This is a genomic window from Acinetobacter sp. ANC 5600, assembly GCF_002018395.1.
GTDB classification, from domain to species: Bacteria; Pseudomonadota; Gammaproteobacteria; order Pseudomonadales; family Moraxellaceae; genus Acinetobacter; species Acinetobacter amyesii.
Window position 1 is genome coordinate 1 of the sequence record NZ_MVKW01000011.1, and the last position, 57,671, is coordinate 57,671.

The following is a 57,671-nucleotide window of genomic DNA, read 5'->3' on the forward strand; positions in this document are numbered from 1 at the left end:
AAATAGACTTTTTCATTTCTTATCAGAATAATCCTCAGGATAAGGATCATCTTTAATAACTTTTCGATAATCGTAAATAGATTCTAAAATTAATTTCTCTGATGTATCTTCATGTCGTGCAGTAAATAGATATATTTCTTGAGGATTTTTAAAGCCATACAAGTCAAAAATTTGTTCTGAGTTTTCACTGAGATATATTAATGAAGCTGCGGAACTTTTAATAATATACATAAATAAAAAATAAAAAGTAAAAATCGCAGAAAAGAATATTAAAAAATTTACTAAATCAAAATTTTGAGGGAGTACAATTATAAAAGTGAAAGCAATAACACAAGTTAGTGTAAACCATACTAGTCCCCCCTTGTTTGTGGATTTTTTAAAATTTGTTATCGAGGCCCCCATTCCAACTTGCATGTGTAGGATGCCTGTTGAAGGGCTTAAAACAGAAAATAACTCATAAACATTTTCTTCAATTTTTTTCGCAACACAAACTACATATTCATTCTGTTGTAATAAAACACGATGAAATTGGCCAACGCATATCTTTCCATTAATTTTCATAACAAGAGTTTCGATATGCAAACGTGACTGAGAAGCCAAAAATACACTTTGTGTTCCCAAAGTAACATTGCCTGCTAAGGTTCCAAGAATTGCAGATGAAGCTATTAATGAGTCTCCCTTTCCACCTAGAGCATTTAATACACCCTGATGAACTTCTAACTCTCTAATATAGCCTTCTAATTTAATCATATCTTCTCTATACATACTTATAAGCTCACAACAGCCTTAGCAAACTCTTGGTACACTTCAGTTGCATCTTTCCAAGGCTTTTCTTTACTATCTAATTTAAGAAATGGTGTTTTTTGACACCAATCTTTTAAAGCATCGTCAGACCCATTTTTTAGTTCTATTTCAACAGCAACCAGACTTAATGTTATTACATTCAAACCAGCAATCACACGTACACTCATTAAAAAGCCATGACTGCATGTTGCGACAGTTTTGTTGTCACATTTTTAAGTACAGCTGAACCCAGATGTGGCGCAACAGCACTAACAAGAAGACCAATCTGTCCAACGGTAAGTGCTAAACTTCATAAAAATCTACCAGACTACTAAATTGGTCCGCATATAACAAAGCTTTCATCAAGCGACGAAATATTTCAATCTGGTTTGATCCTAAGACCCAATGGTATGCGTAACCACAAAGTTAGCACGGACGAAATCAAACTTATTCCGATACAGCGATTCAATGCTGTTTTAATAATCAAATCTCTATTCCACCTTACTTTAAGCATGGTCACAAGCTTTGCTAAAGCCTGATTAAACTCTGTGGCTGAGCAGCCCCGAATATCAGTGATATTCGTACTCTACCCTTTGTAGACGACTAAAGCATATGGATATTGCGATAAGCTATCAGAAAAGTCTTAGTGGGTTACACTTACTCGTCGACTCTACGGGTTTAAAATTTTTAGCTAAAGGCGAATGGAAGCGTAAAAAGCATCAGCCTGAATACCGTCCGCAATGGCGTAAACTGCATATTAGTATTGATGCTGAAACGCTTCAAAGACGTGCTGTTCAGCTTACGAAAAATAATGTCAGTGATTCACAAGTACTTAGTGATTTTCTGGAACAAATACCACTAGATGAGGGAATAGATTCTGTCTATACCGATGGGGCGTACGACACGAAGTGCTGCAGACAAGTGAATTTAGATTGTCAAGCACATGCAGTGATTCCACCTAAGAAAAATGCAAAACCATCGAAAGATAAAAAGCTAGCTCGCTAGAGCGAAATAAGTTACTTCAAACGGTTAAACATTTAGGCAGAACTCTATGGAAAACTGTCAGGCTATCACCGTCGCAGTTTGGTGGAAACCAAGATGCATTGCATCAAATAATTAGGAGATAAGCTGACGGCAAGACATTTTCAAAGTCAGGTTAATGAAATTTATGCGCGTGTGGCAGTTCTGAATAGGTTTACGGAATTAGGTAGACCTCACACCCAAGTTGTTACTAAATTTAAATGGATTGGGGATAACTCACCCTTTGAAGGTTTATGCATCAAAGCCTTTTACAACAAGGAATAGCCATTTCTGAAACCTGCTCAAGAATATCTAATATTGAAAATCTAAAAAATATCTATTGAGATACAAGCTCAAGACTCAATAACAAAACCACATTAATATCTTTTTACTATTAATTAAACATAATTATTATATAAAATATATGGTATTAATAAATCAACTATGGGGCCTATAAATTTCGGCCAATATTAAGACTCAACCTGTTCAGGCTTTCTTAAGTCCAAATAAAACTCAACAATTGACCAAATAACAATCAAAGCAAACATAGCAACAGCGAATAACACAGCAGTTAAATAAATCATGCTTGAGTTCTCCGTTAGAAAACGAGTTAAGACCAACAGGTTAAAAGTTTTAACCTACGACAAAAGTCTAATAAGAATTTCTGACGGTGCCTAGCCATATTTAGCAAATTTTTAAGAGTATTTTTATCTATGATGATAGCTTTGCTATATAAAATTTAACCGATTTATTGCTAAAAAGTATCAGTCTTCAATCATCCCTTCTTATTCCGATTTGAAATATATGCACAATTCAGATCAAAGCTCACTTAAATCCTCTTGACTCATGATCCAAACAAGCAGAAATTACACCTTTTTTAAATCACCGTATCACCGACTATGTTGAAAAAGTTTATTGGCGAATCCGCATTTAAATTGGCGGGCTGGAAATACCACGTAGAACCTGATGTTTTAGAAAATAAACAAGTGATCGTCGGCTTTGAACACACCTCAATGATGGATGCTGTTCTTTCACTGGCCCTTTGCCAAATTTACGACATTAAAATTCACACGCTGATTAAAAAAGAACTCTTTAAAGGTCCATTTAAACCTGTTCTTGAAGCGATTGGCGGTATTCCTGTAGACCGTAAAGCCAATAAAGACATCGTGACTCAAATGGTTGAGCATTTTGAAGCTAGCGAAAAATTTAATTTAGTCATTGCTCCAGAAGCGACCCGTGCAGTACGTGGTGAAACACGAAAACCAATTCGTACAGGCTTTTGGTATATTGCTAAAGCAGCAGGTGTGCCGATTGTATTAATGTATGCCAACTCAAAAACCAAACAAGGTGGTATTTTCGGCAAGATTTACCCGACTGAGCTCGATCACGATTTAGCTTTAATTAAGCAACTCTATAAAGATAAAGTAGGTTTAGATATCGTGATCCCAGAACCTAAAAATAAAGACTAAGCGCCATTCACGTTTTAACGAACTACGTATTTAAAGATATAAATGTATCGTGCTCCACGCATTGTACATTTATATCTTCCTGTTATAACAGGATCAGACTCCCCCTTTTAGCCCGATTCTCATCATAAGAAAAATTACAGTACGGGCGTTTAGACATTTCGCATTATTTTCTCAAATTTGGATATTTTTTTTTCAACTACTCAATTCATGAAATCCAGTACTTTCACACAAAAAAGCCATTATGGTAGAATTTGCTCAATTTGATAGGCATAAGGCCAATCTACAAGGAGCATATTTCGCATGGCGGGTCATTCCAAGTGGGCTAATACTAAGCATCGTAAAGCAAAACAAGATGCAAGCCGCGCTAAAGTATTCACAAAATTTATCCGTGAAATCGTGACAGCTGCACGCTTAGGCGGCGGTGATGTAGCGTCTAACCCACGTTTACGTGCTGTTGTTGAAAAAGCATTAGTTGCAAACATGACACGTGACACCATTAACCGTGCGATCCAACGTGGTGTGGGCGGTGAAGAAAATACCGATCTAAAAGAAGTAACCTACGAAGGATATGGCGTTGGTGGTGTTGCAGTCATCATTGAAACAATGACGGATAACTTGAACCGTACTGTTCCTGACGTTCGTCATTGCTTCTCGAAAACTGATGGTAATTTAGGTACTGCAGGTTCAGTGGCTTATATGTTTACCAAACGTGGTGAGATTACTTTTGAAGATGTTTCTTTAGAAGATCAAATCATGGACATCGCTTTAGAAGCAGGTGCTGAAGACATCGAAGTAGATGAAGATGAAATTCTAGTTATCACCACACCTGAAACTTTCGGTGAGGTTCAGGATGCACTTGCAGCAGCAGGTTTAAAATCTGATAACGCCGAAGTGGTCATGAACCCTTCAACTAAAGCGTTAATTTCAGATATCGAACAAGCGAAAAAAATCATCAAAATGATTGATATGTTTGAAGATCTAGACGACGTTCAAAACGTGTATACCAACGTTGAATTTACCGATGAAGTAATGGCTGAGTTAGAAGCTTTATAATTCAATCGACTGAAGTATAAAACGCACCCCATCGGTGCGTTTTATATTTTCAAACATTAGCGAAAAATGAGTTTAAATCCTATGCAAAATTTAAACCTTATTTAACAATCCATTACAGTTAAAAACGTTATATTGCTTAATTACAAAGCTCGAATGTAATGCAACCACATGTTCAATTTTACCAATACGTTTGAGTAAAATTTCACTATAGTTTTCCATATCTCGTGCAACGACTTCCACAATAAAATCGGCAGACTGCCCTGTCACTAAAAATGCATTGATTACTTCTGGAATACTTTCAAGTTCTTCTAAAAATTTAGCAAATGTATCGGTATCATGTTTGCTTAAGGACACCTGTAGCAGCACATGCAAACTAAAGCCCAATTTTTGATAATTAATTTCACGTTTTAGACCACTGATAATATTGTGATCAATCAATTGTTTAATCCGACGATGTACGGAGCTGACCGATAAATTCACCCGCTCTGACAGTTCATTTAAATTGACATCTTCATGGGTCAAAATTTCTAAAATTTGTTTATCAAAACGGTCTAGTTCCATCAGTCTACTCCAGCCATTTTTGAAAACAGTGCTGATGATCCCAATTCATCAAACGCCTGTTGTCATTTTCAATGTTATTTTAAATTTTAAAATCAGCATTTATGTGCAAGTTTTCTCATGTATAGCATGATTTATTAAAAATAATAAAGCTCATACGCATTATGAACATAATAATTTGCATATATATCGTGTTTAAATGAATGTTTTTTCATCAAAGTTTAGTTTTTATATTCTAAATAACGTCTTTAGACAACCTACCAATAAAGCTTCTCGATGCATTCCATTGATCTGAATAAATCAATTTCAGATAAAAGGGAAAGATATTTTATTTATATTTTTCAATTTTTTATTTTTACTTTATTTTTCAATGTGCGCTCTATGTCACATTTCTTTTTTTTCACTTATTTACTTGGTTTGGTAATTACATTAAAAAATAGCGGCGGTTCATAAATATACAAAAAAACAAAAACGGAAGAATAAACATGGCAATTAAATCACTGAGTTCACTCAGCTCAAAATTAAGTTCTGTACTTAGTCCTTCCCTACAGCTCAGTACAATTAGCAGCACGGTCAGTAACCTACTTAGCCCGCTTAAACCTACAACCAACATCACGGATACGCTGACAGGATTATTAGGTAATTTAGGTGGGACAAAGTCTTTTGATTTTAGCGCACTGACTAAAACGCTTCCGCAAGTGATTAGCACGATTCAAAGTCTAACATCTAATAACGGTTCAAATTCGGATGCACTCAAGAAATTGATGACAACTCTGCAACCACTCCTACAAAACTTAGGTAGCAACGCTGGCTCAACAGAGATGAATCAGTTGGTTCAATCCTTACCTACCATTGTCAACAGCTTGCAAAGTTTACTGAGTAGCACCAATAATCAAGCCAATCTTCCTGACAATATTAGTAGCGCTGTAAATGCCATCAAACCACTGCTTGCTATGCTTGGAAGCGCAACTGGGTCAACGGATTCAACGCAAATTATCAATACACTCAGTCAAGTTTTAGAATATGCGCAACCCATTATTCAGATGATTGGGAGCTCGTCTTCTGGAAACATCGACTTTGGGCAAATTGCACAAGGTGCAACGAGTGCCCTCCTACCTTTATTAGCTTCAATCAATAAAGACAACTCAACTATTGATATGGAACAATTGAGTCATGCTTTACCGACTGTGATTGGAAGTGTGACCAATCTAGTGACCGCCATTTCATCAGCCAACCAAGGCAATATCCCTGAGACCATTTCAGGGGTGATCAAAGGACTTAATCCGCTGCTAGATTTACTGGCAAAAAGCGATGTCATCGATACGGATCAGGCTCAAACCGTCAAAGCGATTTATGATGTATTAAATAGCGTGAGCACCATTTTGGATGTGGTCAACAATCCATCCTTACTGACGCTTTCAACTGATTTAAATCAAGTGATTGATTCATTGAAACCAGTCATTGCTCTGATGGACAGTAATGGTGAAGCGACTCAGTTCCTCGATCAACTGACCATTCCAGATCTTGGCGATTTACTTGGCAATCTTGCTCCTGAAAAAATTGATCTTGGTTCTATCACGGATCAGTTCAACCAATTGACTGAAAACCTCACGGGCCAATTACCGAATATTAATGACCTATTGGAAAATTTAGGTTCTGCTCAAGGTGATTTTGATATCTCCACCATCATCCCAAGTATTAAGGATGCGCTAGGCAATATCTTCTACCCTGTTATGCCGCTGAATACTTTACAAGCCGATAGTATCAGTCCAGTGCTGAATATTTTGGATATTCAACAACAAAGCTATATTTAAGGATTGAATGTCTGATGAAAAAGCGCGCTGTTAGGCGCGCTTTTTTAAAGCAGTATGACGCAAAGTTTTCATATAAAGAGCTTATACACCACGCCAATCTACCCGTGCGTTACGTTCTGTTTGGTATATACGTTGCACATATTGACCTAAAGGCAAATCGCTCAAATAGGCTTTGTAAGCTTTAAACTCTTCTGACAAGGTTTCGCCATGCTCTTTTTCCCACGGCGTTCCAACAATCTCTAATATCGGCGCCAACATTGAACACACTGCAATATCAGCCAAACCTAATCGGTCGCCTACAAAATAACGCCCACCTTGTTCGATCAGACGTTGATTTAAATCAACCACAATTTCGTCCAATCGCTCACGTGAAGCCGCAACCTTATCCGTATCTAATTGATAACCTTTAGAAACTAGTGCCTTTATAATGGGCTTGGAATATTTTTCAAACTGACGTAAATAGCCCTTTTCACCAATTAATATATCAAGCGATTCTTCACTTTCATTTAATGCATGTGCCAAACCCCAACGGCGCACATGTTGGCCTAACTCAATGGAAAGTTCATTAATTTCCAAAGCATCTTCACGCAGTTTGACATCTGGACGGATCAGACTATGTTCGGGGTAGGTCGCATCCAAGTAAAAGGCGATTTGAGTTGAATCTGCAACCCAATGATCTTGATCACGTAAAATCGGTAATTTGTTTTGCCCTGTTTTAAGCTGTGCAAATGCACGATGCACACCTGGCATTAAATTATGAGCCACATAATCCAACTCTTTATGATCGAGTAACCAGCGCGCCTTTTCACAAAAATGTGAGAGTGGAAACTGGTAGAGAGTTCGCATAAATGCTCCAAGTTTTTGTTGTAACTGTGGTTTATAAAACCCAGTAATTTTATAGGGATACTTTAGTCACTGTGTTATTGAAACACAATGTCATTTTTGCACCTATTCTGCATCCGTAGTGCAACTTAAGCTTTATTCAGACGTGAATTCATCTCGATCTCAGCGCGATTCAATAAGTTATACATTCTCCCTCCCATATCACCTGACTTTATTATGGCTTTCATGTAAAATCATCCACAATTTTTTTATAATACTTTGTGAGTTATTTCATGGGTTTTAACTGTGGTATTGTCGGCCTGCCGAACGTTGGTAAATCTACGCTTTTCAACGCATTAACCAAAGCTGCGATTGCTGCTGAAAACTTCCCATTCTGTACAATTGAGCCAAATACTGGGATCGTACCTGTACCTGACCCACGTATGGATAAACTTGCTGAAATTGTAAACCCACAACGTGTTGTCCCAACCACGATGGAATTTGTGGATATTGCAGGTCTCGTTGCTGGTGCATCTAAAGGTGAAGGCCTTGGTAACCAATTCTTAGCTAACATTCGTGAAACGGATGCTATTGCACATGTTGTACGTTGTTTTGAAGACGAGAATGTCATTCACGTAAATGGCAAAATTGATCCACTTGACGATATCGCAACAATCAACACTGAACTTGCACTTGCTGACTTAGAAGCTGTTTCTAAAGCAATTACACGTCTAGCAAAATCTGCAAAAGGTGGCGATAAAGAAGCGATTGCGACCAAAGCTGTTTTAGACAAAATCTTACCTTTACTGGATGAAGGTAAACCTGCGCGTGCAGCTGACCTTGATGAAGATGAACGTAAATTGGTGCGTGGTTATGGGTTCTTAACCCTTAAACCAACCATGTATATTGCCAACGTTGCAGAAGATGGCTTCGAAAATAACCCTCACTTAGAAGCAGTACAAAAATTAGCTGCTGAAGAAAATGCGATTGTGGTTCCACTTTGCAACCAAATCGAAGCAGAAATTTCATTACTTGAAGACGAAGACCGTGCGGAATTCCTTGAAGCTTTAGGCATGGAAGAACCTGGTCTAAACGTGGTTATTCGTGCAGGTTATGGCTTACTCGGCCTTCAAACATACTTCACAGCTGGTGTACAAGAAGTTCGTGCTTGGACAGTAAAAATTGGTGCAACTGCACCTCAAGCTGCAGGTGTGATTCACACTGACTTCGAAAAAGGCTTTATTCGTGCTGAATGTGTTGCCTACAACGACTTCGTTCAATACAACGGTGAAGCTGGCGCTAAAGAAGCAGGTAAATGGCGTTTAGAAGGTAAAACATACATCGTTCAAGATGGCGATGTTTTACACTTCCGTTTTAACGTATAAGACAGTACTCATAAGAAGCCAGCAATTTGCTGGCTTTTTTAATTTCAGGCAAAAGCTCAAGCCAAAAAATAAGCATATTTAAAAACTTAAAACCTACTTAAAAACAAAATTATATCGACACGAATACATGATTTGGTTGCTGAGTCACCACAGTGCAACGACTTAAATCTCTACCGTTCTGCTATAAATTTACTCATAGGCACTAATGCCTATTTTCATAGAACAATAGCAATGAAAAAAATCAGCACAATTCTAACAGCAGGTATCTTTACAATGCTTAGTGCAACTGCGTTTGCATGTCCACAAGGCACCACACTTACAGGTGGTACAGGTGCAAACCATAAAGGTGGTACTTGTGTTTCCATTGCAAAAGATGCAAAACATCAGGAACATACTGCTACACATGCAGCACAAGTTGCAAAGCATGATGCAAAAGTCGCTCGACACGATGCAAAACAAGCCAGCCAATTGGCTCAGAGCAAAGTGAAATATAATCAAAAATTAGCAAAACATGATGCAGCTCAAGCACAGCATCTTGCAACACAAGCAAAATCAGAAGCTAAAACTTCAGCCCATGCTGCCAAAGCTGCAAATACTGACGCAAAAGCAAAAATCGCTGCACAAAAGGTCGCAGCGGAACAACATAAAGCTGCTGTGAAATCATAAACAGTTGAGAATTAACACATCGCAAAAAAAAGCCGGAATTATCCGGCTTTTTTATTCAAATCATTTATGGGTGAGCAGTTTGTAATGCTTTTGCATCCATCTCTGCGCGCTGTCTTCTTGCTTCTGTCAGCATGCGTTGTTCAAGCTCTTTACGAAAGCCGAGTAGAAACACAAACTCAGCTAGAACAAATAAAGGTCCTATTGCCAAGCCAATAACATCATCCATAAACGCAGGCTTTTTCTTTTCATAATAATGGCCGATAAACTGGATGATCCAACCCACTACAAAGATCCCCACACTCCAAATCAGCCATGACATAAGGCTCATTTTTGCGATCATTAAGGCTAAGGGATACGTGACGGCAAATACCAAAAGCATAATCAAACCGAAAATTTTATCTAAACTCAGGTAATAAATGACACTGGCAATAATCAACAACAATGCAAGGGTCAGTTCAAAACCTGAAATCATTAGCCCTGCTCGTGCTGTTAGACACATAATCGAAAATACAATAAGCGGAATACCCACAAAGTGCGTCAGCACATTTTTTCGATCTAAATGATATGCTGCATATTGGCTTAACAGTCTTTCAAGTTTGCTCATTAACTTACTCCTTGTTCATTCACTCATTTCACTATATAAAAAATGCATCAATAAAGTTGTCAGCTAATAGACAAGTTAGACCATAAAATAAGGATATGCTGTGCTGGACGCTCAATATGTGCATCAACTCAATAAAAATGTGTGGTATTCAGGCTTAAATATTTCCTTCCAAGACTTTATCTGCCGCCATGCCCTGACCTTAACTTTCGAAAAAGACGCACGTGTTTTTTTATCAGGACAGCGTTTTAATGGTATGTATGCAGTCTTAGAAGGTGCAGTTCGCTTAGGCTATATTGATATTCATGGCAAAGAAGCAATTGCCGCCATTGCTGAGCCGATTATGTGGTTTGGCGAAATATCCTTGGTTGACCAATTACCGCGTTCTCACGATGCCATCTGTACCAAAAAATCCACCTTATTACACTTACCAGCTCAAGCAATCCAGCAATTATTACAACAACACCCCGAGTTTTGGTTTCATATTGCCCAGCTCACCAGTCAAAAACTTCGCTATGCCTTTATGGAACTCATTGCCTTACATACGCAAAGTTTAAGTCAACGTCTCGCACAGCGTCTGCTGTTTATTTTAAATGGATATGGAAATCATTTGGAAATTGAGCAACACACCATACACATCTCACAGGAACAACTCGCGCAACTGATGAATTGCTCAAGACAATCAGTCAATCAGGAGCTTCAGCAGTTGGAAAAAATGCAGGTGCTTCGTGTTGCGTTTAAACAAATTGAAATTTTAGATCTAGCGCAGTTACATCAGATTGCTCATGCACTTCCTGTGCATGATGTCTGTCATTTGTGATTTAAATAAGTGCATTTAATTGCACCAGAATGATTCTTTATAGTTATTTTGCTTTTATTTGTGGCATTTTACTTTATTAAGTTTTGATCACGACAATAATTGGCAAACATTTACACTGTCAAAACCATTTGTACATGCTGCAACTTCTTGAGTTGATGCTTCTGATTTGTCTTCAGTCGCTGCTTGTACATTGACCGCTGTAGTCAAAACAACTAAAACCGATAACTTCATTAATGTTTTTTTCATCTTAATCACCTATTCAACGTCTTTAATTTAACTTACATACTTCATCTTTTACGCAGTAATTTTTACATACTTTATCAAATAATGATAATTTTAATTTTTTATCACATTATCCATACTTTATATTATTAATATTTTAAAGATATTAATTAAAGAAAAAGACAGACGATTAGCATTCTAAAATGGAGTGTTTTTTATCAATGAATCTTTATAAAAAATAATTATGCACTTAATAATCAATGCTTTTTATCTATTTAACTTCAGAAAAAAACCATGCAATTTGGAATTTAGCTCAATACTACTGCAGCGCACTGATTTAATTTTTATATGAAATAGCGATGATTTTAGGAGGATTTTCCAATCCTCTATTATAGATTTATTCTTGTTTTTTGATATTTTCCCAAAAAAAGCAGTGAAACTTCACTGCTTTGATCGGGTTAAATGCCTACTTTTTTCGGATCGGTATTTCCGAGTTCAGGGTTTTCAATCGCACCTTTGCATTGATTTTTATCACGCTCATAATCTGCTTGCTTTTGTGCAACAGTCGAACTCTGATCAATACTTTCACGTGCCCAAATTTCCAAACTTGTCAAAGCCTTACGACACAGTGCATATTTACCTTCAGTCACAGAATCGGTCATTTTGACATTGATACGCCATTCGGTACTCAATTTACGTGCTGGAACACGAACTTTCTCTTCCATCTGATCGACTTGTTTTGCATAAACAATCGGATCCGCTTCATTGATAAACGCCCAAGCTTTGGCAGCATACTCCGTTGCATCATTGGTTAATTTGGGTGCTGCTTTAATTTCGACTTGAGCTTGTTCAGCTCCATCATTACCACAGGCCTGCAACAACACCGTGCTGCTCAATAATGAAACAATCAGTATCCCACGCATCTTTAACCTCTGCATATCCAGCTCATTTCAGCAAACATATTCGGCACTATGCTAGTGAATTCGCGTACAATACTCAATCATCATTTGACCTGTTGTTCAACTCTTTCAAAGGTGTGTCGTGTCTGAGCACAAACTTCCTACAGTTCAGCCTGCGGGTTTTTGGCAAGGTGCTAAAGATAGTCAAGCCATTATCTTTACCTATCTTCCTGTTTCTTTTGCATTTGGGGTTTCTGCGACTCAATTTGGTTTCACTGCGTGGGAAGCCTTATTTTTATCATGCTCTATGTATGCCGGTGCCAGTCAGTTTCTCGTCGTTGCTTTACTGGGAAGTGGAACATCCATTTGGATGACTGCACTCACTGTGATTGCTCTCGATATACGCCATTTGCTCTACGGTCCTGCTTTACAAAACCTGATTCAAGACCGACTCAATTTAAAGAAAACGGCAGTTTGGGCTTGGGGTTTAACCGACGAAGTTTTCGCATCAGGCATGATCAAACTGTCGCAACGTCGTCAAGAATGGTCAGAATCTTGGATGTTAGGACTCAGCTTATTTAGTTGGCTGTCTTGGGCAACAGGCTCATTTTTAGGCGGTTTATTTGCCGATCAAGTCAGCAACCTTCCACAATTTTTACAAGCCGCACTCGACTTCCTACTGCCCGCATTGTTTTTAAGCTTTTTACTCGCAGCATTTGAGAAAAAACATACATTTGTGGTCACGGTTACAATTATTGTTTCTGCGATTGCCTGCTACTTTATCGACTTGTCTGCTGCGATTTTTATCGGTATTTCTTCTGGTATTTTTGCCGGTTTATTCAAACATTATGTCTTAAAGAAACCTGATCCTGAACATATGGGTGAAGCATCATGAATCTAGAAATTATCTTGGTTGGGATCTTGGTCGGGATTGCGAATTTTGCATCACGGTTTGGGCCATTTTTTGTAATTCAGAAATTTCAGCAAGGTTCACAACAGCGTGGCTCTTTATGGCTTAAAATCGCTTTGGGCTCGATTGGTATCGCTGCAATTAGTTCAATGTTGGTGGTTGCAACCTTACCGCCTCTGCTTGAAACCCCAAATAAAAGCTTTGCCATGTTGGTTGGTTTTGCTGTGCTTGCTGGCTTGTATTTCAAGTTTAAAAAAATTGTACCAGCTACGCTCACTGCGGCACTGACTTATGGCTTAGTCTATACCTATATACCTTTTCATCTCTAAAGCAGAGTCAGCGACAATCCAAATAAAGCCATAAAGTACACGCTTCATTAGCCTGTGTTTTTTAATTTTCAATATTTATGAGATAGTCAACGCATAACATAAAAAATGTAGCGAAAACCAATAGATAGCAAAGCACCATTTTATTCAAGGCAAAATTTATATTCATTCTAGACAACCATCTGAATTGAGTTGGCGACTGCAAAAGCCCATCGAAAGTATAAATTTTCAATACTTCATTCAAAGCCAGCTATTCAGTGGTAATTTCTGCGCTGTACATTGCCAACCTGCAGATCAGATACGCGCCATTTATATAGAAAAAAATCAGCAACAAAAGATTGTGGGCTTATATAACTGCACACAGCAGATTCTGCACTTACATCCACGTCGCCTGATGTTTCCACATATATCGATGCCTCGTCTGTTCAGCAACGTTCTGCAGCTGTCGGGTTTTTTATTGATTTTTCTATTGTGTATTTTCAGCCTCAGTTCATGGTTCAATTCATCATTTCACCCTCTGTCGGTGACTACAGATGCGCTTTATTTCACTGCCGTTTTAGGCTTAATATTGATTTTATGTATATGCACCGTACCACTGCTCGGATTACTGTACTGGCCCAACTTCCATCAAACATCTGTGCAGCTCCGTGCGCTTCAATGTGCTAATTTGGATATTGAGCCATTCCCTGCATCTGTAAAAAATGCAGGCATATTTAAAGTGAATTTAAATAAAAACAACTAAATATGATTTTTTAATATTTTCCACAAATAAATAATTACACGAACGCTTACCCATAAAGATATAAAAAAAATTGTTGGACAATATCATTTATTTATGTGAACACTCGCTTATCTCTCGAACAAGTTCTGCTATGCTTAAATTCCCATAAAATCAAGCATGGATGATTTACATGAGCGTCACTATTGGTACTCCACTTCAGTCTTCAGCGTATAAAGTCTTACTTTTAGGTTCTGGTGAACTCGGTAAAGAAGTTGTGATTTCATTGCAACGTTTGGGTGTAGAAGTTCATGCTGCCGATCGTTATGACCATGCTCCTGCCATGCAAGTTGCACATTTTTCTCATACTTTAAATATGGCAGATCCTGAGGCACTTAAAGCTTTAATTTCTCAAGTGAAGCCTCATTTGATTGTCCCTGAAATTGAAGCCATTGCGACTCAAGTTTTGGTCGAGATTGAAGAACAAAATATCGCAACAGTAATCCCATCAGCAAAAGCTGTAAACCTGACGATGAACCGTGAAGGGATTCGCCGTCTAGCTGCCGAAGAGCTTGGACTCCCAACTTCAGCCTACCGATTTGCCAATACCCTTGAAGCGTTCCGTGCTGCATGCGATGACATTGGCTATCCAAATTTTGTTAAGCCTGTCATGTCGTCTTCGGGTAAAGGACAGTCACGTGTAAAAAGCTTTGATGAAGTCGATGCTGCTTGGGAATATGCACAAACAGGTGGACGTGTAAATCAAGGTACAGTGATCGTAGAATCACAAATTGACTTTGACTTTGAAATCACCCTGCTGACTGTTCGAGCTAAAAATGCAGAAACAGGTGAAATTGAAACATCATTTTGCGACCCGATTGGCCACCGCCAAGATGCTGGCGACTATGTAGAAAGTTGGCAGCCACAACTCATGACTGCTCTTGCATTAGAGGAAGCCAAGCGTATTGCAAATAAAGTAACCATTGCATTAGGTGGATGTGGCATTTTTGGGGTGGAACTGTTTGTCAAAGGCGATAAAGTATGGTTTAGTGAGGTATCACCTCGTCCACACGATACAGGCCTTGTCACGCTTGCATCGCAATTCCAAAGCGAATTCGAACTGCATGCACGTGCCATTCTTGGTCTGCCTGTGAATACTGCTCGACACAGTACTGCTGCGAGCGCAGTCATCTATGCAGGCGTGGATGATACCAATTTATCATTTACTGGCTTAAATCTTGCTTTGGCTAATCCAGACACCGATTTACGCCTCTTTGGTAAACCAGAAGGCTTTAAACGTCGCCGTATGGGCGTAGCAACAGCACGCGCTGAAACCACAGATCACGCGCGTGAACTTGCTCAACATGCTGCACAACAAGTCAGTGTTCAACAAAACTAAGTTTGTAACACCTTAACGGACCACTGTTCATGATCAATACGCTTCCTCTGCTGAATTACATTAAAAGTAACCACGACATTCAGGCGATTAACCAATGGCGCTCAGATGTTGAAAATCAGCTACAGGAATGCTTTGAAAATGGACAGTCGATTCGTGATGTGATTTTGGCTCGTTCGAATCTAATCGATGAAGCCTTAAAGTTCTTATGGACACATGCTGAACTCGACCAAACCGATCTCGGTTTATTTGCTGTCGGTGGCTATGGTCGCCGCGAAATGCTGCCTTACTCCGACGTCGATATCATGATTTTGTCCGAAGATGAAATCAGCCCAGAACAAGAAAAACTCATCTCGAGCTTTATTTCAACTCTGTGGGATGTTGGTAATTTCAAACCGGGCATCAGTGTACGTACTATTAACGATTGTGTTGCTCAAGCCACCAATGATTTAACCGTGGCAACAGCGCTGATCGAAGCACGTTTGATTGTGGGCAATGAACACCTAGCTAAATGGCCACGCCGTATCGTGTCACAGACATGGACGGATAAAACCTTCTATGATGCCAAAATGCAAGAGCAAGCCAAACGCTATGCTCAACATAACAATACCGAAAGCAACTTAGAACCCGATATTAAAAATGCGCCCGGCGGTATCCGCGACATCAACCAAATCGGATGGATTGCTAAGCGTCATTTCCGTGTCAATCGCATCTATGACCTTGTACATTTAGGTTTTATTTCAGAGTTTGAACTGGGTGTTCTTGAAGAAACAGAAAGCTTTCTTTGGGAAATCCGCCATCATTTACATCGCTTAACCAAGCGCGACGAAAACCGATTATTGTTTGATTATCAACGTGACATTGCTGCTAAATTTGGCTATCAGCGCGAAGAAGGTAAATCACCGAATTATCCAATCGAACAGTTCATGAAACGTTACTATCGTAGCGCTCAGCAAGTGACGACGTTAAATGAAATGCTCTTGGCTTATTTTAATGAATCTGTCATTACGCCACGCTTACCTGACTATGAACGTAAGATTGAAGAGATCAATGCTAACTTCAAATTAGTTGATGGCAAATTGGCAGTACAGCATCACAAAATTTTCTCTGAAAATCCAAGTGCTATTCTAGAAATTTTCTACCTCTTGGCGAATCGTCCAGAAATTGAAGGCATTCGTGCCCGAACTTTACGTTTATTGTCACTTGCGGCAAAACGTATTGATCAAAACTTCCGTGACAATCCTTCACATCAAGCCTTATTTATGGCAATCATTCGCTCACCCTACCGTTTATATGACACCATGGTGGCGATGAAACGGTATGGTGTGCTCGGCAACTATATTCCTGCCTTTGGGCAAATCATGGGACTCATGCAATACGACTTGTTCCATATTTATACTGTCGATGCCCACACCCTCTTATTACTACGTAATTTAAACCGTTTTAAAGAGCCTGAATTTGCTAAAGACTTCCCTGTCGTTAGCTCCGTATTCCAACGACTGGCGCGCCGTGACATTGTTTATTTAGCGGCAATTTTCCATGATATCGCCAAGGGTCGCGGCGGTGACCACAGTGAACTTGGTGCAGCAGATGCAATTGAATTCTGCCGTACCCATGGGTTTACTGAACGTGAATGCAACCTTGTCGCATGGTTGATTCAAAACCATCTATTGATGTCCGTTACTTCTCAGAAAAAAGACATTTCCGATCCAGATGTGGTGAAAGAATTTGCTGAGAAAATGGGCGATATGGAGCATCTCGACTATCTCTATACCTTGACAGTTGCCGATATTAACGCAACCAATCCAACGCTTTGGAATACATGGCGTGCATCCCTCATGCGCCAACTGTATACACAAGCGCGTGATGTGATTCGTTCTGGTTTGGGTCGTCCTGTAGATTATCCAATGCTGATCGAAGACACTAAATTTGCGGCCAGTGAACTATTAGTCAACGATTTTTCACTCTACGATGTAGAAACTGTTTGGCAAGAACTCGGTGATGAATATTTCCTGAAAGAATCTGCCGATGAAATCGCATGGCATACGCGTGCCATATTAAAGCATGGCAATAATGCAGAACCATTGGTACTGATGCGAGCACATCGCAAATTTGCACAAGATGCGGTACAGATCTTTATTTACACCCAAGATCAGCCTAACTTGTTTGCAACAACAGTGGCAATTTTGGACAGAATGAACTTAGACGTTCAGGATGCTCGGATTATTACTGCATCCACTGCATTTAGTTTGGACACCTATGTTGTACTTGACCGTTTTGGCACCTTATTAACAGATCCAGAGCGTGAGCAAACCGTTATTGAAGCGCTTAAAAAAGCCTTAAGCCAATCTGACAAGTACCCAGGCCTGATGCAACGTCGCATTCCACGTCAACTGCGTCATTTTGATATTGAAAATACCGTGAGTATTTCTTTTAATGAAGCGCTTCAACAAAATATGGTTGAAATTGCGACACTTGACCATCCGGGCTTACTTGCTAAAGTCGGTGGTTTATTTATGATGCAAGGCCTAGATATTCACTCTGCGAAAATTGCAACGCTCGGTGAACGTGCTGAAGATATTTTCTATGTCACTAAAAAAGATGGCTCACCTATGAGTGATTCAGAAGCGGAAACGTTTGCTGCACAGTTAAAGTCAGCACTCGATGAAGCTTCGAATCAGGTTTGTAGTCATCATTAACTTAAATTGATCGGTATCCATTCCATGAACTCCAGTTTGTCATTATTGCACCCTTATCCATTTGAAAAGCTAAATAAGCTATTTCAGGATGTGAAACCCGCAGATTTGCCTTTGATTCCCCTATCGATTGGTGAACCAAAGCATCCTGCACCGGAGTTTGTGAAACAGGCCATTATTGATAATTTTCAGCACTTATCCACTTACCCAAACAGCAAGGGTTTACCTGAGCTCCGCACAAGTATTGCAAATTGGTTAACCCGTCGCTTTAAACTCAATAGCATCAGTGCAGACACCAACGTCCTGCCTGTGTCAGGTACACGTGAAGCGATCTTCTCGTTTGTACAAGCTTTGGTTAAACGTGAAGACACCCCTTATGTGGTGATGCCAAATCCGTTTTACCAAATCTATGAAGGCGCAACTTTACTTGCGGGTGCAGAACCTTACTTCATCAACTGTACAGAAGAAAATAACTACCTTGGCGACTTTGACGCTGTGCCAGCTGAAGTTTGGGAAAAAACCGCTTTACTGTTTGTCTGCACACCGGGTAATCCTACAGGTGCGGTACTTTCTAAAGAACAGTTTAAAAAACTGATTGCTCTGTCTGACCAATATAATTTTGTGATTGCGTCGGATGAATGCTACTCAGAGCTTTGGTTTGATGAAGCACCTATTGGTCTGCTTGAAGTCTGTGCTGAAATGGGCCGTGATGACTATAAAAACTGCGTGGTATTCCACTCACTGTCTAAACGTTCTAACCTACCGGGTATGCGCTCTGGCTTTGTGGCAGGTGATGCTGCGCTTTTAAAACCTTATTTACAATACCGTACTTATCATGGCGCTGCGATGCCTGTTCAACACCAGTTGGCTTCAATTGCAGCTTGGGATGACGAAGCACACGTCGAAGAAAACCGCGTACAGTACCGTGCAAAATTCGAATTATTCCAACGCGAATTGGGTCACTTACTGCCATTACAAAAACCTGATGCAGGGTTCTACTATTGGTTAAAAGTGGATAATGATGAAAGCTTTGCCAAAATGCTTATGGAAAAAGCACACGTTAAAGTGCTTCCAGGCCGTTATTTATCGCGTGATACGGCACAAGGTAATCCGGGTGAAAACCATGTCCGGTTAGCCCTTGTTGCTGATATTGCCCAATGTGAAGAAGTGATTCGTCGCTTAAAAGCAGTACTTTAATTGATTTAAAGTGTTTTGCTTAAAACAAAAAATGCCCCAGATTTGGGGCATTTTTATTTGAGTCATTTCTTAACAATCATTCAGAGCAAATCATCTAGCAATAATTATTTATAAACTATCATTAAGAAATCATTGAACACTATTAGAAATCAAATGTTGCACTCAATTTAAATGTTCGAGGTTCTCTCACTGTTAAACGCTGTATGAAAAATAAGTATGGTCATAACGAATTGTTGTAAAGCGTATAGATAAACAGACACTGAAAGGTTTTAGTTAGTTGCAAAATAATATCTTTCATTATCAATTAGATGCACCAGTAATAACAGATCATTTATGGAACTTAAAATTTGCCTTCTGCTATAAGCTTATTGAGGTGGATGAAGAGTAAATTCATGTTCAACGGTATAACTGAGATTTTTATCAACCATCGGAATAGGTTCAAGTCGCGCAACTAATAAGGATTTTTGTACTTTTTGATCAAAGTTTTTAGAGCCTGAACTTGCAATGAGTTTTGAGCTACCAATATAGCCTGTTGCAGCAATCACAGTGAGCTGTAGTTTGACAGGTTGCTTATATGTTTTCATCTCAGACGCAGACAGCACATATTGCGGTGCATTTACCCAAGAGACTTCATACATTTTCGGTTTTACATGTGGATCAATTACATCTGCAACACGCGTAGGTTGGTATTCTTTTATAGGTGTTTTTAACAATTGCAATAATGCGTTGACCCGAGCATCTGTAGTACGGTCTAGATTGCTTGCAACAACAGACATTTTTGTAGGTTCAGATGCACTTGGAGTGCTATCTGCCCAAGCTAACCCCACAAATACGAGTAAAAAAAACGTTAAAACACAAATTCGACGTTTAACCATCTGCTTAAACAATGTTATGACCTTCAAATAAAGACACTTCAGTATAAAACATCCAAAAAATAAAGACGCTTCCGCGCCTTTATATCAACCTCAGTTCGGCCAATGATTCACTTCATTTTGACTGAGCCAAAGCTTTTTCAATATCTTCATTCAATGTTTCAGGCTTGGTCGTGGGTGCATAGCGGTTTAAGACCTGACCATTTTTTCCAATTAAAAACTTCGTAAAATTCCACTTAATGCCATTTCCCAATACGCCTTTCGAGTTATTGGTTAAATAACGGAAAATCACATGCGCTTCAGGGCCTTTTACATTCACTTTGGCAAACATCGGGAAAGATACGCCATAGTTTTTTTGACAAAACGCGCCAATTTGATCATTCGAACCCGGATCTTGTCCGCCAAATTGGTTGCATGGAAAACCTAAAACCTCAAAACCTTGATCTTTATACTGTTCGTAAATTTTCTCCAAACCAGCAAATTGAGGAGTAAACCCACATTTACTAGCGGTATTTACAATTAATAAAACCTTGCCTTCATAATCTGCAAAGGATTTATTACTTCCGTCCAGTAATTCTGCTTCAAACTGGTGAATGGTGGTCATGGATAAGTTTCCTCATCATTTTTTTCTTTTGTTTCTAATTCTAAGGATGCCGAATTAATACAATAACGTAATCCAGTCGGCTGTGGGCCATCAGTAAAAACATGCCCTAAATGTGCGTCACAATGATGACAAACAATTTCTGTTCTGACCATACCGTGTGTCGTATCTACATTTTCTTCTACTGCAGCAGGTTCAATCGGCTTATAAAAGCTTGGCCAACCACAACCGCTATCATATTTTGTTTCAGAAGAAAAAAGCGGCTCCCCGCAACATCGACATACATACGTGCCAGCTTGTTTCGTATTCCAATATTTTCCAGTGAAAGCTTGCTCCGTGCCTTTCTGACGCGTTATGCGAAACTCTTCTGGCGACAATTCTCTTTGCCATTCTCTTTCTGTTTTATTGAGTTTTCCCATGATGACGTCCCTTTATATCGTGGTATTTAAAATAGGATAATCCTATATTTACGTCATTCAATCTTAAATTTCTAGTCTTTATTCAACAATTTACAAAATCTATATAATGACCCAAAAAGCAAAAAGTAAGCAAATATAAAATCGTGGTGAGCAAAATACAAAATTAAATGCTTTTTTGTGAGCACCTTTAGTGATAATCTTAGCGCTACTCTTGCTCAGGATTAAAAAATGTCGCAGAAAAAGAGCGTAATTTTTAAAAATCTGCTGCCCGTGATCAAACAATATCAACAGGCAGGGTTTACGCATGAAAAAATAGTTGCTTTACTCAGAGACGAACATCATCTCGATTTAGTAACGACCGAGACATTTAAAAGCTATTTATACCGTTATGCAAAAGTGACCTCCACTCTTTCCGAGAATATAAAAATGCCGAATACCTTTAACACCCCACGCGAAATTAAGAAATCGTCTAAGCTCGAGCATGTTTGCTACGACATTCGCGGACCTGTGTTACGAGCGGCCAATGAGATGGAAGAGGCTGGCCATAAAATTATTAAATTAAATATTGGTAACCCTGCTCCTTTTGGTTTTGAAGCACCTCAAGAAATTATTAACGACGTGGCACTCAACCTGCCTAATGCAATTGGTTATACCGACTCAAAAGGCATCTTCCCTGCGCGTAAAGCGATTTGTCAGTATTATCAACAAAAAGGCATCTTAAACATGCACGTCAATGATGTGTATGTCGGAAATGGCGTATCTGAACTGATTGTGATGGCAATGCAAGGCTTGCTCGACGATGGCGATGAAATGCTAGTGCCTATGCCAGATTATCCGCTTTGGACAGCGGCAGTTAACCTTTCTGGCGGTACTGCTATTCACTATAAATGTGATGAAGAAAATTTCTGGTATCCAGATATTGCCGACATGGAAAGTAAAATCACTCCGAATACTCGCGGTATCGTGGTGATTAACCCGAACAACCCAACAGGTGCAGTTTACCCACGTCATGTGCTTGAGCAAATTGTGGCTCTTGCGAAGAAATACGACTTAATTTTGTTTGCTGACGAAATTTACGACAAGATCGTTTATGACAGTATTGAACATGTTTCTGTTGCGTCATTGTCAGGCGATCAGCTGTGTATTTCTTTCAATGGCTTATCTAAAGCATATCGAATTGCCGGTTACCGTTCGGGCTGGATGACAATTACAGGCGATAAATCACGTGCGCTAGACTACATTGAAGGTTTGGACATGCTGGCGTCGATGCGTCTCTGTGCCAACCACCAAGCGCAATATGCGATTCAAACAGCTTTAGGCGGTTATCAATCGATTAATGATCTCATCCGTCCGGGCGGTCGTTTATATGAACAACGCAACATTGCTTGGGAAATGTTGAATGATATTCCGGGTGTATCTTGTGTGAAACCAGAGGGTGCTATGTACTGCTTCCCTAAATTGGATCCTGAAATTTACCCAATCCAAGACGATGAGAAATTCATGTTAGATTTCCTCCGTGCTGAAAAAGTACTTTTGGTTCAAGGTACAGGTTTTAACTGGCCGACACCTGATCATTTCCGTGTGGTGTTCTTGCCTGCTGAAAATGAACTACGTGAAGCACTCACTCGTTTAGGTCGTTTCTTGGCGAAAATGCGTTAATTCATAAGTGCTTTAAAAATAAAAAACCGTACGCCATGTACGGTTTTTTATTACTGTATCTTTAAATTTGATTTCTTACTGTACGCACACCACAGCTATCTTTTTGAATAGTTAAGTTTTTAAGAATTAATTTTTAGCTTAGACCTTAGTCAAAACTTTAAGATCTGTTGATTTTTCTATAGCCTATTCATGTTATTTTTTAACCAATCATAAAAATACATGAGTACAGGATGTTCTCTAACAAAATTAAACTGAGCCTATTTCTCTGTCTAAGCATGTGCCTAGGCATCGGGATATTACGTTTTTCCTATACCGCACTCCTCCCTTCAACCCGTGAAGCATTTGGTTGGAGCCCAAGTTTTGCCAGCATCTTAGGCAGTGCCAATTTGCTCGGCTACTTGATCGGTGCATTTTGGGCCATGAAATTACCCCAAAATAAAAGTATGGTGAGCTACATCCAACTCGCAGCTATTGCAGGGACACTCAGTTTACTCAGTTGTGCATTTTCAGGTTTTTCAGAACTTTGGTATAGCACTTGGCGCGTTATTTCAGGGATCAGCGGCGGCTTACTAATGATCCTCTCCCCAAGTGTCGTGGCCCAATGTTCACAACTTCAAGACCGCTTTAAAATCAACTTTATTGGTTTCAGTGGTATTGGCTTAGGGGTGTTAATGGCAACGCTATTTTTGCCTTACATCCAAGATATTTCGACAATGTGGGCTTGGTTGATTTTGTTTTCTTTTTCAGCCCTGATTTGTATTTTAATCAGCGTGCTTTTGAAGAGTTTTAAATCACAGCTCACAACACTCACTGCAATTCCAGCTGTAGAACATAAAGTCGACGAAATTTTCTATTGTCTCTTAATCGTGTATAGCACCAGTGCTTTTGCTTACGTGCCGCATTCATTATTTTGGATTGACTATTTAACTCACACCCTACACCTCAGCCCGATCGGGATCAATTTCAATTGGATTTTATATGGTCTAGGGAGTGCTTTAGGGGCATTTGTTGCTTACTGCCTAGCACAAAAACTGGGAAATATTAGCGCTCTTAAAATTTTATATAGCTGTTATGTCTTCGCGATTTTTATAGCGATTATTAATATCCATCCACTTTTTACTTTTTTATCTTCTTTTGCGACAGGCTTGCTCAATCCAGCAGTGGTTTTTCTCACCTCTTATACCATTTTGCAAATCTATGGTAGCGCCTATAAAAAGCTCTGGAGCATTGCAACTCTGTGCTTTGCATCTATTCAATTGATCGGTGGTTTAAGCTTTAGTTTTTTACAGCGAATTGGTATTGATTATTCACAGCAATTTATTTTGGCCGCATGCGTACTCTGCATTGGAACAATGCAACTCTTTTGGTTCACTCGAACAGCAAAATTAAGTAAGCATCTCGTCTAGGTAGATCACAAGACATTCAACTACATCACCAATCATGTATATAAAGAAAAGACCTATTTAAATAGGTCTTTTCTTTTTGATAAATCGTGAATGGACTAAGCTTTTTTCAGCTTTTTCTTTAACTTTTTCAAAGCAGAATTATGCTTTGAAATTTTGTTCAACCTCGCTTTAATTTCCTTTTTAAGTGATTTGGTTTTCTTAGACAAATTCATCTCCTTCTCGTCTACGTATAAAACTTAAATTTCGATCAATTAACAACCATTCGGCCAAATGAACTTTGATTCACAAAGTATTTCGCCTATTAACGATGTTGTTGACGCTGATTTCGTTGATGCGGCTGTTGTTTCTGTTTCTTTTGGTCTTGTTGCTGTTGCTGTTGCTGTTGCTGTTGCTGTTGCTGATCATTTTGCAGCTGTTGATCAGTTTGTTGGTTTTGTTGATGCTGTTTACGAGACATTTCATTTCTCCATATCATCATAAGTGTCACAATGTACTGTTACTAGATGTACATCTACTAAAGGACAACAACCAATGTACCGCTAATTTTCATGGAACCAACCCGATAAATGTTTCGAATTACGTCATTGTAAAATTTCTGGAGAATAATTAATTTGAAATCAATCCCCCTCTATTTTCTGCATTACTTAAGTTCACTCGAATAGTGTGGTTTTAAACTTTTAGTAACATGACAAGCATGCCAGACCATCTGATTGATTGCATGAAGTCACCTTTTGAGTGCTGTTTTTTGAATGGTATTGAGAAGCTATGATTCTGTGTTTTTAATGTTTAGTCCTAAAAAAGAACTGAATCATTCAGTCCTTTTTTCACCTAGCATTTTTTACACCTAGATTGGCAAATAAAGTTAGTCCATATGCTCAATGATGGCTTGTCCAAACTCCGAACAACGCAAGAGTTTTGCACCTTGCATGAGTCGTTCAAAATCATAGGTCACTGTTTTGGCTTCAATCGCCCCTGCAATACCTTTAATAATTAGATCTGCAGCTTCTGTCCAGCCCATATTTCGCAGCAACATTTCTGCAGACAGAATAATAGAACCTGGGTTTACTTTATCTTGACCCGCATATTTAGGCGCTGTGCCATGTGTCGCTTCATATACTTGCACAGCGCCACCAATATTGGCACCCGGTGCAATACCAATACCGCCAACTTCGGCCGCCAAAGCATCTGAAATATAGTCACCGTTTAAATTTAGGGTAGCAATGACTGAATAATCGGTCGGACGCATCAGAATCTGCTGTAAAAAAGCGTCTGCGATCGCATCTTTAATCACGATCTCTTTGCCAGTTTTCGGATTTTTTATTTTGACCCAAGGACCTCCATCTAGCAATTCACCACCAAAGCGCTCAAGTGCGACTTCATAACCCCACTCTTTAAACGCACCTTCGGTATATTTCATGATATTGCCTTTATGCACTAAGGTGACATTCGGCTTATCGTTATCAATGGCGAATTGAATAGCTTTCCGAACCAAACGCTGAGAACCTTCTTTAGATACAGGCTTAATACCGATACCGCAATTTTCCTCAAAGCGAATCTTAGTGACGCCCATTTCCTCTTTGAGAAATTTGATCATTTTCTTGGCTTCAGGCGAATCTGCTTTCCATTCGATCCCTGCGTAAATATCTTCTGAGTTCTCTCGGAAGATCACCATGTCTGTACGTTCAGGATGCTGAACAGGTGAAGGAACGCCCTTAAACCAACGTACTGGGCGCACACAGACGTAGAGATCTAATTCTTGACGTAGTGCAACATTTAGCGAACGAATACCGCCACCGACAGGCGTCGTTAACGGCCCTTTAATTGAAACCACAAATTCGCGTAAAGCCTCAAAGGTTTCTTCGGGCATATAGGTGCCATAAATTTTATTGGCTTTTTCACCACAATAGACTTCCATCCATTCTATGGCACGTTTTCCACCATAAGCTTTTTGTACTGCGGCATTCACCACGGTTTTCATCACTGGAGTGATATCAACACCAATACCATCGCCTTCAATAAATGGAATAATTGGATTATTGGGAACATTGAATGATAAGTCTGAATTTACTGTAATTTTTGTCCCATCCACTGGAACGACGATCTTTTGATAACCCATTTTTATGATCCTCCCTGAGAAGCGAGTGAAAAAATAATTGCTGTTTGATAAGACTTTTAATTGCGCTTCACGCATAATACTCTAAAGCAAATCTACCTTTTTTGAGATTTAGATGGGAAATAACTGCATTTCCCTATTGAATAAATCTTAACCAATTTGAATTATTGTATTTAATAGAAGTTATTTCCTATGAAAATCGTCATCTTAAACAAGCCATATGACGTGCTCTCCCAATTCCGTAAAGACGAAGCGCATATGACCATATCTGACTTCGTGGACGATCCTAGTCTACGTATTGCAGGTCGTTTAGATATGGACTCCGAAGGTTTGGTATTTTTAACCGATCATGGTGGTTTAAATCAGTACATCACCAATCCTGAAAATAAAAAGTTCAAAACCTACTTAGTGCAAGTCGATGGCGACATCACAGAAGAAGCGCTTGAACAATTACGTAAAGGCGTTGAGCTAAAAGATGGTATGACTTTGCCAGCCAAAGCCATTAAAGTGCAACAGCCAGAATGGTTATGGGATCGTGATCCTCCTGTACGTTTCCGTGCAAACATTCCAACCTCTTGGGTTGAAATCCAAATTTGCGAAGGCCGTAACCGTCAAGTTCGTCGTATGACTTCAGCAGTAGGTTTCCCGACTTTACGTTTAATTCGTACACGTATTGGTGCCATCGATTTAGTTCAATTGGGTTTAGAACCAGGTGAAACCAAAGAAATTGAGCCTTTACTGTACCCTGACTTTCAAAATGTACCTGCAGAAGAACCTTACCGTTCGCGCTCTTATGTGAAAAAACCAGGCGGTACAGGTGGTAAGCCAATGGTTCGTAAGAATAAAGATGGCTCAGTGAAAAAGTCAGGTACAAAACGTATCTGGCAAATGGATGAGAGCGAAAAACCCAAACGCCGTACCAATGGCACAACTCGTCCGAATACTAAAGCCCCTCGTGGCCGCGGTCGTAACGGACGTTGATAAAAAGCTTCAAAAATGGCCTACAATCTACGTAGGCCTTTACATTTTTTTATAAACCTAACAATTATTTAAGATTATTTTCATATTTCGACACTATAATAAGTTATAACAATATAAACGTTGATTATTTGAACTTCAAAAATGAGCAGCACATCTACACACAATAGAAGCAAAGTATTAATTATTCATGACAACCGAATTGGACATTTAAATCCTGCTCTCGCTGTGAGTGAAATGATTGAGAAGCGCTTTTATCTACAATCTGAGCAGTTTGCAATTCCTACTTTACCTAAGCGTACAGTGAGCGTTTTTAAGAAACTGTCTAATTTCCCGAATTTGTTTCGCACGCTCGGGCGTTTATACTTTAAATTCTTGCCAAGAAATTTAGAGCATACCGACGTTATCGTCTGTTCAGGTATGCCTAATTTAATTTATGCCGCTTATTTATCTCAACGTTTCAATATCCCACTTATTTATGCAGGCGGTACACGTAAATTTAATTGGCGACTTATTGATTGGACTATTACAACGATTCCAGAAGATCATTCTGGTAGACAAATCATTATTCCTACAGGTGCTGTACCTTCTAAAATTACTCGCTTAGCGCATATTCCGTCGAATCATGAAGCATGCCTGTTAATTGGTGGACCGACAAAAGAGTACCCTTTTACCCATCAAGACTTTGAAGAGATGATTCAGCAATTTGTTCAATTCGCAGATCACCATCAAATTCAGGCGTCAGTCGTATGTTCTCGTAGAACACCTGCGTTATCAGAACATGTGATTCAAATGTTAAAAGATAAAAATATTGAGCTTGTGAATACTTGTTCTAAAACTTCTATTTGCGATGTGTTAAAGCGAAGTGAATATATTTTTGTTACTGAAGATAGTGCAACGATGTTATCCGAATCAATCCAAACCGGTCGCATTGTTATTTCAGTTTGTCGTGAATATTCTGAAAAAGATGAAATTATTCAAAATTATTTAGATCTCGAATTAATACAACGTAAAACTATTGGGCAGATTACTGAAGCTGCATATATCAAGCCAAAATTAAATGCTCAACATATTGAACAAATCGTGACTCAACAACTTGCAGAAGATTTGAGGGCAAAATCTCAAGAACTGAGTTTTTATAAATGTCATGCAAAAAAAGCTGTTATCTATTAATTAAAAATTTTATTCGATAGAAATTAAAGCTCAAATTTTTAAAGTAATTTAATACGTTCAGTACATGAATGTTTTAATGACTATGGGCAAGAATAAATGCCGACAAAATACTAATCAATTAGAATTTCAACAATAAAACCCATACGAGTGTATGGGTTTTATCTAACAAGTTAATTAGATTTGCATTAAGCCTTCAACCACTTCTCCGCTTTAGCCTGATCTTCCACTTTAAGTTCAACTTCAGTTAATTCTGAACCTGCAGCTTTCACTTCAAAACTCATCAGCTCATCACGGCGGAATGCTAGTACGGTATAAGTTCCGTCTTGCTTGGCATATTTTTCTGCCAATTTAACGGTTGCTTTTAGACCATCAATTGCAATAATCACATCGTTCGCAGACAAGCCAGCTTTTGCAGCTGCACCATCACGACGAGCGGACTGAACCAACATTCCTTCAGGCTTATCAGCAAGTTTTAGACCAAATGGCAATGATTTGTCATTTTTTAGCGTATAACTTAAGCCAAACTCAGGGAATAACTGATCTAACGGCAATTCATCTGTAGTATTAATCAAATGATTGATTTGTTCTAACCAATCATCACCTGTTAATTCATTACATAAATTGAAAATAGTCCGTTCATTGACTTGAATGCCATTTTGTGCATTTTCATATAGCTTACGCATTAAGGCATCAAGACTTGAACCACGTAGGCGTAAGCCAAGGTCTAAACACAGCGCCACGAGGCAGCCTTTATTATAGTAACTGGTACCTGCATTATTTGAGTTTTCATCCTGACGGTAGAATTTCACCCATGCATCAAAGCTTGATTCAGCAACGGTTTGAATTTCACGACCCGGATTTTGCAAATAGCGATCAATTTGTGCTTTTAAAAGCTTGATATAAGAATCCTGATTAATCACACCGCTACGCAGCAAGATCAAATCATCATAATACGATGTGAAACCTTCAAAAATCCAAAGCAAAGAGGTATAGCCTTCTTTGTTGAGGTCATAATTCACAAAGTTTTCTGGACGGATAAATTTTACCAACCATGAGTGGAAATATTCATGGCTGCATAAACCTAAAAAACGTTGATAATCTGCTGATGGTTCTACAGGTTCATTAGCTTTTGGTAAATCATCACGCGGGCTAATTAAACTCGTACTGTTTGGATGTTCCAAACCACCATAGCTATTCGCCGTTGCCATGGTCATAAAGGTATAGTCTTTAAATGGTGCTGAACCAAACATAGAAATTTCTGTCGAACAAATTTTTTCGATGTCTTGCTGCATACGCTGTGCGTTCATGGCATGTTTGCCCGAAACCACAAATTCGTGTGGAATGCCGTTGGCTTCAAAACTGAAACGAGTTTGTTCCGCCAGTTCAAACGGTGCATCAATCAACTGAGCATAGTTATCTGCATATAAGGTATAACGACCTTTCACTAAACTTTTTGACTTTAATCCTGTCGCAAGTTGGAAATGCTTTAACTCGGGTGGCAAGAAAACTTCAACCTCAATGGCTGTATGTTCTTGGTCAACTAAACCTAAACATGCGCAAGCTGGATTGACGTATAAACGGCTTTGATCAACATAAGCACCACGGACCGACAAATCGAAGGCATATACATCATATTCAACCGTGATCAACTCATGATCTGTATTGAATAAGCGCCATTTATTTTTTTCAAATTTCTCAATTTGTAACAAACGCCCATCTTCATCATAAGCTCGAACAGCTTCGATATGCTTCGAAAATTCTCGGATTAAGTAACTTCCGGGAATCCAAGTTGGTAAAGAAAGCACCTGTGTTGGATTTGCCAAAAAACGTGCAGTGACATGGACTAGATGCTGACGATAATCGTCAAATTCGATTTGATAATGCAACATAATGGGCGATATAAAATTAGTAAAAGATAACTTATCAATTAGATTAACATTTTTTACAACTGAATGCGGAACTGTCGTAATTGTCTACAATTATGACTAGTCAGCAGAAAAAAAAAGGCATAGCATGCCTAAAAATTTTTTCGTTTTACCACCAACGGAATGGTTGGTTAAGGAACCTCATTGAAACACGTGATCTACCTCATCGCGCTGCTTAGTTTTCTATGCTCCACGATAGCAAATGCTGCCCTTTTAAATATTGTCCCTGAAACCGTTGAAGCTGAAGCTTGGACCATTTTAGACCCTCAGTCGGGTCAGGTGATTGCAGAACATAATAGCCATGTTCAGCGTGCCCCTGCTTCACTTACCAAAATGATGGTGGCTTATATTGCTCTAAAGGAAATTAAAGCAGGTCATTTAAAGAAAAATGAAATCCTAACCGCAACCCCAGTTGTACAAGTGGTTCAATGGGATGAATCACAAATGTATCTCAAAACAGGCGAACAAATTTCAGTTGATCAGCTTTTGGCAGGTCTTGTGGTCATGTCTGCCAATGATGCCGCTGTGACTTTAGCTGAACGCATTTCTGGTGATATTCCAAAATTTATTGAACGCATGAACAAAGAAGCTAAAGCTTTGGGCATGAATGATACCAATTTTCAAAATCCAGCCGGTATTACCATGCCAGAACATTATTCATCGGCGGCTGACCTTGCACGTTTAGGGCAAGCACTGGTGACTGAAACACCTGACTATTTGAATTATTCTAAACAACAAAGTTTTAGTTATAATCACCGTTTCCACCATGCAACTAATATTTTACTCAAACAAGATCCTACCGTGGATGGTTTAAAAACAGGTTTTACTAAAGCTGCAGGTTATAATTTAGCTTTAACAGCCAACCGTTTGATCGCGAATCCTGACGCGCCAGAACGTCGTTTGATTGTTGTGGTATTAGGGGCAAAAAGTGGATTAAAACGTGCAGAAGTAGCACACAACCTCATGAACTTGGCTTATACCTATACACGTAATGAAGTTGCAATCAAAGATAAGCAATTAATTGCAGAATTACCTGTGGTTAAATCAACCTTGAAAATGTTTAAGGTGGAAACTCAACAACCTAAGCTGATTACTACTTCACTTTATGATCAAGCTTATGCCATCGATTTAAAAGCGTTTGACCCTACGCAGCAACGTATTCTTTTAAATACCGGCAATGGTCAAATTCAAGCCATTGAACCACTTCATGAAACGCAGACTAAATTGAGTGTTGAAGTGAAGGAAAAAGAACTTACTGCGCCTTTGGCTGAAGTGATGAAATTAGCGACCGTTACGGTTTATCAAAATAACCAACTGATTAATACCTTTGATATTGAAGATGACGTACAAATTGAAGAAGCCAATGTTTTTGAGCGTTTCATGATGTGGATCAAAGGCCTTTTTAGCATCTTTAATACTGATTCAGCAGAAGTTAAAACCTACCCTTTAGGTCAATGATGTGATTATGTAACTTGTAAGACAATTCGTTATTCGTGCAAAAAAGAAGATGGCATACTCGTGCCATCTTCTTTTTTTCAACAATAATAAAATAGGTAATTCAATGAATAACGCTGATCACTCCAAGTTACACCATATTGTTATTGTCGGTGGTGGTGCCGGTGGTTTAGAACTGGTTACCCAACTCGGTGATTTACTCGGTAAAAAAAAGAAAGCGCGCATTACCCTTGTTGACATGAAACTCACGCATGTCTGGAAACCCCTCTTACATGAAATTGCCGCAGGTACAATGTCGGTTAGTGAAGAAGAAATTAACTATTATGCGCATGCTGCGAAGCATCATTATGAATTTGTCTTGGCTAAGTTTGAAGATATCAATCCTGCTGAAAAAACCATTCAGCTTAGCAAAGTCCAACAAGGTAAATATGAATCTACTCAAGAACAACTGCAACTGAGTTATGACACCCTTGTTCTTGCTTTAGGCTCAGTTTCCAACGATTTCAACACGCCGGGCGTGTATGAACATTGTCACTATTTGGACAGCCTGCAACAAGCTGAAATCTTCCAACAAGATCTCTTACAGTTGTATTTGGATGCACAAAATAGTAATACAGCACGTGAGTTGAAAATTGCCATTATTGGCGCAGGTGCAACGGGTGTTGAACTTTCAGCAGAATTGGTTGAAGCAAAAAATAATTTTTATAAATATGGTTTAAATAAAATTCATCCTCAAAGCGTACAGATCAATTTGATTGAAGGTGCTGATCGGATTCTGCCTGCACTCCCTGAAAAAATGGCCGAGCATGCACAGCAGCAATTACAACGCATGAAAATTGAGGTCTTAACCTCTAAACGTGTGGAAAAAGTCGATGCTGAACATGTTTATTTTAATGATGGAAGCAAAATTAAAGCCGAACTAAAAGTTTGGGCGGCAGGCATTAAAACACCAGAAGTAATTTCTAAACTTGAAGGCTTTGAAAAAGACCGCATGGGGCGTTTAAGTGTATATGCAACATTACAAACTAAGGCACACCCAGATATTTTCGCGTTTGGTGATTGTGCACATTGCCAACCGCGTGCAGATGAGCCTGTCCTCGGCCCACGCGCTCAAGTTGCTAGCCAACAAGCGTCATTTCTCGTGGATTGTTTAAAGGCGCGTATCCGTGGTCAACAACTCCCAATGTTCGTATTTTCAGACAAAGGCTCCCTAGTCTCATTAAGCAAGCATAAAGCGGTTGGTGAACTTTTAGGTCAGGTCAATGTTCAAGGCTTTGTTGCCAAATCAATGTACGTTTCACTTTATCGAATGCATCAAGCCACAATTTACGGCTACGCACATGCAGGACTATTAACGGCTAAAGATTTTGTTACACGAAAAATTGCGCCTAAAATTAAATTGCATTGAAATTTACAGATTTGCCCCGATTAATGAAAAAATCATCATAAACATTTAAAAATTGCATTTTTTTGATAAATTTAGTCTACAAAAGTGCAATTTCACTTTATGATGTAACCCTTAAAAAATTGAATGGATCAATAACATGACTGCTATTGCAAATAACTCTGTGGTTTCTTTCCACTACACATTGACTAATGCAGAGGGTGAAACTCTCGACCAATCTCAAGGTGAGCCACTAGCATATTTGCACGGCGCTGGTAACATCATTCCAGGTCTTGAAAAAGCTCTTTTAGGAAAAACAGTTGGTGAAAAATTCACTGTAACTGTACCTGCTGCCGAAGGTTATGGCGAATACAACCCTGATCTCGTTCAAGAAGTTCCTGCTCAAATGTTCCAAGGCGTGGACAACATCCAACCAGGTATGCAATTCCAAGCTCAAACTGATGATGGCGTTCAAATCGTGACAGTTAAAGCTGTTGAAGGCGACAACGTTGTTGTTGATGCAAACTTTCCACTTGCTGGTCAAGATTTAACTTTCGAAGTTGAAATCGTTGAAATCCGTGAGGCTTCTGCTGAAGAACTTGAACACGGTCACGTACACGGTGCAGGCGGTCACCACCACTAAGATCTTCTGATCTCTAATGCAAAAAGGCAAAGTTTTTACTTTGCCTTTTTTATTGCGCCTGATATAGGTATGCCATATAAGAACTTTTCAAACTATTAAATACAAAAAAGCAGGCCACGGCCTGCTTTTTTAAAACGGATAATTAATTCTTATGAATTAACGACGTTGATTATAAATCTGCTGCGCTGCGGGTAGATTTTTACGCATCGCTTCAATACGTTGTGAGTTTGATGGATGCGTAGACAGGAATGATGAACCTCCCGCACCTTCAAGCTTATTCATTTTTTCCCAAAGCGTAATCGCCGCTTGTGGGTTATAACCTGCACGTGCCATTAACATTAAGCCACCTTGGTCTGCACGGCTTTCCAAAGAACGTGAATAAGGCAGACCTATACCAATTTGACTACCCAACTGCGCGGCCGCAGTACCCAATTGACCGACATTATTACCTGCCGCACTTAAACCAATATTCAATGCAAGATCAGTTAAGGCTTGCGCTCCCAATTTACTTTTTGCATGCTCTTCAAGAGCATGGACCATTTCATGTCCCATAACTGCTGCAATTTCTGCATCGGTTAAATTCAGTTTATTGACGATACCTGTATAAAATACAACTTTACCGCCTGGAGCGACAAAGGCATTGACTTGATCAGATTTCATGACCGCCAATTGCCATTGGAACGCTTGACCCGTTTGGTTCATTTGGTCTGCATAAGGACGCAGTTTTTGGAATACAGTATTAATGCGCTTATATGTACTCGAAGAGGTATCGAGCTGATTTTTAGAACGCGCATCTGTCACCATTTTGTTATAACTTTGTGTTGCTTGCGCGTTCAATGTAGCAGTATCCGCTCCTGCCATATCTGCCACTGTCGCACAGCCTGAAATCGTCATTACACCGGCCATACACAGGCTCGTTAGAATAATTTTTTTCATTAAGGATACTCCAGACCATTAAAATATAAGTGAATTTATGGATATTATATTCTTATGGTTCGGAGCTTAAAACGAAGTTATAGCGACTTATAATAGTAATTATGTAATTTTTTTAAGCTGAAAATTGAAGAACCAACCAATAGATTAAACAAACCACATTCAAGCCTAAATACACATGCATTAATGGCTTGATTTTTTCTTCTAACTGCACATTTTTTCGCTTAAAAAATAGGACAGCATTTTGTATCAAAACTATAGGTACAAGAATACATGCAATAATCACCGACAAACCAATTAGAGCTTGATAAATCAATTGAGGGTCTTGAGTTTGGGCACGAATAATCATCATGGCAATGGTAGGTGCTCCCCCCATCGCAAATAATAAAGAATAAAAAATGGTGGTCGAAATATTCTTTTGCATCCTGCACTTCTCTTCCAAATTCAAATTGCATTTTAGCAACTCAACACAATGTGTATAGCGTACTAAAATGCAACTTTAGTCTTGAAAACAGCCGATATTAACGACGCACACTCGAAGGTGTCGCATTTTTATAATATTGCTGTGCTTCTGGCATCATTTTTTGCATAGCAGCAATACGGTCATTATTGCTTGGGTGTGTAGACATAAATTTGCTCAGTGCATCATTGCCACTGTTGTCATTTGCATTCATTTTTTTCCACAACGAGATCGCTGCTTCTGGGTTGTATCCAGCTTTTGCCATCATCACTAGGCCACCTTTATCCGCGCGGCTTTCCAAATTACGTGAATACGGTAAGCCCACACCGAACTGACTACCCAAATCAAGCAAGGTTGCACCATAGCCGCCTGCAGCATTGCCTACATATTGTGAACCGATACTCACCGCAAGATTGGTCAGTGCTGAAGCGCCAATTTTATTTTTTGCATGTTCTTCTAAGGCATGCACCATTTCGTGGCCCATGATTGCTGCGACTTCATCATCCGTCAGTTTGAGGGTTTCGACGATTCCTGTATAGAAAACAACTTTCCCGCCGGGTGCAACATAGGCATTGATTTCTTTAGACTTGATCACGGCAACTTTCCAATCAAAAGCCTGACCCGTTTGATTCATCTGATCTGCAAATGGTTTCATTTTCCAGAAAACACGGTTTACTTTTTGATAAGTCGCAGACTTGGTATCGAGCACTTGTTTGGTCTGAGCGTCTTTCAGCATTGCGTTATAAGACTGTGTTGCCTGTAAGTTCAAAGATGCAGAATCAGCACCTGCAAGATCAGCAATCGTGGTACAACCTGATAAAGAAGCTGCTACGGCAAAGCATGCCAAAGATTTTTTATAATTCATCATGATCTCTAGTTATTTATAAAGAGTGTCAAATATATACAAAAAATTGACTGACTCAATATTTTTATGCTTATTTTTTCAAAATCTTTATTTTTCCATCATTTAAATTTAATCAACTTTTTTGAAGTTGTATTCTTCGTTATATAAAAAAGCCCCGCTTTCGCGAGGCTTTTACATCTTAATTCAACAACATTATGCGTCGAATGGATGACGTAATACGATTGTTTCATCTCGGTCTGGACCAGTTGAAATGATGTCGATTGGACATTCAATCAATTGCTCTAAACGTTTCACGTAGTTAATTGCATTTTGTGGCAATTGATCTAGTGATTTCGCACCGAAAGTAGACTCAGACCAACCTGGCATAGTTTCGTAGATCGGTTTTAAAGTTTCAAATGCAAGCGCATCAGAAGAACCTACACAACCAGAATCAGCTGCTTCGTAACCTACACAGATTTTCACTTCTTCTAAACCATCTAGAACGTCTAGTTTAGTTAAGCAAATACCAGAAAGTGAGTTTACTTCTACTGAACGACGTAGAATTTCAGCATCGAACCAACCACAACGACGTTGACGGCCAGTAGACGCACCAAATTCAGAACCTACAGTACCCAAGTGTTTACCGATCGCATCACCAACATCGTTAGCAGCATCATAAACAAGTTCAGTTGGGAACGGACCTGCACCTACACGAGTTGTGTACGCTTTAGTAATACCCAATACATAGTCAAGGTGTAATGGACCAAGACCTGAACCTGAGCTTACGCCACCAGCTGTTGTATTTGAAGAAGTTACATACGGATATGTCCCGTGATCAACGTCAAGAAGTGAACCTTGCGCGCCTTCAAACATGATTTTCTTACCCGCTTTACGGTAAGCATGAAGTTCGCCAGTAACGTCCATCACCATAGGTTCGATGACTTTACGCCATTCGTCACATAGAGCGATCACATCTTCAACTTTAACTGCTTCAACACCGAAGAATTGAGTCAATTGGAAGTTATGGTATTCAAGAAGCTCTTCTAGTTGAGCTTTAAGATGAGCACCACCACGAACCAAGTCAGCAACACGGATTGCACGACGAGCCACTTTGTCTTCGTATGCAGGACCGATACCACGACCTGTTGTACCAATTTTCGCATTACCACGTTTTTTCTCACGTGCTTGGTCAAGTGCGATATGGTGTGGAAGGATCAATGGACAGTTTGGAGAAATACGTAGACGTTCACGTACAGGCACGCCTTCTTTTTCTAAAACTTCCATTTCGTGGATTAAAGCTTCAGGTGATAAAACAACACCATTACCAATTAAGCACAATACGTTGTCACGTAAAATACCAGATGGAATGAGGTGTAATACAGTTTTCTTACCACCAACCACAAGTGTATGACCTGCGTTGTGTCCACCTTGATAGCGAACTACCGCAGCCGCTTGATCTGTGAGCAGGTCGACGATCTTACCTTTACCTTCGTCGCCCCATTGGGTACCAAGTACCACAACATTCTTGCCCATAATAGCCTCATTGCATCATGCTGTTAAAATTGGAAAAAACGTGTGTGCCCGCAGGCACATCCGAGATTAAATTTGTTTGATTGTCCACTCGCCATTTGCATTCACCAACTGGTGCGTTGCATACGGTGCTGAGCTTAAATCATCATTACCTAACAATTGAACAACACTGAATCCTTCGGTACGTGCTGCCTCAATTGCCTTTAATAAATCTGCTTCGATGCCTTTTGGTGCAACCAAAACTTGGCTTTTCTGAACTTGACCTGCAGTTAATGCATATAAGTCACAAGAGAAACCTGTCGCTGGACGCGCGCGACCGAAGTGTTCACCAATACCATCATAGCGACCGCCTTGAGCCAATGGCGCAGCGCGGTTTGGCGCATATACGGCATACATTAAACCAGTGTGATAGTGATATGAACGAAGTTCAACCACATCGATACCAATATGTAGTTCTGGCCAACGCACCTGAATTGCGGCTTGTGTCGATTTCACTGCATCAAATGCAAGTTTAAATGCTTCGTTATTTAAAACTTCAGCACTTAAATTTGCTTGTAACGCATCTAAATCACTTGCAAAACGACCTAATGTATAGAAGTCAGCACCATTTGGAATGCTTTGTGTGAATTCAGCAAGTTCAGGTAGAGCTTTACGTTGATACAAGTCAGATAACTGACGTTCAACTGCTTTGCTCAAGCCAGCTTGTTTCACCATGCTGCGGAATAAACCGACATGCCCTAAATCAAGATGGATACCATCTGCATGACCTGCTTTAGCAAGCAAGTTGATCATGACATCAATCAGTTCAACGTCAGCATCAATGCTGTCTGAACCAAATAATTCTGCACCTAACTGTAAAGGTGCACGTGTGGTATTAAAACCCTGTGGCTTAGTATGTAGTACTGTACCAGCGTAGCAATAACGAGCTACACCTTCGACAGGATGTACATGCGCATCAATACGAGCCACTTGTGGTGTCATATCGGCACGCACACCAAGCAAACGACCTGAAAGTTGATCGATCACTTTAAAAGTGGCTAAGTCTAAATCTTGATTCGATTCTGAAAGAGAAGATAGAGATTCGATGTATTCAATGAATGGCGTGTACACCAACTGATAACCTCGAGATGCGAGGAAATCTAATGCTTCACGACGCAAAGATTCAATCACTTGCGCCTGTTCTGGCAGTACATCAGCTACACCATCAGGTAATAACCATGTCTCTGAAATGGGCATGTTGTAAACCTAAATTCTTGTCAGCGCGGAACAAATCCGCATAAAAAAATCGGGAGCACACCCGATTTCTCCTAGTTTAGCACGATAGTTTTACGCTTGCACACGACTTTTTCATAAAAGATGATTCAGCATTCATTACTTCATTTACAGCTTTAACTTTTTCAACTAAATACATGTTTATGCTTAGATTTTAAAATCCTGTGAACGTTATTTTCTTAACCATTTGATAAAAAATAATCAGCACCCTGCTTTCTATAGATGAAGTTTTAAACAAAGTTATAAATATGATCAGGCTCAATAACTTAATTTAAGACACGACCATCAATCCAATGGAAGCGCTGTAGTTTGTTTAACGGCCTGTAACGGTATCTCTGTTTTTACATTTTGCACACTGGCAATCTGCGTTAAATGATGAATCTGAAACTTTCGATAGGCTTCTAAATCTGCCACGACGATACGTAAGAAAAAGTCACAATCCCCTGCCATGAGTTGACATTCAACCACCTCAGGCATCGTTTGAATCGCTGCGACAAAATCATTCACGGTTTTTGCATCTTGACCTTTTAGCCAAATCCGCGCAAATACAGTTAAACTTAAATTCAATTTTGACTGATTCAGTAAAGCCACATATTTCTCAATATAGCCTTCATCTTCTAGTTGCCTAACCCGTCTCAAACACGGCGAAGGTGATAAACCAACTAGTTGGGCCAATTCATTATTTTGTAGTTTTCCATTTTGCTGTAATGCTTGCAAAATGCGTTTATCTATCTGATCCATCAATAAAGGCACTAAATTTCACAATAATCTTTATTTTAGCAATTTTATTGCACAATAAAAGCAATCTTCCATAAAATAGCTGCCAAATGCTGCTCAGATATTCATAAAATATTGCTTTTGATCTCGCTTCATGGAAAACGTCATGTTGATGTTTAGACAAAGTACACTCAATCACACCCATTCACAGCATTCTATTGAGTTTAAACGAGGTCTAAAAACATCTATTCCAATGCTGCTGGGCATTATTCCTTTTGCATTAGTTTTGGGTGCTCAGGCAACACATAAAGGCTTTTCTAGTTTAGAAGTACCGCTTTTGACTGGTCTTAACTTTGCAGGTGGTTCTGAATTTGCCATTTTAGAAGTTTGGACCAATCCCCCTAATATTCTCATGCTGATGTTTATTACGTTTTTAGTGAATAGTCGGCACCTATTAATGGGGGCGAGCCTTGTCCCGTATTTACGACATTTACCGAATCGTACGGTTTATACCGCTTTATTTTTTATGTGCGATGAAAGTTGGGCTGTGGGTTTGGCTGATGCGCAAAAAAAATCTAATGTTTTGGGAATTCAGCGCGCCTTTAGTTTGATGTTCTATGCAGGCTTGTGCTGTGCTCTATATCTGATGTGGGTTGGCTTTACCACGCTAGGGGCAATGATCGGGCCGATACTTGGCGATATTAGTCGACTTGGTTTTGACATGGCCTTCCCTGCTGTATTTCTTGTTTTACTGCGTGGTATGTGGAAAGGCTTTAAAGCGGCGCGCCCATGGCTGGTCAGTTTGATTGCCGCATCTCTGGCTTATTTGTATCTCCCCGCGGGCTGGTATGTTCCGATTGGCGCAGTTACGGGTATTGCTTCTGCATTTTTCCTAATTGGAGATGATGCATGATCCACACTAGCACCCTGATCGCGATTCTATTTATAGCCTTAACCACTTACCTGACCCGCATCTTGGGTTATGTGTTACTGAAAAACCGTAGCCTCACCAACAAACAACGTCAAATTATGGAAGTTGTCCCCGGCTGTGTTTTGATATCAGTGATTGCGCCCTATTTTGTCAAAGATAATCCTGCCGATCTGATTGCGATAGCCATTACCCTATTTGCAGCATCACGTTTTTCGTTATTGCCTACCGTTGTGATTAGCATGCTTTCAGCAGCAGTATTAAGACAAATTTTGATTTAACTAAGTAATACGCGATCATGTTTTGAATAACGAAAGAACTACGATTTAAACCCAATGATGATGAATATTAGGAATCATCTTATTGGATAAAAAATACCCATACCTTGAGATCACATGCTTCATGCAGATATCGAGGTGTGGGCAGTCTTTTGTATTTTTTTGATTAGCTTTGGTCTGTCTTGATCACTTTTGCCAAAAGGTTCACCAACTCTGCATTTTGCAATTCAACTTGCTGTAATTTGTGAGTGGTTTGATCTAATACTTCTTGCTGGATATGCATTTTCTTTGCAAGATCTTGCATAATTTCCAAGGTCTTTTTCAGGTTGGCTTCTAAATGCACCACTTTTTCTTCAAGTGGCAAGGTTTCATGCGCGGTAGATTGCGATACGTCACGATTAAACTGTAGCCAAATTAAAAATATAACCGCCAGCGCCAATAATAAAATAAATCCCCAAAGTAACATCAACATCATGCTCAATACTCTTTATATATTTCTTTGACTTTCATCTTAAACAATAAATCGGCTGTGCTTGAATATTTTTTAAAGTTTTTCAATATTTTCAAGCCATATGTAGGTCATTAAGCATGATTTTTCATCTAATTTTAGAAAATAAAAAACACCTACAAGCTAGTAGATGTTTTCTATATTGGATAAGTTTGAATTTTTATAGAGAATGAAAACTTTCACATAAATCGAGCAAGCGGTTCGCATAACCCCATTCATTGTCATACCATGCGAAAACTTTTGCTTGTTTTCCTACCACCATGGTTTGATTCAAATCGACAATCAATGAATAAGGTGAATGATTAAAATCACTTGAGACCAAAGGTTCATCGGTTACTGACATAATTTCATGATAATCAAAACGTGCAGCTTTGCTTAACACTGCATTTAACTCATGCTTGGTGATAAGCGATTGGGACACAAAACTTAAATCGATTGCAGCAACATTGATAGTCGGTACACGAATCGAATAGCCATCGATTCGATCTTCCATTTTCGGCATGACCCGTTTCAATGCCCCTAGAGCTGAAGACGTCGTTGGAATAATATTTTGACCCGAAGCTCGCGCACGACGTAAGTCACGATGTGCATGATCCAATACAGACTGATCCGCAGTCACAGCATGAATTTCTGTCATGAGTGCTGTGTCTATACCAAAGGCATCATCAATAATTTTGACTAAAGGCACCAAAGCCTGCGTGGTACACGACACACTCGAAATAATTTGATCCGTCGCTTTGACTTCATGATGATTAACACCATACACAATCGCAGCATCAACACTGTCAAACGGCGCCGCACCAATAATCACACGTTTGGCACCTGCACCAATATGTTGTGTGGCTGCCTCTCGCGATCTAAATAAACCTGTGCATTCAAGTACCACATCGACATTCAGTTGCTGCCAAGGCAAAAGACTCGGCTGTGCTTCATTTAAAACTTGCACTTTGAGATGCGCTTGAGCACAAGAGATATCTAGAAAAATAGCGCTATCTTGTTCAAGAATTTCGACTTGGCCTGCAAAACGACCATGCGTGGTGTCATATTTAAACAAATGCACCATGGTTTCCACATCAGCGACATCATTTATGGCAACAATTTCATAATGAAATTCTTTTGGATTTTCAAACCAAGCGCGTAATACATTGCGTCCGATTCGACCAAATCCATTAATTGCCACTCGCTGCATGACCAATCCTTCGTTTTGAAACAAAAATAAAGCATCTATATGTTAATGGATTTCAACATGAAAACGTTATCATTTATTCGTTTAATGCTTATTGGGCTTTATTTTTATAAAACTTTAGCACCTGTATAGATCCAAATATTAGCTTTACTAAACATGTACAGCACCAAGATCAAGTTCAATCACTCTTAATAAAATGGATGCAAACATGCAATTTTCCCAATGAACTGAAAAATATAAATGCAAAACACCTTCATGTAGACCATTCATCAACATGTTGAATTTGAACTTTTAAAACCTTTCAAGACATATAAATAAAACGCCGCAACAGTACGCTCACTAGATTAATCAATGAATACTTTCAGCGTTCCAAAGGTTTAAAAATCTAAAAATATAGGTGCCAAATTTAAAACATATAAAAAGTCATAGAGATAGCCGAAAATCATTGGTCACTACACCTTTTTCCGTTATAATTTAGCGTTTTTAAATTTTATGTCAGCATCTCAAGCCAGCTTGAAAATTTTGTAAGACTTGCTTGATAGGCTATTACCAAATCGAAATTAGGAGAGACTTGGTTGTGAGTACTCGTTTTATGACATCAGCTGAAATTCGCGAAGCTTTTTTAAGCTACTTTGAATCGCAAGGGCATACACGTGTCGCGTCGAGTTCTCTGGTACCTGCCAACGACCCAACACTATTGTTCACAAATGCTGGTATGAACCAGTTTAAAGACTGCTTCCTTGGTCTTGAAAAACGTGACTACGTTCGTGCAACATCTTCACAAAAATGTGTCCGTGCCGGCGGTAAACACAACGACCTAGACAACGTTGGTTATACAGCACGTCACCACACGTTCTTTGAAATGTTGGGTAACTTCTCATTTGGTGACTACTTCAAACGTGATGCCATCACATTTGCTTGGGATTTTTTAACCAACGAAAAATGGTTAGGTCTGCCAAAAGATAAACTATATGCCACTGTTTACCATACAGATGACGAAGCATTTGATATCTGGAACAAAGAAATTGGTCTAGACGCTTCACGCATTATCCGTATCGGTGACAACAAAGGCGAAAAATACGCTTCAGATAATTTCTGGGCAATGGGCGATACAGGTCCTTGCGGTCCATGTTCTGAAATCTTCTTTGACCATGGTGACCACATTTGGGGCGGCTTACCGGGCACTCCTGAAGAAGATGGCGATCGTTTCATCGAAATTTGGAACAACGTATTCATGCAGTTCAACCGTACTGCTGATGGTGTTCTGCATGCCCTTCCTGCACCTTCTGTAGATACAGGTATGGGCCTTGAGCGTATTTCTGCAGTTTTACAGCATGTAAACTCAAACTACGAAATTGATCTATTCCAAAACCTACTTAAAGCTGCTGCTGAAATTATTGGTTTAGATACCACTGAACTTGAAGCAAAAGCGCAAGCAGAAAACAAACCAGTTGAATACCCTGCTTCACTTAAAGTTGTGGCTGACCATGCACGTTCTTGCTGCTTCCTGATTGCAGACGGTGTTAACCCGTCTAACGAAGGCCGTGGCTATGTACTTCGCCGTATTATCCGTCGTGCAGTACGTCATGGTAACAAATTGGGTGCGACTGGTTCATTCTTCTACAAAATGTTGCAGCCGTTAATCGAAGTGATGGGTGCTGCTTATCCTGAACTTGCTGCTAACCAGGCACGTATCGAAGCACAGCTTTTGAAAGAAGAAGAACAATTCGCAAAAACTTTAGAGCAAGGTTTGAAATTGCTTGAAAGCGAATTGGCTCAACTTAAAGGTTCAGTGATTCCAGGCGAAACTGTATTTAAACTTTACGATACTTACGGCTTCCCGACTGACTTAACAGCAGACATTGCACGTGAACGTGATCTCACCATTGACGAAGCTGGTTTCGAAGTCGAAATGGCGGCTCAACGTCAACGTGCGCGTGATGCTGGTAAATTTGCTATCGACTACAACTCAATTGTCAAAGTTGAAGGCGAGACTCAATTTGACGGCTATGACGCAACTCAAGGCCAAGGTCAAATTGTTGCAATCTACAAAGATGGCGAACAAGTTGATGAAGTTTTTGAAGGTGACGAAGCGCTGATCGTTCTAAACCAAACTCCTTTCTATGCAGAAAGTGGCGGTCAAGTTGGCGATACAGGTATCTTCAAAAACGAAACTGGTATTTTTGAAGTTCAAGACACCAAAAAATCAGGCGGCGCTTTTGTACACCAAGGCATCGTGACCATGGGTAACTTAAAAGCAGCTCAAGCAGTTGAGGCTATTGTTAAAGCGGATATCCGTGAAGCAACTTCACGCAACCACTCTGCAACTCACCTATTACATGCAGCACTTCGCCAAGTTTTAGGTACGCACGTACAGCAAAAAGGTTCATTGGTTGCAAGCGAACTTTTACGTTTTGACTTTGCCAATGACCAACCTGTTTCATTTGAACAGCTTCAAGAAATTGAACGCATTGTCAATGCCGAAGTGATTGCCAATACTGCTGTTTCAACTGAACTTTTAGACATCGATGCGGCCAAAGAAAAAGGCGCAATGATGTTGTTCGGTGAGAAATACGGTGACGAAGTACGTGTACTTTCAATGGGTACAACCAAAGATGAGAAAAACTTCTCTATCGAACTTTGTGGTGGTATTCACGTAAAACGCACAGGTGACATCGGCCTATTCAAGATTACATCTGAAGGCGGTGTTGCTGCAGGCGTACGTCGTATTGAAGCCGTTACGGGTACTAAGGCAGTTGAAGCTGCGCAAAAAGCAGATCGTGACATTCATGCAATCAACGATTTGCTGAAAGCGCAAAAAGATCAAACTTTAGAAAAAGTTGAAGCTTTGTCTCACACAGCATCTAGCTTGCAAAAACAAATTGAACAATTGAACCAAAAATTGGCAAGCTTCCAAGCCGCTGAGTTATTGAGTCAAGTTCAAGAGATTGCTGGCCGTAAAACATTAATCACCACGGTTCAAGGTGTAGATGCGAAATCACTTCGCAACTTGCACGACGGTGTGAAATCTAAGTTAGACAATGCTGTGATCGTGATCGCAGCGGTTGATGCCGACAAAGTGAGCCTCATTGCTTCGGTTGCTAAAGAATACACTGCTGCTGTAAAAGCAGGTGACATCATCAAACACCTTGGTCAAGAACTTGGCGGTAAAGGTGGTGGTAAACCTGATATGGCTCAAGGTGGTGCGCCTTATAGCGACAAACTTGAAGCGGTAATGACTGACCTCGTTGCATGGTTAGCTGCAAAATAAGACCAAAAGTCCTATAGCTCAAAGTGACTCACCTCCTTTGAGCAAATCAACAGGTTTAAGCAGTGTGTTTTTTAATGCTGGATCCTGCTTAAACACTGTTGATGCGTGAAAGCGCAAACTCAATCATCATGTTGAAACCAATATTCAACCTCTGGCTAAATGATGAAAATGGAGTCTAAAAGGCTGGGTTCATGTGAATCCCCTGCAGACACAAAGTATCTATTTGAACTCCTCCTACCTTGGAGTTCATAAGCTACGTGGTATATTAAAATCGCGCCGAAGTGCGGTCTTAAAATATGTGTAAGTGCTTTAAGTCTTTAGACTTATTTACTTGGTAAGGATAGTTATGGCATTAATCGTTCAAAAATATGGCGGTACCTCAATGGGTACTCCAGAGCGCATTTTAAATGTTGCTCGTCGTGTAAAGCGTTGGCATGATCACGGTCACAAAGTTGTGGTTGTTGTATCTGCAATGAGTGGCGAAACCAATCGTCTACTTGCTTTAGCGAAAGCCATTACCGAAACCCCTGATCCACGCGAATTAGACCAAATGGTGTCTACGGGTGAACAGGTAACGATTTCTATGTTAGCAATGGCACTTAACTCTATTGGTGTTGAAGCTAAATCACTTACAGGCCGTCAAGTCGGTATTAAAACCGACAGCGCATTTACCAAGGCGCGTATTGAAGCGATTGATACGGATGTATTGACTTCAAACCTTGACGCTGGACGTGTCATTGTAGTGGCAGGTTTCCAAGGCTTTGATGCCGAAGGTAACACTACGACTCTAGGTCGTGGTGGTTCTGACACTTCGGGTGTTGCATTGGCAGCTGCACTTAAAGCTGATGAATGTCAGATTTACACAGACGTTGATGGTGTTTACACCACTGACCCTCGTGTCGCTCCAAAAGCGAAAAAAGTTGATCGTATTTCTTTTGAAGAAATGCTTGAAATGGCATCACTTGGTTCTAAAGTCCTTCAAATTCGCTCTGTAGAATTTGCCGGTAAATACCAAGTGCCTTTACGCGTATTATCAAGTTTTGATAATGACGATGATGGCGCATTCGACGAAAACTTTAAACAAAACGTCGGGACACTAATCACCACTGAAGCGGAAGACAACATGGAACAACCAATCATCTCAGGTATCGCGTTCAACCGTGATGAAGCTAAATTAACTATTCTTGGTGTACCGGATAAACCAGGTATCGCTTCAAACATCCTTTCACCAATTGGTGATGCCAATGTTGAAGTGGATATGATTATCCAAAACGTTGAAGAAGACGGCACAACTGATTTCACATTTACAGTTAACCGTAGTGAATTATCAAAAGCGAAAGCCATTCTTGAAGCGACTGCACAAGAAATTGGTGCACGTGAAGTTGCAACTCGCGCAGACATCGTAAAAGTATCGATTGTTGGTGTTGGTATGCGCTCACACGCAGGTGTTGCAAGCAAAATGTTTACTGCTCTTGCAAAAGAAGGCATTAATATTTTGATGATTTCGACTTCTGAAATCAAAATTTCAGTGATTATTGATGAGAAATACTTAGAGCTTGCTGTACGTGCTCTACACACTGCATTCGGTCTAGACCGTGAAACAGGTGAATCAAGCGCACGTGCTTAATTAACCTTGCTGTGTGTCAAAATTTGTCATTGTTAGACAGATTTTGAAAAACATCGTAAAAATTCAGAGCCACTATAGTTTTTTTTATAGTGGCTCTGTTATATTAAACCTGAGGATTTTAAAATTTACTCAGTTTGCGACTGTCACAATGATTGTTTCAGATGCACTGCTAAATTTTTTGCTTTTACAAGTTATGAATTTTACATAACAGATCATTTGCAGGTTTTGCATTTTGCAAGGAGAGAAACATGCTGATTCTGACTCGTCGTGTCGGAGAAACATTAATGATTGGAGACCAAGTTAGCGTGACTGTACTTGGTGTTAAAGGTAATCAGGTTCGTATTGGCGTGAATGCTCCAAAAGAAGTATCTGTTCATCGTGAAGAAATTTACCAACGAATTCAACATGAACGCGCAATGCACGAACATCTCCAAAACATTGATCAAGAATATCAGCCATCTTTTGAAGAAACTGATTATTCCCAAAATAACTATAATCGCTAAGATTTAAGTTGTTTAAATCATAAAGCGGCTCATTAGGCCGCTTTAAATTTATCTAGAACATGCTTTTACTATAGACGTTCAACTAAGCTTTATTACTACCCTTCTAGAACTTTACGTACGGGGCCAAAACTGCGGCGATGTTCATCAATCACCCCATACTGCGCAATCGCTTCGAAGTGCGCTTTGGTTGGATAGCCCTTGTGTTTCGCAAAACCATACTGTGGATATTTTGCATCTAGCTCAACCATTTCGTGGTCTCGAGTCACTTTTGCCAAAATACTCGCAGCCGAAATCTCTGGATGAATCGCATCTCCGCCTACGACAGCATCACAGCTCATCGCTAAACCGGTTGGGACTTTATTACCATCTACCAATACGTGTTCTGGCTGCACACTGAGTTTTTCCACTGCACGACGCATTGCAAGTAATGATGCTTGCAAAATATTGATCTCATCAATTTCTTGTGCAGAACTTTCAGCAATCGCCCAAGCCAAGGCTTTTTCTTGAATCTCAATAAATAACTTTTCACGTTTTTTTTCAGTGAGTTTCTTAGAATCATTTAAACCTTCAATCGGGTTATTTGGATCTAAAATGACAGCTGCCGCAACAACCGAACCCACCAATGGACCGCGACCCGCTTCATCTGCACCAGCAATTTTCATATATCTCTCACTCAAAATAAAATACGACCCTTAATTTGGATTTGCTGATACACAACAAAACCACTGTTTGGGTCGTATAAAATGTTCTAAATCTTAGTTTTTAAATGTTTCGATCACGCAAGCATTTAAAGTATTTGTCACGATTTTAGCCGCAAGATTAGCTTGTGAAGTTTTATCCATTGCTGCTACAACCAAATCCGTTGCAGTCACGCTAGTTGTCGCTTTCTCGCCTACACATGAACACACTTCAGTTTGTAGTTCAGATTTTTGAGTTTCTGTTAATAGTTTTGAACCTGTTTTCCAGTAGCTGTTGTTATTTAGCTCAGTCACGCATTTCGCTTGAACACCCACTTTAACAGCCATCATTGCCAAGCTGTTTGCTGAAGTTGTACCTGTAGATGTACTTGTACCTGTTGTACCAGTCGCAGCACATGCAGAAAGTACAAGCGCTAATGGCGCTAGAACAGCAACTAATTTTTTCACGAATATTTCCTTTGTTCTGTTAATTAACGCGCATATTGTGCCCCAAATCACACACCATCTGATATGACTATTTAAAATAAATTCGGTAGTTGTGTAGTTAATCATCAAAGCCTGTGTTGCATATTCACAACACAGTGTCCCGATTTTAAACGACGCATATTTTTGTGGTCTGTATTAGAATCTGCATAAGATTGGACGCTTAAATAATCAACATGAGCAATAACACACAATACTACACTCGAACAGCTCAGGTCTTACATTGGCTGATGGCGATCATATTCATGGTGGCATGGTTAATTGGCTTTTATAGTGGCAATTTTCTGAGTTATGACGTCGATGGCAGCTTTAAAGGACAAGTGATTACCCTCCATAAAAATATTGCGACTACGATTATTTTTTTGGTGGTGATACGAATCTTTTGGCGCTATACCCACCCCGCACCTGAATTACCTGACAGCATGTCATCCGGCATGAAAACCTTGGCACATTTGGGTCATTTAGCACTGTATTTTGTACTACTGGCTTTGCCGATCACAGGTTGCTTATTCAGTTGGAGCGCAGGTCACCCGGCCCCTGTCCTGTATTTGTTTGAAATACCACGCTTGGTCCAAGATAATCCTGAATTATTAGCCATCGTGAAACCGCTACATATTTGGATTTCTTGGGCAGCAGGCTTGCTCTTAGTCGGTCATATTTTGGCAGCACTGAAACATCATTTTATTGATAAAGACCATGTGCTCAAAAGCATGACACGACAACCAAAACCCTAACAAAGACAAAATAAAAGCCACATTATGTGGCTTTTATTTTAAGCATTATCTTTTAATTCAGCACTTGCTGAGCACAGCCACGCATACTATTCAAAACCGCTTTAGAAATCAGTTTATTCTTTTCAGTTTCATTCACTGCAGCAGTCATCAGATCTTTCGCACCGATATCATCCATAGCATGCTCACTCACGCACTGACAAATCGCAGCTTGATTGTCTTTTTTCTGTTGAGCACTCATAAACAACGCAGCACCTTTCCAAATTTTAGAACTATTTAACTCTTGCGAGCATTGATATTCAATCACGGGCTTTAGCATACGCTGACTTAAACTTGATTTATCTGCAATGGCAGCCGATGAAATCAATACTACGGCTAAAAATGTAATCGATGAGGCAAATATAGAGCGATTTGAATGAGAGAAAAGCATGATTTAAACATAAAAAAGGCAGTGAATATTCACTGCCTGAGATTATACGCTGATTATTAATTCAACGCTTCAATCTTTTTAATCCAAGTTTGTTTTTCCGCATCTGAAATAAATGATGCTTCAAAAGAGTTAATTGCCAGTTGCTTTAACTCTGCATTGCTTAGATCAAGAGCTTCGGTGATCGCAATAAAGTTATCATTCATATAGCCACCAAAATAAGATGGATCATCTGAATTGACGGTCACATGCACACCTTGTTGCAATAGTCGGCGAATATTATGATCAGCCATATCATTCACCACACAAAGTTTTAAATTACTCAGCGGGCAAACGGTTAATGGCATTTTCTCTGCAATTAAACGCTGCATTAAGACAGGATCTTCTTCTGAACGTACACCATGGTCAACACGATTTACTTTCAGTAGATCCAAGGCTTCCCATACGTATTCTGCTGGACCTTCTTCCCCTGCATGCGCAACAATAAGAAAACCTGCTTCACGTGCTTTGGCAAAAACACGTTCGAATTTTGATGGCGGATGCCCCACTTCACTCGAATCTAAACCGACACCAATAATTTGATCTTTATATGGCAAAGCCTGTTCTAGAGTTGAAAATGCTGCATCTTCAGATAAATGACGTAAGAAACACATAATCAGATGTGAGCTAATGCCCAGTTTCGTTTTAGCATCATCACAAGCGCGTTGTAAGCCATTTAAAACAGTTTCAAAAGCAACACCACGATCTGTATGAGTTTGTGGGTCGAAGAACATTTCGGTATGAACCACATGATCTTCTGCACATTTTTCAAAGTATGCCCATGCTAAATCATAAAAATCTTGCTCATGAATCAGTACATTTGCACCTGCATAATAAATATCTAAAAAAGACTGTAAATTATGAAAATTATACGCTTCTTTTAATTCTTCGACTGATTGATAAGGGATTGCAATATTGTTGCGTTGGGCAATTGCAAACATGAGTTCAGGCTCAAATGTCCCTTCAATATGCACATGTAGCTCTGCTTTTGGCAAAGCACGAATCAGCTCAAGTTGATCCATCTTTTATCCTCATAAAAATAAAAAAGGGTGCAAACTGAGTTTACACCCTTTCGCTATTTGACAGTATTAACCGCCAAATGCAGCAAATTTTAATGCCCAAAGTGCAGCAATAATCCAGACCATATACGGTACAGTTTTCGCTTTACCTGTAAGCAATTTAACCAATGCATAGCTGATGAAGCCCATTGCAATACCGTCTGCAATTGAATAGGTAAACGGCATAAATACAATTGTCAAGAATGCAGGGACTGCTTCAGTAATATCATCCCACTCAATATGAACGATACCTTGAATCATCAACACACCAACAAACAATAATGCTGGCGCAGTTGCAAAACCTGGTACTGACTGAGCAAGTGGTGCTAAGAACAATGCCAAAATAAACAATACAGCAACTACAACTGCAGTTAAACCTGTACGACCACCGGCAGCAACACCTGCTGATGATTCAATATAAGGCGTAGTTGATGACGTACCCAATGCCGCACCCGCAACAATTGCAGATGAGTCAGCAAATAATGCTTTCTTCAAACGTGGTAATTTACCGTCTTTTAATAAACCTGCACGGTGTGATACACCGACCAATGTACCTGTAGAGTCAAATAAATCGACCAAGAAGAATACAAAGATCACGCCAATCAAACTTGCGGTGAATAAACCTTCGAAGTTCATTTGCATGAATGTTGGAGCGATTGAAGGAATAGCACCTACAACACCTTTAAATTCGTTGAAGCCCAGCAGGGTTGAAATTGCAGTAATCACCAAAATACTGATGATGATTGCACCACGTACTTTGAAGTGATGCATAACCACAACCATCAAGAAGCCAAGTAAAGCCAACAAGACAGACGGCTGTTTTAAATCACCCAGACTGACCAATGTTGCAGGGTTATCAACAATAATGCCGGCATTTTTCAAAGAAACCAGCGCAAGGAATAAACCAATACCGCCGCCGATCGCCAGTTTAAGCGACATTGGAATCGCATTGACAATCGCTTCACGGATTTTGAACATGCTGATAGCGATAAAAACAAGGCCAGAGACAAAAACAGCTGCTAAAGCAGTTTGCCATTCCACGCCCATACCCAAACATACAGAATAGGTAAAGTAAGCGTTTAAGCCCATACCCGGTGCTAGGGCAATTGGATAGTTAGCAACAATACCCATTACTAAACAGCCAATGGCTGCTGCTAGACACGTTGCGACAAAAACAGCGCCATGATCCATACCCGTTTCGGACAAAATCATTGGATTGACAATAATGATGTAACACATTGTCAAAAAAGTAGTTACACCTGCAATGACCTCTGTTTTGAAACTGGTTTTGTTTTCGCTCAGTTTAAACAGACGTTCAAGCATGTTCTCGGAAGATGGATTAGGAGTCGTCATGACCTAGCCCCTATGAAGTAAACTTTATGCATATAAGCATCCCACAAAATTAATCATGTGATGTATTCATCATTAATTTTGTATATGCCTAAGCAATGAATATGCCAATTTGGCAGATTTTAGGCTCTAAAAAATCCTATTTTCAACAGCATATAACACGGTACAAATGTTGAAATTTGCAAACAAAAAAGCTGCATAAACCTATGCAGCTCCTCTATTTATGTCATTTAATTCGTATTTAATATCAATAAATACTGATCAAATTAATTTCGGCAAATTATAACACATTGATTTTTTAATGTTTCCACATTTTCATCGCTTTTCAATTTAGTAAATTTAAGACATTGTTTTATTTATAAAGTTTCAAATTATTATATGTAAAAATAAAATATCAATATTTAGACGAACTCTTCAAGATCATGCTTGAGCTCAATTCAAAAGCAGCAAGATTGATTTTTTTAGCGCATATAAGGTGATGCGTTCAAATCATCATTGAACACCTGATTAATTTCTTGCTGTCGCTTTAACTCTGCATTTTTATAAACACTAAACCCTAAGAACACAATGCTGAGTATAAAAATTGGTATCAGTATTTTTTTCATAACAAAATTTTATTCATGTTTAAATATTTGGCTATAATAACAAAAAACTTAAACAAAAAAGTGACGTATTTCACAATTTTATATCTTATTAAGTCATTTAATAAGCTATTTGTTCGATCAATGTTAACTTTGTAATATATTTTAGACTGATAGACAAGATAATCGCTGAATGATTTTTTCGAATCCTTTTCCGCAAAAAGCTTCAAATCATAGATCATTTCACATACGAAATTTAAAGCACCATCAATTTCACAGCCCCACCATTAAATCTCGAATGAAGAAGATAAAAAACCGCTGACTTCAAGGCAGCGGCTATACATATTCTTTTCAGTCTAAGCTTTTCAATTTCGAAATTAAGCGGCTTGTTGTTCATCTCGCTTAAAGACCAATTCACCCTTTAAGCTACTCTCTGCATCGAAATAATAACCATCGGTATTGAACGACTTGATATCTTCAATACGTTCAATTTTATTTTCCAACAAATAACGCGCCATTAGGCCACGTGCTTTTTTGGCATAGAAGCTGATGACTTTATATTTGCCGTTCTTTTGATCGAGAAAAACAGGCTTGATGATTTCGGCTTTGATTTTTGATTCTTTGACCGACTTATAGTATTCATCTGAAGCAATGTTGACCAAAAGTTCAGAGCCGGCTTTTGCCAAATCGTCATTGATGAGATTGGTGATTGTATTATCCCAAAACTCATACAAGTTATTTCCACGTGGGTTTTGTAACTTGGTCCCCATCTCTAAACGATATGGCATCATTAAATCCAGTGGACGCAATAAACCATAGAGACCTGAGAGCATACGCAAATGGGTTTGTGCATATTCAAGGTCTGAGTTTGTAAGTTTATAAGCATCTAAACCGGTATATACATCACCTTTAAAGGCAAAGATTGCTTGGCGTGCATTGGCAAAATCAAAATCAGGCTGCCAATCTCGGAAGCGCTCAACATTTAAAGTCGCAATTTTCTCACTGACACTCATCAAGCTTGAAATTTCACTTACCGACAATTTACGTGCGACTGAGATTAATTCTTCAGAATGATCTAATAGCCGTGGTTGAGTGAATTTTTCAGTCGGTAAAGCGGTTTCGTAATCTAAAGTTTTTGCTGGAGAAATTAAAGCGAGCATAAACATCCTGATTAATTTTTAATTAAACAAACTATAACAGTAGAGTATTTTCAAATCCAATCTGTGTTTTTGATAAACATAATCTGTAAACTATGCGACTCTCCCGCTTTCACATTTTAGTCATTATGTCAGAACAACTGTTCATTCAAGGGCCTGTTGGTCAGCTTGAAATTTTTGTTGATTATCCACAGGGTGAAGTGAAAGGATTCGCGGTAGTTACACACCCTCACCCATTACAAGGTGGCACACCACAGCACAAAGTACCTGTGCTTTTAGCGCAAATGTTCTTAGAACGTGGCTATGTTGTCTATCGCCCAAGTTTCCGCGGCTCTGGCCAAAGTGCAGGAATACATGACGAAGGCAATGGTGAAACCAAAGATACCATGCAAGTCATTGAATTTGCTCGTAGCCAACACCCAAACTTGCCATTTTATGCAGGCGGTTTTAGTTTTGGTGCAAATGTCATGACTAAATGCTATGCCCTATTGCCAGTGGAGTTACAGCCTGTACAGACTATTTTATGCGGCTTACCAACCACAACAGTTGCAGGTGTACGTCACTATGTGACACCGCATATTAAGGGTGATATTTTATTTATTCATGGTGAAGAAGATAATGTCACACTGTTATCTGACTTGATTCAGTGGGCCAAACCACAGCGCCATTTAATCACGGTTTTACCAGGTGCAAACCACTTCTTTACAGGTTATCTCAAACAGCTTCGTATCGCGATCTCACGCTTTTTAGTATAAAAAATACAAAAAAAATGAGTCAGCTTAACTGGCTCATTTTTCTTGCCTAGCGAACGCTCTATCCCCCCAATATTCCAGATAAACTGAACTACTCGCTTGTCGAGTTATCCATTTTTTTGCATTAGTGATCACAATTCGTTCAACATGTAATGACTTAAGCCTATGCTCGTTTAATTTTGATTACGCCTCAATTTTTTATCTAAAAACCAATTATTTACTTGTTTAAATAATCAACTACAGAAATAATACCCAGAAAAATTAAGATAAAATTTAGAGGGAAAAATGAAATTTATTGTTGCTGTGATTTTAAGTCTAAGCATTGCAGCTTTGGTTTATTATTTTAATTCAACCCCATCCACAACGACAAATTTACCAGCGTCTACGGTTGCTGCGAACGATGGTCCCAAAGCCTATTTGACTGCGTCATACAAGATGAATGTCGATGGTCGTGATTTTAGCTTAAAAATGGTCTACGACTTTCCCAACAGCCAAGTGTGCGAAGCCCAACTCAACAGCACTGACACCATGAATATGATCTCAACCTTTAAGCAACGCTGTTCGAGTGACTCGGTGTGTAAAGAAGCTGAAATTTCATCTTGTTCATCTTTTACCGATCAAAAATATAAAGATATGCTCGATAAAAAATATCATGACACCCATTATATTTACCTTAGCGATAGCAAATTGACTGATCAACGTGGTGTGATCGTGTTTTGGGGACTCAATGAACAAGAGTCAGAAAAAATGTGTGACTATGTGAAAAAGAGCAATCGAACTATTAATCCTATCAATATTGAATGTCTATAACGTTGTTCGATACATTCCGTTAAAAAATAAAAAAGCGGCACTATGCTGCTTTTTTATAGATGATTTTTAATTCAATTTTTCAGTTCATTTCGTCATTTGTTTCCATTGAAACTCACTATACGAGTCTTCTTCTTTTAAACTGTTTTCGACCGCTTGAGCCAATTGATTCAATAAACTTTGCTCAGTAATACGATCTAACCAATCTTGGTCTTCATCTGGATAAGAGGTAATTTCACAGACTAGACGACCTGATTCATCCTGCCCCTGACATGTCACTGAAAGTGGCAATTCATGTTGATCGACACTGACTGCAATCTGATCACCACTTTGCGATAACGTTTGAAAGCCATAACGCTCTAATTTATTTGCCAATAACTCAGCAACCTGAGTTTGCGTATCAGCACTGCTTTCAACTCGATTTGAATCGCTATGGGCGGTGAATTGTAGTTTTCTCATGTATCTATCCAAAGACATTCTTGTTGTATGGTTTTAGCATAAGCAATTAAAACCAAACAGCCAAGCATTTGCTTGGCTGTTGTTGAATAAATATACAAATTTAGTGAATTATTTATTCACTTACCGCAATCGTTAAACCGGCTTGAGTCGCTAGCTCTGTAAATGTCGGGAAGCTGGTCGCAACAGTTTCTGTACCCACGATATTAATTTCACCCGAAGTACGTAAACCTGCCATTGAGAAGCTCATTGCAATACGGTGGTCATGATGTGATTCGATTTCACCACCTGTGAAGATTGCACCCCACTCACCCGCTTTGCCTTGACCTTCAATGATGATACCGTCCTCGGTTGGCGTACAATCGATACCCATAATTTTTAGGCCATCTGCCATCACTTGAATACGATCCGACTCTTTCACTCGAAGTTCAGCTGCACCAGTCAAAATGGTTTGACCTTCTGCACAAGCCGCTGCGATAAACAGTGCTGGAAATTCATCAATCGCCAATGGTACTTGATCTTCTGGCATATGAATGCCTTTGAGTGTACGTGAACCACGAATACGAATATCTGCAATCGGCTCACCGCCAGCGATACGTTCATTTTCAACAGTCAGGTCAGCACCCATCTGTTTTAAAATTTCGATCACACCTGTACGTGTTGGATTAATGCCGACCGCTTCAAGTGTGACATCTGAACCTTCAGTAATCGCTGCACCCACCATAAAGAATGCTGCAGATGAAATATCAGAGGGTACTTGAATGTCCGTACCGACTAACTTGCCGCCACCTTGAAGTGAAATGCGGTTGCCTTCTGTTTTCACGTCATAACCAAATGCACGAAGCATACGTTCAGAATGGTCACGTGTCGGTTCTGGCTCAGTGACAACAGTTTCACCTTCCGCCCAAAGACCTGCCAACAAAATACCAGATTTTACTTGTGCAGATGCCATTGGTAAGTCGTAGTGAATACCTTTAAGGTTTTGACTTCCAGAAATAGACACGGGCGGCGTACCACGCTCACCTGTGGTTTGAATTTGCGCACCCATTTCACGTAATGGTTTGGCAATACGTTCCATTGGACGTTTTGATA

At 39.4% G+C, this 57,671-nt stretch carries 56 protein-coding genes and 1 pseudogene (1 of these 57 running past the window's edge); 28 read left to right on the forward strand and 29 right to left on the reverse strand.

All coding sequences use genetic code 11. The features are described 5' to 3' along the window. Positions 1–12: 12 nt before the first annotated feature. Complete coding sequence (locus B1201_RS15720) at positions 13–750, reverse strand: putative type VI secretion system effector (RefSeq protein WP_228144798.1); 738 nt, start codon at positions 748–750, stop codon at positions 13–15. Positions 751–767: 17 nt separating this feature from the next. After that, positions 768–971, reverse strand: coding sequence for a hypothetical protein (locus tag B1201_RS15725; protein ID WP_078194351.1), 204 nt, complete (start codon positions 969–971; stop codon positions 768–770). A gap of 128 nt (positions 972–1,099) precedes the next feature. Between B1201_RS15725 and B1201_RS15730 the strand changes: the two are divergent. The 3 genes and pseudogenes from B1201_RS15730 to B1201_RS15740 all read left to right on the forward strand — a co-directional run. Next, a pseudogene (locus B1201_RS15730) lies at positions 1,100–2,016 on the forward strand (IS5 family transposase); the annotation flags it as partial. A gap of 686 nt (positions 2,017–2,702) precedes the next feature. Then, positions 2,703–3,272, forward strand: a complete 570-nt coding sequence (locus B1201_RS15735; RefSeq protein ID WP_078194352.1) for a 1-acyl-sn-glycerol-3-phosphate acyltransferase — start codon at positions 2,703–2,705, stop codon at positions 3,270–3,272. A 300-nt stretch (positions 3,273–3,572) separates the two neighbouring features. Continuing rightward, positions 3,573–4,325: a YebC/PmpR family DNA-binding transcriptional regulator gene (locus B1201_RS15740; RefSeq protein WP_078194353.1), complete on the forward strand. Its 753-nt coding sequence runs from the start codon at positions 3,573–3,575 to the stop codon at positions 4,323–4,325. Between the two features lie 90 nt (positions 4,326–4,415). Here B1201_RS15740 and B1201_RS15745 read toward each other — a convergent pair whose 3' ends face one another. Continuing rightward, positions 4,416–4,886, reverse strand: a complete 471-nt coding sequence (locus B1201_RS15745; RefSeq protein ID WP_067763303.1) for an Lrp/AsnC family transcriptional regulator — start codon at positions 4,884–4,886, stop codon at positions 4,416–4,418. 482 nt (positions 4,887–5,368) lie between these two features. Here B1201_RS15745 and B1201_RS15750 point away from each other — a divergent pair, with 482 nt between their 5' ends. Continuing rightward, a complete protein-coding gene (locus tag B1201_RS15750; protein WP_078194355.1) occupies positions 5,369–6,697 on the forward strand; it encodes a hypothetical protein in 1,329 nt (442 codons plus the stop codon). A gap of 81 nt (positions 6,698–6,778) precedes the next feature. On the opposite strand, the gene B1201_RS15755 is transcribed toward B1201_RS15750, so the two are convergent. After that, the gene (locus B1201_RS15755; RefSeq protein ID WP_078194356.1) at positions 6,779–7,543 is read right to left on the reverse strand and encodes a glutathione S-transferase family protein; all 765 of its coding nucleotides are present in this window, start codon (positions 7,541–7,543) and stop codon (positions 6,779–6,781) included. 269 nt (positions 7,544–7,812) lie between these two features. Here B1201_RS15755 and ychF point away from each other — a divergent pair, with 269 nt between their 5' ends. Next, a complete protein-coding gene (gene ychF / locus B1201_RS15760) occupies positions 7,813–8,904 on the forward strand; it encodes a redox-regulated ATPase YchF (protein WP_078189045.1) in 1,092 nt (363 codons plus the stop codon). Between the two features lie 273 nt (positions 8,905–9,177). Continuing rightward, positions 9,178–9,570: a hypothetical protein gene (locus tag B1201_RS15765; protein ID WP_171263819.1), complete on the forward strand. Its 393-nt coding sequence runs from the start codon at positions 9,178–9,180 to the stop codon at positions 9,568–9,570. A 64-nt stretch (positions 9,571–9,634) separates the two neighbouring features. Here B1201_RS15765 and B1201_RS15770 read toward each other — a convergent pair whose 3' ends face one another. After that, positions 9,635–10,174 carry a DUF962 domain-containing protein gene (locus tag B1201_RS15770; RefSeq protein WP_078194358.1) on the reverse strand — a complete coding sequence of 180 codons (540 nt, stop codon included), beginning with the start codon at positions 10,172–10,174 and terminating at the stop codon, positions 9,635–9,637. A gap of 100 nt (positions 10,175–10,274) precedes the next feature. Here B1201_RS15770 and B1201_RS15775 point away from each other — a divergent pair, with 100 nt between their 5' ends. Next, positions 10,275–10,991 carry a Crp/Fnr family transcriptional regulator gene (locus tag B1201_RS15775; RefSeq protein ID WP_078194360.1) on the forward strand — a complete coding sequence of 239 codons (717 nt, stop codon included), beginning with the start codon at positions 10,275–10,277 and terminating at the stop codon, positions 10,989–10,991. Between the two features lie 87 nt (positions 10,992–11,078). Here B1201_RS15775 and B1201_RS15780 read toward each other — a convergent pair whose 3' ends face one another. Beyond that, complete coding sequence (locus B1201_RS15780; RefSeq protein ID WP_228144799.1) at positions 11,079–11,237, reverse strand: hypothetical protein; 159 nt, start codon at positions 11,235–11,237, stop codon at positions 11,079–11,081. A gap of 434 nt (positions 11,238–11,671) precedes the next feature. Beyond that, positions 11,672–12,151 carry a hypothetical protein gene (locus B1201_RS15785; RefSeq protein WP_078194361.1) on the reverse strand — a complete coding sequence of 160 codons (480 nt, stop codon included), beginning with the start codon at positions 12,149–12,151 and terminating at the stop codon, positions 11,672–11,674. Positions 12,152–12,254: 103 nt separating this feature from the next. On the opposite strand from B1201_RS15785, the gene B1201_RS15790 reads away from it, so the two are divergent. From B1201_RS15790 to dapC, 6 genes are all read left to right on the forward strand, one after another. After that, positions 12,255–13,007: an AzlC family ABC transporter permease gene (locus B1201_RS15790; protein ID WP_078194362.1), complete on the forward strand. Its 753-nt coding sequence runs from the start codon at positions 12,255–12,257 to the stop codon at positions 13,005–13,007. Continuing rightward, the gene (ygaH, locus tag B1201_RS15795) at positions 13,004–13,351 is read left to right on the forward strand and encodes an L-valine transporter subunit YgaH (protein ID WP_078189050.1); all 348 of its coding nucleotides are present in this window, start codon (positions 13,004–13,006) and stop codon (positions 13,349–13,351) included. Before B1201_RS15790 ends, ygaH begins: the two co-directional genes overlap by 4 nt. Positions 13,352–13,535: 184 nt before the next feature. Next, positions 13,536–14,090: a hypothetical protein gene (locus tag B1201_RS15800; protein WP_078194364.1), complete on the forward strand. Its 555-nt coding sequence runs from the start codon at positions 13,536–13,538 to the stop codon at positions 14,088–14,090. 160 nt (positions 14,091–14,250) lie between these two features. Continuing rightward, entirely contained in the window at positions 14,251–15,465 is a 1,215-nt protein-coding gene (gene purT / locus B1201_RS15805) for a formate-dependent phosphoribosylglycinamide formyltransferase (protein ID WP_171263820.1), read from the forward strand. A gap of 29 nt (positions 15,466–15,494) precedes the next feature. Next, on the forward strand, positions 15,495–18,161 hold the full coding sequence (glnD, locus tag B1201_RS15810; protein ID WP_078194366.1) for a [protein-PII] uridylyltransferase: 2,667 nt from the start codon (positions 15,495–15,497) through the stop codon (positions 18,159–18,161). A 24-nt stretch (positions 18,162–18,185) separates the two neighbouring features. After that, a complete protein-coding gene (dapC, locus tag B1201_RS15815) occupies positions 18,186–19,355 on the forward strand; it encodes a succinyldiaminopimelate transaminase (protein ID WP_078194367.1) in 1,170 nt (389 codons plus the stop codon). A 365-nt stretch (positions 19,356–19,720) separates the two neighbouring features. On the opposite strand, the gene B1201_RS15820 is transcribed toward dapC, so the two are convergent. From B1201_RS15820 to msrB, 3 genes are all read right to left on the reverse strand, one after another. Then, a complete protein-coding gene (locus B1201_RS15820; RefSeq protein WP_078194368.1) occupies positions 19,721–20,230 on the reverse strand; it encodes a hypothetical protein in 510 nt (169 codons plus the stop codon). A 112-nt stretch (positions 20,231–20,342) separates the two neighbouring features. After that, positions 20,343–20,831 carry a glutathione peroxidase gene (locus B1201_RS15825; RefSeq protein ID WP_078194370.1) on the reverse strand — a complete coding sequence of 163 codons (489 nt, stop codon included), beginning with the start codon at positions 20,829–20,831 and terminating at the stop codon, positions 20,343–20,345. Next, positions 20,828–21,247 carry a peptide-methionine (R)-S-oxide reductase MsrB gene (msrB, locus tag B1201_RS15830; RefSeq protein ID WP_078194371.1) on the reverse strand — a complete coding sequence of 140 codons (420 nt, stop codon included), beginning with the start codon at positions 21,245–21,247 and terminating at the stop codon, positions 20,828–20,830. The genes B1201_RS15825 and msrB overlap by 4 nt, the downstream gene beginning before the upstream one ends. Positions 21,248–21,475: 228 nt before the next feature. Here msrB and B1201_RS15835 point away from each other — a divergent pair, with 228 nt between their 5' ends. Together B1201_RS15835 and B1201_RS15840 are read left to right on the forward strand one after the other, a co-directional pair. Next, a complete protein-coding gene (locus tag B1201_RS15835) occupies positions 21,476–22,906 on the forward strand; it encodes a pyridoxal phosphate-dependent aminotransferase (RefSeq protein WP_078194372.1) in 1,431 nt (476 codons plus the stop codon). Positions 22,907–23,136: 230 nt separating this feature from the next. Further along, complete coding sequence (locus tag B1201_RS15840) at positions 23,137–24,312, forward strand: YbfB/YjiJ family MFS transporter (protein WP_078194373.1); 1,176 nt, start codon at positions 23,137–23,139, stop codon at positions 24,310–24,312. Between the two features lie 301 nt (positions 24,313–24,613). Here B1201_RS15840 and B1201_RS17020 read toward each other — a convergent pair whose 3' ends face one another. Then, entirely contained in the window at positions 24,614–24,769 is a 156-nt protein-coding gene (locus B1201_RS17020) for a hypothetical protein (protein WP_171263821.1), read from the reverse strand. 405 nt (positions 24,770–25,174) lie between these two features. After that, positions 25,175–26,428 (reverse strand): NADP-dependent isocitrate dehydrogenase, encoded by a 1,254-nt coding sequence (icd, locus tag B1201_RS15845; protein ID WP_078194375.1) that lies wholly within the window; start codon positions 26,426–26,428, stop codon positions 25,175–25,177. Between the two features lie 189 nt (positions 26,429–26,617). On the opposite strand from icd, the gene B1201_RS15850 reads away from it, so the two are divergent. Then, complete coding sequence (locus B1201_RS15850) at positions 26,618–27,406, forward strand: rRNA large subunit pseudouridine synthase E (protein WP_078194376.1); 789 nt, start codon at positions 26,618–26,620, stop codon at positions 27,404–27,406. A 141-nt stretch (positions 27,407–27,547) separates the two neighbouring features. Beyond that, a complete protein-coding gene (locus B1201_RS15855) occupies positions 27,548–28,576 on the forward strand; it encodes an ELM1/GtrOC1 family putative glycosyltransferase (RefSeq protein WP_078194377.1) in 1,029 nt (342 codons plus the stop codon). A 185-nt stretch (positions 28,577–28,761) separates the two neighbouring features. Here B1201_RS15855 and B1201_RS15860 read toward each other — a convergent pair whose 3' ends face one another. Then, positions 28,762–30,465 carry a M61 family metallopeptidase gene (locus tag B1201_RS15860; protein WP_078194379.1) on the reverse strand — a complete coding sequence of 568 codons (1,704 nt, stop codon included), beginning with the start codon at positions 30,463–30,465 and terminating at the stop codon, positions 28,762–28,764. Positions 30,466–30,645: 180 nt separating this feature from the next. On the opposite strand from B1201_RS15860, the gene B1201_RS15865 reads away from it, so the two are divergent. The 3 genes from B1201_RS15865 (at position 30,646) to B1201_RS15875 (ending at position 33,983) form a co-directional block, all read left to right on the forward strand. Further along, on the forward strand, positions 30,646–31,959 hold the full coding sequence (locus B1201_RS15865; RefSeq protein WP_078194380.1) for a D-alanyl-D-alanine carboxypeptidase PBP6B: 1,314 nt from the start codon (positions 30,646–30,648) through the stop codon (positions 31,957–31,959). A gap of 103 nt (positions 31,960–32,062) precedes the next feature. Continuing rightward, complete coding sequence (locus B1201_RS15870) at positions 32,063–33,364, forward strand: NAD(P)/FAD-dependent oxidoreductase (protein WP_078194382.1); 1,302 nt, start codon at positions 32,063–32,065, stop codon at positions 33,362–33,364. A gap of 136 nt (positions 33,365–33,500) precedes the next feature. Further along, the gene (locus tag B1201_RS15875; RefSeq protein WP_078194383.1) at positions 33,501–33,983 is read left to right on the forward strand and encodes an FKBP-type peptidyl-prolyl cis-trans isomerase; all 483 of its coding nucleotides are present in this window, start codon (positions 33,501–33,503) and stop codon (positions 33,981–33,983) included. A gap of 156 nt (positions 33,984–34,139) precedes the next feature. On the opposite strand, the gene B1201_RS15880 is transcribed toward B1201_RS15875, so the two are convergent. From B1201_RS15880 to B1201_RS15905, 6 genes are all read right to left on the reverse strand, one after another. Next, positions 34,140–34,919 carry a M48 family metallopeptidase gene (locus tag B1201_RS15880; RefSeq protein WP_078194384.1) on the reverse strand — a complete coding sequence of 260 codons (780 nt, stop codon included), beginning with the start codon at positions 34,917–34,919 and terminating at the stop codon, positions 34,140–34,142. Positions 34,920–35,031: 112 nt separating this feature from the next. Further along, positions 35,032–35,340 (reverse strand): hypothetical protein, encoded by a 309-nt coding sequence (locus tag B1201_RS15885; RefSeq protein WP_078194385.1) that lies wholly within the window; start codon positions 35,338–35,340, stop codon positions 35,032–35,034. A gap of 97 nt (positions 35,341–35,437) precedes the next feature. After that, entirely contained in the window at positions 35,438–36,241 is an 804-nt protein-coding gene (locus B1201_RS15890) for a M48 family metallopeptidase (protein ID WP_078194387.1), read from the reverse strand. Between the two features lie 192 nt (positions 36,242–36,433). Then, the gene (locus B1201_RS15895) at positions 36,434–37,753 is read right to left on the reverse strand and encodes an adenylosuccinate synthase (RefSeq protein ID WP_078189071.1); all 1,320 of its coding nucleotides are present in this window, start codon (positions 37,751–37,753) and stop codon (positions 36,434–36,436) included. 66 nt (positions 37,754–37,819) lie between these two features. Continuing rightward, positions 37,820–38,986 carry an ATP phosphoribosyltransferase regulatory subunit gene (locus tag B1201_RS15900; RefSeq protein WP_078194388.1) on the reverse strand — a complete coding sequence of 389 codons (1,167 nt, stop codon included), beginning with the start codon at positions 38,984–38,986 and terminating at the stop codon, positions 37,820–37,822. Between the two features lie 321 nt (positions 38,987–39,307). Next, positions 39,308–39,763, reverse strand: coding sequence for an Lrp/AsnC family transcriptional regulator (locus B1201_RS15905; RefSeq protein ID WP_078194390.1), 456 nt, complete (start codon positions 39,761–39,763; stop codon positions 39,308–39,310). A 142-nt stretch (positions 39,764–39,905) separates the two neighbouring features. Between B1201_RS15905 and B1201_RS15910 the strand changes: the two genes are divergently transcribed. Together B1201_RS15910 and B1201_RS15915 are read left to right on the forward strand one after the other, a co-directional pair. Beyond that, complete coding sequence (locus B1201_RS15910; protein ID WP_078194431.1) at positions 39,906–40,652, forward strand: AzlC family ABC transporter permease; 747 nt, start codon at positions 39,906–39,908, stop codon at positions 40,650–40,652. Then, positions 40,649–40,948 (forward strand): AzlD family protein, encoded by a 300-nt coding sequence (locus tag B1201_RS15915; RefSeq protein ID WP_078194391.1) that lies wholly within the window; start codon positions 40,649–40,651, stop codon positions 40,946–40,948. Before B1201_RS15910 ends, B1201_RS15915 begins: the two co-directional genes overlap by 4 nt. Positions 40,949–41,111: 163 nt before the next feature. On the opposite strand, the gene B1201_RS15920 is transcribed toward B1201_RS15915, so the two are convergent. Continuing rightward, positions 41,112–41,414: a hypothetical protein gene (locus B1201_RS15920; RefSeq protein ID WP_078194432.1), complete on the reverse strand. Its 303-nt coding sequence runs from the start codon at positions 41,412–41,414 to the stop codon at positions 41,112–41,114. Between the two features lie 199 nt (positions 41,415–41,613). Continuing rightward, positions 41,614–42,642: a type I glyceraldehyde-3-phosphate dehydrogenase gene (locus B1201_RS15925; RefSeq protein ID WP_078194393.1), complete on the reverse strand. Its 1,029-nt coding sequence runs from the start codon at positions 42,640–42,642 to the stop codon at positions 41,614–41,616. Between the two features lie 574 nt (positions 42,643–43,216). Here B1201_RS15925 and alaS point away from each other — a divergent pair. The 3 genes from alaS (at position 43,217) to csrA (ending at position 48,040) form a co-directional block, all read left to right on the forward strand. After that, complete coding sequence (gene alaS, locus B1201_RS15930) at positions 43,217–45,910, forward strand: alanine--tRNA ligase (RefSeq protein WP_171263822.1); 2,694 nt, start codon at positions 43,217–43,219, stop codon at positions 45,908–45,910. 346 nt (positions 45,911–46,256) lie between these two features. After that, positions 46,257–47,537: an aspartate kinase gene (locus tag B1201_RS15935; protein ID WP_078194395.1), complete on the forward strand. Its 1,281-nt coding sequence runs from the start codon at positions 46,257–46,259 to the stop codon at positions 47,535–47,537. Positions 47,538–47,785: 248 nt separating this feature from the next. After that, positions 47,786–48,040, forward strand: a complete 255-nt coding sequence (gene csrA, locus B1201_RS15940; protein ID WP_078189080.1) for a carbon storage regulator CsrA — start codon at positions 47,786–47,788, stop codon at positions 48,038–48,040. 95 nt (positions 48,041–48,135) lie between these two features. Here csrA and rnhB read toward each other — a convergent pair whose 3' ends face one another. Next, positions 48,136–48,702 carry a ribonuclease HII gene (gene rnhB, locus B1201_RS15945; RefSeq protein ID WP_078194397.1) on the reverse strand — a complete coding sequence of 189 codons (567 nt, stop codon included), beginning with the start codon at positions 48,700–48,702 and terminating at the stop codon, positions 48,136–48,138. A 93-nt stretch (positions 48,703–48,795) separates the two neighbouring features. Beyond that, the gene (locus B1201_RS15950) at positions 48,796–49,185 is read right to left on the reverse strand and encodes a hypothetical protein (protein WP_078189082.1); all 390 of its coding nucleotides are present in this window, start codon (positions 49,183–49,185) and stop codon (positions 48,796–48,798) included. A 212-nt stretch (positions 49,186–49,397) separates the two neighbouring features. On the opposite strand from B1201_RS15950, the gene B1201_RS15955 reads away from it, so the two are divergent. Continuing rightward, on the forward strand, positions 49,398–49,955 hold the full coding sequence (locus B1201_RS15955) for a cytochrome b (RefSeq protein WP_078194398.1): 558 nt from the start codon (positions 49,398–49,400) through the stop codon (positions 49,953–49,955). 52 nt (positions 49,956–50,007) lie between these two features. Here B1201_RS15955 and B1201_RS15960 read toward each other — a convergent pair whose 3' ends face one another. The 4 genes from B1201_RS15960 to yaaA all read right to left on the reverse strand — a co-directional run bounded on the left by B1201_RS15960 (position 50,008) and on the right by yaaA (position 54,567). Then, positions 50,008–50,382 (reverse strand): hypothetical protein, encoded by a 375-nt coding sequence (locus B1201_RS15960; RefSeq protein ID WP_078194399.1) that lies wholly within the window; start codon positions 50,380–50,382, stop codon positions 50,008–50,010. A 56-nt stretch (positions 50,383–50,438) separates the two neighbouring features. Then, a complete protein-coding gene (locus tag B1201_RS15965; protein ID WP_078194401.1) occupies positions 50,439–51,440 on the reverse strand; it encodes an adenosine deaminase in 1,002 nt (333 codons plus the stop codon). Positions 51,441–51,506: 66 nt separating this feature from the next. Further along, on the reverse strand, positions 51,507–52,829 hold the full coding sequence (locus tag B1201_RS15970) for an NCS2 family permease (protein WP_078194402.1): 1,323 nt from the start codon (positions 52,827–52,829) through the stop codon (positions 51,507–51,509). Positions 52,830–53,784: 955 nt separating this feature from the next. Further along, a complete protein-coding gene (gene yaaA / locus B1201_RS15980) occupies positions 53,785–54,567 on the reverse strand; it encodes a peroxide stress protein YaaA (RefSeq protein WP_078194405.1) in 783 nt (260 codons plus the stop codon). Between the two features lie 125 nt (positions 54,568–54,692). Between yaaA and B1201_RS15985 the strand changes: the two genes are divergently transcribed. Beyond that, on the forward strand, positions 54,693–55,319 hold the full coding sequence (locus B1201_RS15985) for an alpha/beta hydrolase (protein WP_078194407.1): 627 nt from the start codon (positions 54,693–54,695) through the stop codon (positions 55,317–55,319). Positions 55,320–55,601: 282 nt separating this feature from the next. Beyond that, on the forward strand, positions 55,602–56,126 hold the full coding sequence (locus B1201_RS15990) for a hypothetical protein (RefSeq protein ID WP_078194408.1): 525 nt from the start codon (positions 55,602–55,604) through the stop codon (positions 56,124–56,126). 84 nt (positions 56,127–56,210) lie between these two features. Here B1201_RS15990 and B1201_RS15995 read toward each other — a convergent pair whose 3' ends face one another. After that, on the reverse strand, positions 56,211–56,582 hold the full coding sequence (locus B1201_RS15995; protein WP_078194409.1) for a hypothetical protein: 372 nt from the start codon (positions 56,580–56,582) through the stop codon (positions 56,211–56,213). Between the two features lie 112 nt (positions 56,583–56,694). Further along, a protein-coding gene (locus tag B1201_RS16000; protein ID WP_078194411.1) for a bifunctional prephenate dehydrogenase/3-phosphoshikimate 1-carboxyvinyltransferase crosses the window boundary here: on the reverse strand, positions 56,695–57,671 show its 3' end. It continues 1,273 nt past the right edge of the window; the window shows 977 of its 2,250 coding nt (coding positions 1,274–2,250); its start codon lies beyond the right edge, outside the window; it ends in the stop codon at positions 56,695–56,697.

Excerpts from the sequence above, each read along its gene's own strand:
- B1201_RS15985 (WP_078194407.1), top strand. The coding sequence starts at position 54,693 with ATGTCAGAACAACTGTTCATTCAAGGGCCTGTTGGTCAGCTTGAAATT.
- B1201_RS15895 (WP_078189071.1), bottom strand. The coding sequence starts at position 37,753 with ATGGGCAAGAATGTTGTGGTACTTGGTACCCAATGGGGCGACGAAGGT.
- B1201_RS15740 (WP_078194353.1), top strand. The coding sequence starts at position 3,573 with ATGGCGGGTCATTCCAAGTGGGCTAATACTAAGCATCGTAAAGCAAAA.
- B1201_RS17020 (WP_171263821.1), bottom strand. The coding sequence starts at position 24,769 with ATGTCTCGTAAACAGCATCAACAAAACCAACAAACTGATCAACAGCTG.
- B1201_RS15960 (WP_078194399.1), bottom strand. The coding sequence starts at position 50,382 with ATGCTTTTCTCTCATTCAAATCGCTCTATATTTGCCTCATCGATTACA.
- B1201_RS15780 (WP_228144799.1), bottom strand. The coding sequence starts at position 11,237 with ATGAAAAAAACATTAATGAAGTTATCGGTTTTAGTTGTTTTGACTACA.
- B1201_RS15995 (WP_078194409.1), bottom strand. The coding sequence starts at position 56,582 with ATGAGAAAACTACAATTCACCGCCCATAGCGATTCAAATCGAGTTGAA.
- B1201_RS15890 (WP_078194387.1), bottom strand. The coding sequence starts at position 36,241 with ATGAATTATAAAAAATCTTTGGCATGCTTTGCCGTAGCAGCTTCTTTA.
- B1201_RS15840 (WP_078194373.1), top strand. The coding sequence starts at position 23,137 with ATGTTCTCTAACAAAATTAAACTGAGCCTATTTCTCTGTCTAAGCATG.
- B1201_RS15765 (WP_171263819.1), top strand. The coding sequence starts at position 9,178 with ATGCTTAGTGCAACTGCGTTTGCATGTCCACAAGGCACCACACTTACA.
- B1201_RS15880 (WP_078194384.1), bottom strand. The coding sequence starts at position 34,919 with ATGAAAAAAATTATTCTAACGAGCCTGTGTATGGCCGGTGTAATGACG.
- purT (WP_171263820.1), top strand. The coding sequence starts at position 14,251 with ATGATTTACATGAGCGTCACTATTGGTACTCCACTTCAGTCTTCAGCG.
- B1201_RS15935 (WP_078194395.1), top strand. The coding sequence starts at position 46,257 with ATGGCATTAATCGTTCAAAAATATGGCGGTACCTCAATGGGTACTCCA.
- B1201_RS15750 (WP_078194355.1), top strand. The coding sequence starts at position 5,369 with ATGGCAATTAAATCACTGAGTTCACTCAGCTCAAAATTAAGTTCTGTA.
- B1201_RS15735 (WP_078194352.1), top strand. The coding sequence starts at position 2,703 with ATGTTGAAAAAGTTTATTGGCGAATCCGCATTTAAATTGGCGGGCTGG.
- yaaA (WP_078194405.1), bottom strand. The coding sequence starts at position 54,567 with ATGCTCGCTTTAATTTCTCCAGCAAAAACTTTAGATTACGAAACCGCT.
- csrA (WP_078189080.1), top strand. The coding sequence starts at position 47,786 with ATGCTGATTCTGACTCGTCGTGTCGGAGAAACATTAATGATTGGAGAC.
- ygaH (WP_078189050.1), top strand. The coding sequence starts at position 13,004 with ATGAATCTAGAAATTATCTTGGTTGGGATCTTGGTCGGGATTGCGAAT.
- B1201_RS15745 (WP_067763303.1), bottom strand. The coding sequence starts at position 4,886 with ATGGAACTAGACCGTTTTGATAAACAAATTTTAGAAATTTTGACCCAT.
- B1201_RS15900 (WP_078194388.1), bottom strand. The coding sequence starts at position 38,986 with ATGCCCATTTCAGAGACATGGTTATTACCTGATGGTGTAGCTGATGTA.
- B1201_RS15835 (WP_078194372.1), top strand. The coding sequence starts at position 21,476 with ATGTCGCAGAAAAAGAGCGTAATTTTTAAAAATCTGCTGCCCGTGATC.
- ychF (WP_078189045.1), top strand. The coding sequence starts at position 7,813 with ATGGGTTTTAACTGTGGTATTGTCGGCCTGCCGAACGTTGGTAAATCT.
- B1201_RS15860 (WP_078194379.1), bottom strand. The coding sequence starts at position 30,465 with ATGTTGCATTATCAAATCGAATTTGACGATTATCGTCAGCATCTAGTC.
- msrB (WP_078194371.1), bottom strand. The coding sequence starts at position 21,247 with ATGGGAAAACTCAATAAAACAGAAAGAGAATGGCAAAGAGAATTGTCG.
- B1201_RS15770 (WP_078194358.1), bottom strand. The coding sequence starts at position 10,174 with ATGAGCAAACTTGAAAGACTGTTAAGCCAATATGCAGCATATCATTTA.
- dapC (WP_078194367.1), top strand. The coding sequence starts at position 18,186 with ATGAACTCCAGTTTGTCATTATTGCACCCTTATCCATTTGAAAAGCTA.
- B1201_RS15885 (WP_078194385.1), bottom strand. The coding sequence starts at position 35,340 with ATGCAAAAGAATATTTCGACCACCATTTTTTATTCTTTATTATTTGCG.
- icd (WP_078194375.1), bottom strand. The coding sequence starts at position 26,428 with ATGGGTTATCAAAAGATCGTCGTTCCAGTGGATGGGACAAAAATTACA.
- B1201_RS15955 (WP_078194398.1), top strand. The coding sequence starts at position 49,398 with ATGAGCAATAACACACAATACTACACTCGAACAGCTCAGGTCTTACAT.
- B1201_RS15820 (WP_078194368.1), bottom strand. The coding sequence starts at position 20,230 with ATGGTTAAACGTCGAATTTGTGTTTTAACGTTTTTTTTACTCGTATTT.
- B1201_RS15905 (WP_078194390.1), bottom strand. The coding sequence starts at position 39,763 with ATGGATCAGATAGATAAACGCATTTTGCAAGCATTACAGCAAAATGGA.
- B1201_RS15825 (WP_078194370.1), bottom strand. The coding sequence starts at position 20,831 with ATGACCACCATTCACCAGTTTGAAGCAGAATTACTGGACGGAAGTAAT.
- B1201_RS15855 (WP_078194377.1), top strand. The coding sequence starts at position 27,548 with ATGAGCAGCACATCTACACACAATAGAAGCAAAGTATTAATTATTCAT.
- rnhB (WP_078194397.1), bottom strand. The coding sequence starts at position 48,702 with ATGAAAATTGCTGGTGCAGATGAAGCGGGTCGCGGTCCATTGGTGGGT.
- B1201_RS15850 (WP_078194376.1), top strand. The coding sequence starts at position 26,618 with ATGAAAATCGTCATCTTAAACAAGCCATATGACGTGCTCTCCCAATTC.
- B1201_RS15925 (WP_078194393.1), bottom strand. The coding sequence starts at position 42,642 with ATGCAGCGAGTGGCAATTAATGGATTTGGTCGAATCGGACGCAATGTA.
- glnD (WP_078194366.1), top strand. The coding sequence starts at position 15,495 with ATGATCAATACGCTTCCTCTGCTGAATTACATTAAAAGTAACCACGAC.
- B1201_RS15965 (WP_078194401.1), bottom strand. The coding sequence starts at position 51,440 with ATGGATCAACTTGAGCTGATTCGTGCTTTGCCAAAAGCAGAGCTACAT.
- B1201_RS15915 (WP_078194391.1), top strand. The coding sequence starts at position 40,649 with ATGATCCACACTAGCACCCTGATCGCGATTCTATTTATAGCCTTAACC.
- B1201_RS15990 (WP_078194408.1), top strand. The coding sequence starts at position 55,602 with ATGAAATTTATTGTTGCTGTGATTTTAAGTCTAAGCATTGCAGCTTTG.
- B1201_RS15725 (WP_078194351.1), bottom strand. The coding sequence starts at position 971 with ATGAGTGTACGTGTGATTGCTGGTTTGAATGTAATAACATTAAGTCTG.
- B1201_RS15970 (WP_078194402.1), bottom strand. The coding sequence starts at position 52,829 with ATGACGACTCCTAATCCATCTTCCGAGAACATGCTTGAACGTCTGTTT.
- B1201_RS15755 (WP_078194356.1), bottom strand. The coding sequence starts at position 7,543 with ATGCGAACTCTCTACCAGTTTCCACTCTCACATTTTTGTGAAAAGGCG.
- B1201_RS15785 (WP_078194361.1), bottom strand. The coding sequence starts at position 12,151 with ATGCAGAGGTTAAAGATGCGTGGGATACTGATTGTTTCATTATTGAGC.
- B1201_RS15720 (WP_228144798.1), bottom strand. The coding sequence starts at position 750 with ATGATTAAATTAGAAGGCTATATTAGAGAGTTAGAAGTTCATCAGGGT.
- B1201_RS15870 (WP_078194382.1), top strand. The coding sequence starts at position 32,063 with ATGAATAACGCTGATCACTCCAAGTTACACCATATTGTTATTGTCGGT.
- B1201_RS15875 (WP_078194383.1), top strand. The coding sequence starts at position 33,501 with ATGACTGCTATTGCAAATAACTCTGTGGTTTCTTTCCACTACACATTG.
- B1201_RS15910 (WP_078194431.1), top strand. The coding sequence starts at position 39,906 with ATGTTGATGTTTAGACAAAGTACACTCAATCACACCCATTCACAGCAT.